This window comes from Bradyrhizobium sp. Y36 (assembly GCF_002531575.1).
Classification (GTDB): domain Bacteria; phylum Pseudomonadota; class Alphaproteobacteria; order Rhizobiales; family Xanthobacteraceae; genus Bradyrhizobium.
Genome location: NZ_NWTI01000020.1, coordinates 1 through 56791, shown reverse-complemented (window position 1 = coordinate 56791; position 56791 = coordinate 1). Strand labels below are relative to the sequence as shown.

Genomic DNA, 56791 nt, shown 5'->3' with positions numbered 1-56791 from the left:
GCGGCCGGTTCACCGGGCCCGGATCGTTCTTGATCCTGGCCTTGGCGCGTTCCATCACCTGCGTCTTCAGCGCGGGCAGGTCGACCTCGCCGGGCTCTTCGAGATGGTTGAGCTTGCCGACAATGTCGTCGCGGGTCGGCGCCGCCGTCTGGGCGCCGGCCGCGCCCGCGAGCAGAGCGAGGCCGAGCGCCGTTCCGGCTATGAGAAGCCTGTTCGCGCGCATCAGCGATACCCCGCATCGTCGACGGCCTTCAGGCAGTTGTTGCTGATGCCCTTGGGCGTCGAGACCAGGCAGGGGATCGACTTGCTGGTCTCCTTGGTCGAGCCGCCGCAGACCTTGACGATCTCGCGCTGGCAGGCATTCGCCACCGTGACGCGCGCGGCGACGCGCTTCTGGATGGCGTCGAAGGCGCCGAGATAGTCGCTCGCGCACTGCGGCGACAGCACGTCGCGGTTGCGCGACAGGCACTCCTTCAGGCGGGTCGAGTCCGGGTTGACGCCGCGGCAATTGGCGACGATTTCCGCACCGCAGCTCTTGGCCAGGAGCCCGATCGAATCTCCAAAGCTCATGGTCTCAGCCGCCGCAAGCGACGGCATCCCCAATGCAAGCACGATCAATGTGACGGAGCCCCGGACCATGGCCGCATCTGATACGGGGAAGTTCGCGATGGTCAAGGCCTGTTCGGGGGAGATCTGTCGAGAGTTCGGCGAGTGCGGCGAACAGTCCTCACTTCGCGGCATCGAGGGGAGGCCACTCGATCAGGACGGCCGTGTGTTTTCCCAGATCGTCGGCAAACTCAGGGTCGGCCTTGAGCTCGTCCAGCGTCCGGGCCGGGGGAAGCTGATGGCCGTCCGCGGTCAGCTCCTGCACATAGAACGCCAGCGCCTCGGGCGCATTCTCCAGGGCCTCGTCGACATCGTCGCCGCCGGAAATGCAGCCGGGCAGGTCCGGAAACCACAGGCTGACGGCGTCATCCGGGCCGGCGTCTTCAATGATGGCGACGTAGTGAGGCATGGCAGGACTGGGGGCCGTGAGGGTGTGCAGCAGGATTTGCTTCACTTATGAATACCTCATCCGAGGAGGCAAGCAATTGAGCGAATTGACTTTGGCGGAGGGCGCCGGCTCGTTCCTGTTTCGCGACGATGGCGCCGCCCCATTGCCCCGCTCGATGCGGGTTTTTTCATTCTGCCCTGGATCGAGCAATCGGCACACGCGCATCATTGTGGCGATGCATGGCGTCGATCGTGCCGCGGCAGCGTTTCGCGATCTGCTCGCGCCTCAAGCCGAACGCAATGGGCAAATCGTGCTGGTTCCGGAGTTCGATCCGGATCAATTCCCGAGTGTCCACGCCTACAATTTCGGCGGTGTGCGGCGGCCGCCGCCGGACAACGCGGTCCTGCCGCGTGATCACTGGAGTTTCGGGGTGATCGACCGGCTGTTTCACGATGTTCGACGTTCGATCGGGTCCAGCCGGAATAGCTTCGGCCTGTTCGGTAACTCGGCGGGCGCGCAGTTTGTGCTGCGTTATCTTGCTTTGAACGAGGCGTCGTCCGTCGATCTCGCCGTTGCCGCCAATTGCGGATGCTACATGCTGCCTGATCTCGCCAAGGACTATCCGGACGGCATGGGAGGGATCGGGCTCGACGAAGCTCATCTGCGCAGATATCTGACGCGCCCCTTGGTCATCCTGCTGGGCGACGCCGATAACGATCCGGACGCCCCTGATCTGCCGCGCTGGGACGAGGCGATGGCGCAGGGGCCTCATCGCCTTGCGCGCGGTCTCTGGCATTTCCGACACTGTACGGAGCTGGCCAGGAGTCTCGGTGTCACACTCGGCTGGAGACTTCAGATCGCGCCCGGTGCCGGGCATGTCGACCAGCTGATTTACGACCAGGGAGCCGATATCTTGAACGGCTGAGCGGAGAGGCTGCTCACGCTCGCTGCACAAAACTGTCCACGACCTTCTTCTCGCCGGCCTTGTCGAAGGCGATGGTGAGCTTGTTGCCGTCGATCTTGGTGACGCTTCCGTAGCCGAATTTCTGGTGGAAGACGCGGTCGGACAGTGAGAATTCGGACGTTGTGCCGGTGGATTTGGCGACCAACTCGCCCTCGATGGTCAGCGGCCCGCGCCGGCGCGAGGAGAAGCTGCCAAAATCCGGTCCGGACGACGAGGATGAGAACGTCGCGGCCTCTTCCTCGAAGCCGCCGCTCCGGCCGCCGCCATTGCGGCCCCCGCCGCGGTTGCGGTTGGCCTGAGCACGTTGCCAGCCCGGTGTGGAATAGGTGGAGCCGAACGCCTCCATGTCGTCGAAGCGCGAGGCACCGTAGCCGCCGGTGCCGCCCCAGGCCGAGCCGCCCTTGGATTCGGTAATCTCCACATTGGCCGCCGGCAATTCATCGAGGAAGCGCGACGGGATCGTGGTCGACCAGGTGCCATGGATGCGCCGGTTAGTCGCGAAATAGATCATGGCGCGGCGGCGGGCGCGGGTCAGGCCGACATGGCCGAGCCGGCGCTCCTCTTCGAGGCCGGCGCGGCCCTGTTCGTCCAGCGTGCGCTGGCTCGGGAACAGGCCTTCCTCCCAGCCGGGCAGGAACACGTTGTCGAATTCGAGCCCCTTGGCCGAATGCAGCGTCATCAGCGACACTGCGTCCTCTTCCGCGCCGCCCTCGCGGTCCATCACCAGCGAGATGTGCTCCAGGAACCCTTGCAGGTTCTCGAACTCCTCCATCGAGCGCACCAGCTCTTTCAGGTTCTCCAGCCGGCCGGCGGCATCCGCCGAACGGTCCTTCTGCCACATCTCGGTATAGCCGCTCTCGTCGAGCACGATCTGGGCGAGATCGGTGTGCGCGGTGACTTCGCGCTGGGCGCGCCAGCGGTCGAACTGCGCGACGAGATCGCGCAAGCTGCCGCGCGCCTTCGGCTTCAGCTCGTCGGTCTCGACCACGGCCCGGGCCGCCTCGAGCAACGGGATGCGGCGCTTGCGGGCATGGTCGTGCAGCATCTGCACGGTGGCATCGCCGAGGCCGCGCTTGGGCGTGTTGACGATGCGCTCGAAAGCGAGATCGTCGGCCGGCGAATTGATGACGCGCAGGTAAGCCAGCGCGTCGCGGATTTCGGCGCGCTCGTAGAAGCGCGGGCCGCCGATGACGCGATAGGGCAGGCCGAGCGTGACGAAACGATCTTCGAACTCGCGCATCTGGTAGGAGGCGCGCACGAGAATGGCGATCTCGTTGAGCTTCTCGCCCTTGCGCTGGATTTGTTCGATCTCCTCGCCGATGCCGCGGGCTTCCTCCTCGGAATCCCACGAGCCCGTGACCGTGACCTTCTCGCCGTCGTGGTCCTCGGTGCGCAGCGTCTTGCCGAGCCGGCCTTCGTTGTGCGCGATCAGATGCGAGGCGGCCGCGAGGATGTGGCCGGTCGAGCGGTAGTTGCGCTCGAGGCGGATCACCTTGGCGCCGGGGAAATCGTGATCGAAGCGCAGGATGTTGTCGACCTCGGCGCCGCGCCAGCCGTAGATCGACTGGTCGTCGTCACCGACGCAGCAGATGTTCTTGACGTGAGGCTTTTCGTTCGCGGGGGGACGCGCATCACCATTCTCGTCGTCACCGGGCCGACGCGAAGCGTCGAGACCCGGTGATCCATCTTCTGAAGAAGCGATGGATTGCCGGGTCAAGCCCGGCAATGACGCGTTGGAAGACGGCGCCTGCGACAGCAGCCGCAGCCAGAGATATTGCGCGACGTTGGTGTCCTGATATTCGTCGACCAGGATGTATTTGAAGCGCTGCTGGTACTGCCTGAGGATGTCGGGGTGCTCGCGGAAGATGCGGATGTTCTCGAGCAGCAGATCGCCGAAATCCGCGGCATTCAAGATCTTCAGCCGCTCCTGATAGCTCGCATAGAGCTTGCCGCCCTTGCCGTTGGCAAAGGTGGCGGCTTCGCCGGATGGCACCTGGGAGGGCATCAGGCCGCGGTTCTTCCAGCCGTCGATCAGGCCGGCCAGCATGCGCGCGGGCCAGCGCTTGTCGTCGATGTTCTCGGCCTGCAGCAACTGCTTGAGCAGCCGCACCTGATCGTCGACGTCGAGCACGGTGAAGTTCGACTTCAACTGCGCCAGCTCGGCATGGACACGCAGGATGCGGCCGCCGATGGAGTGGAAGGTGCCGAGCCAGGGCATGCCCTCGACGGCGTGGCCGAGCATCTGGCCGAGCCGGTGCTTCATCTCGCGCGCGGCCTTGTTGGTGAAGGTCACCGACAGGATCTCGGCGGGGCGGGCGCGACCCTGGCTGAGGATGTGGGCGATACGCGTCGTCAGCACGCGCGTCTTGCCGGTGCCGGCGCCGGCCAGCACCAGGACCGGGCCATCCAGCGTCTCCACCGCCTCGCGCTGCTCCGGATTGAGCCCGGTCAGGTATTTCGGGCCCACGGAGGCGCGCGCACGCGCGGCGATGCCGCCGGCTGCGGGCTGGTGGTCGGGGACGGCTGTGATCTTGCTTGGCTCGGTCATGCGAATCATTGACCCCACGATGGCACCGCGGGGAAGTGGAAGGGAGCCTTCTAACAGGGATTGGTGCCTATATGGGGCGGCGAAAGCAGGTTTTCCACGTGCGTGGCGGCCGGAATTTGTTCCAGCAGCCGGCGCGAATTTCGAGGTCAGGCGTGCCGGAACCATCGTTCCCGCGTGGAGATTGTCTGGACAGGTGGCGCGGCCAGCCGCGCCGATCGCAGACAGACATCAAGACGAGGGTTTGACCATGCTAGGCTGGGTTGTGACGTTTCTGGTTATCGCACTGATCGCCGGCATCCTGGGCTTCGGCGGCATCGCCGGCGCCTCGATCGAGATCGCCAAGATCATCTTCTTCATCGCCGTGGTTCTGTTCCTGGTCTCGGCCGTGGTCGGCTTGGCCCGCGGCCGCAACAGGGTCTAGCGGTTACCGCTTGGAGGGCATCGCCACGTTCCGGCCGATGCCCTCGGGGCGCGCCACGGCGCTGTGGGCCTTGGTGACCGCAGCGATGCGCGCGCGAATATCGGGCGGAAACGGCGCCACGCGCCGGGCTTTCATGTCCATGTGCAGCGACATGTTCTCCGACGTCGCCGACAGCCAGCCTTCCTCCGCGTGCCGCATCTCCTCGAACGTATGCAGTCGCTTGTCATCGGCCTCGAGCAGCCAGACCAGGACCTGCACGGGATCGCCGAGATGGATCTCGCGCAGATACCGCACATGGCATTCGGCGGTGAAGGTCGAGCCGCCCCGCTCCTTCATGTAAGCAGGTCCGATCCCGAGTTCGCTCCAGAACTGGTCGATCGCGCGGTCGAACATCACGTTGTAATAGGCCATGTTGAGATGGCCGTTATAGTCGATCCATTGCGGCTCGATCTGCATGATCGAGGCGCGGAACGGCTCAGGCGTCGGGGCGGTGGCGGCACTCTCCGGCATGCTTCATTCCCTAGCTATGCGTCCGGTCGCTTGACTTGACCGGCTTTATGTCCTTTGCCACGGTTCTTCTGTCGGGAGGAATTCCGTGGGTACGACCATCACCAATAATCCGCCGCGGCCGGAGCCGAAAGCCCTCGCAAGCGCGCTGGAGCAGCTTGCCGCACGCTTCGGCAACCGCCTCATCACCTCGCAGGCCGTCCGCGAGCAGCACGGCCATACCACCACCTGGATCCCCAACCAGCCGCCTGATGGCGTGGTGATGGCGCAGGAGACCGCCGACATTCAGGACGTGGTGCGGATCTGCGCCAAGAACCGCGTCCCCGTCATCCCCTTCGGGACCGGCACCTCGCTCGAGGGCCAGGTCAACGCGCCGGCCGGCGGTATCTCGATCGACCTGCGCGACATGAACAAGGTGCTCGCGGTCCATGCCGAGGACCTCGATTGCGTGATCCAGCCCGGCGTCACCCGCAAGGCGCTCAACGAGCACCTGCGCGACCAGGGCCTGTTCTTCCCGATCGATCCCGGCGCCGACGCCTCGCTCGGCGGCATGGCCTCGACCCGCGCCTCCGGCACCAACGCGGTCCGTTACGGCACCATGCGCGACAGCGTGCTGGCGCTGAAGGTGGTGCGCGGCGATGGCGAGATCATCACGACGGGCACACGCGCCAAGAAGTCGTCTGCGGGCTATGACCTGACGCATCTGTTCGTCGGCGCCGAAGGCACGCTCGGCATCATCTCGGAATTGACCATCCGCCTGCGCGGCATCCCCGAGACGATCGCGGCCGGTGCGGTGTCGTTCGAGACCGTGCACGGCGCCTGTCAGGCCGTGATCCTGGCGATCCAGACCGGCATTCCCGTGGCGCGCATCGAACTGCTCAATGCCGCGCAGGTGAAGGCTTGCAACGCATATTCCAAGCTGACGCTGCCCGAGACGCCGCTGCTGCTGATGGAATTCCATGGCAGCGAGATCGAGGTGGCCGAGCAGTCCAAGGCCTTCGGCGAGATCGCCAAAGAGTGCGGCGGCGGCGATTTCTCCTGGACCACGAAGCCCGAGGATCGCACCAAGCTGTGGCAGGCGCGGCACGACGCCTATTGGTCGGTGAAGGCACTGCGGCCCGGCGACAGCATCGGCGTGGTCGCGACCGACGTCTGCGTGCCGATCTCGCGGCTGGCCGATTGCGTCAGCGAGACCGAAGAGGATCTCAAGCGCCTCAATCTGCTGTCGCCGATCGTCGGCCATGTCGGCGACGGCAATTTCCACTGCTCGCTGGTCTGTGACACCAACGACGCCGCCGAGATGGCGCGCGGCGAGGAGTTCATGCACCGCCTGGTCGAGCGCGCGCAGTCGATGGACGGCACCTGCACCGGCGAGCATGGCATCGGCCAGGGCAAGCAGAAATACCTCAAGGCGGAACTCGGCCCCGAGGCGATCGAGGCCATGCGCGCGCTGAAGCACGCGCTCGATCCGCTCAACATCCTCAATCCCGGCAAGATCGTGCCGGAGGCGTAGCGCGCAGGCCAGGCGCCCTTTATGCTCGCTCCATCAGCCACGGAGCGGGCAATGCGCTGGTTCGCGCAAAAGACGCGACAGGACATCTGGGACGAGGCGATCGAAGCACCGCTCGGCGACATCGATGCCGCCGCGCGCATTCGCGCGATCTGCGATGCCGCCGCCGCGAGCGCGGCGGGCCCGGCGCAGAGCGAGCGCTACGACCGTGCGGCCCGCGTCGCGATGGAAATCGCGATGAAGATTTCCGACGAGCTGATGCGCGACGACGCGGTGCGCCGCATCGTCGATCTCTGCATGAAGGCCAATGATCTCAAGACGGCGCAGATCCTGTTTCGCGCGATCCAGGCCGACTGGATCCGGGAGGCCGTGCAGCGCGACCATCCGGCGTTGTCGCAATAAAATCGGCCCGCGCGTGGGCGCGAGCCGAAGCGATGATCATGATAGGATCGGCTTAGTACCTGCGGTTGTAGTCGCCGCGATAATGATCGCCCCCGCCGCGGCCACCCATTCCCATGCCGATGCCGATACCAATGCCGACGCCTTGCATGACGGCGCCGGGCGGCGGGCCGGGGGGCGGTGCGCGCTCGTAGACCACTTCCTCGGGCGGCGGGCGGCGCTTCGGCGGCGTCTCGACCACCTTGCGCTTGGGCGGCGTGTCGTCGACGCGCTTCTTGATCACGGGCGCGACGCTCGGATTGATCGGCGTTGCCGGTGCCGTTGGCGTCGAGCACGGACAGGTCGGCGCCATCGCGACCGCGACCGGGGTCGCCACGGCGGCGACAGGCACGCCATAATTGCGGTTCTGGACGCGGAGCAGCAGCCGGCGCGCAGTCGCGGCGAGGTCGCTGTTGTCCCAGTTGGCGAGATAGGCCTCGAACGAGGCGCGGGTGTTGATCGCGGTGGCGCGCTCCCAGGCCAGCATCTGGCGCCGCCGTTCCAGCACGGTGCGCACGCGCGGCGTGCGGGTGTCCTGCGCGTACAGCTCGATATAGGCCTGATACGCCTCGACGGTGTCGTCGGTGATCACGAGCTCATAGGCCGCCGTCGCCGGTTTGCCCTGCAGGGTCTTGCGCCAGTCCTCGACGCTGCGCGTGCCGCTGGCGAGCGCCATCGCGGATGTGCCGGGAAGGGCAGGCGTGCTGCCGCTGCTCTCGCCGAAGAACCTGAAGTCGGTGGTCAGCGAGGAACTTTCCCAGGGGATCTGCCGGCCGTCGGTCGATTGCGCGACGGCGACGCGGATGCGCTTGAACACCTCCTCGATCGGCAGATTGGGCTGCTTGGCGACGGTCAGCGCGGCCGTGGTGTAGGGGCTGTCGATGCCGGAGCCGTCCTCGGCTTCGGCGCCGGGCGAGGTCGAATAGGAGATGAAGGAGCCGGGCGCGCCGGCCTTGGTGTCGACGATCGCAAGGCCGTGGCCGGCGCCGCTCAGTGCGGGGAACGGATTGTTGCGGCAGGCATCGAGCATGAAGATGCGCGCCCGCGTCGGCAGCGCGCCGAGCGTGTTGAGCAGATCGTTCAGCCGTACGCCCTGGAGCGGAATGTCGGCTTCGCGCTTGGGATCGAGGTCGACGGGAACGAGATAGTTCTCGCCGTCGATCTGCAGGCCATGGCCGGCATAGAACACCAGCGCCACCGTGTCGGCGCCGCTGGCGCTGACCTTGCCGGCGAAATCCGAGATCGCCGCGCGCATCTCGTTCTGCGCCAGATTGGCGGCCGTGGTGACGGTGAAGCCGGCATTGCCGAGCAGCTCGGTCATGCCCTTGGCGTCGTTGGCGGCGTTGGGCAGCTCGGGCACGGTGCGATAGGCGGACTGGCCGATCACCAGCGCAAGCCGCGCTTCGGCGGCGGCGTCCGTCGGTGTCATCAGCTGCGTGAGGGCAAGAAGGCCGGAGGCAAGAAACAAACTGGAAAAGGCTGGACGGCGCATGGTGTCACCTCCATCGGCAATGCGTGCGATGATGCCACTTTTTCTAGGGGGCCGCCATGCATCTGTCTGTGCCCTGGATCACGCTTCGGCTGCGGCAAAATGGGGCAGGCTGTCTGCCGGAGCCGGACGATGTCGTCCCGGGCTCATTCATGTGAATTGCGCATCGATCCATGCGCCAATTGGATCGTTGGCGCCTTTCGCGCGACGGCGCCGGTCGTGCCGATGTGGCCGCAGGTCGATCCCTCATCGCAAATTTCCGGGGAATCGTCGCCGTTCGGCTGCGCTTGCGGACTGCCGTGCGCGCGCCGCGCCGCCCTGCGGCTGCCGGCCGCCGCGCTTGCCTGTGCCGTCGCTTTGGCCATACAGTTCAGGCAACAGGCCGTGGCAACGATCGCGGCGAACAAAAAATAATGTGGGAGAAGCCGCGCCATGACCATCGTGCCCGTGAACCGTCGCGCGTTCATCAAGTCGTCGGCGGCGGTCGGTGCCGGCCTCGTGCTCTCTCCCGTGATCATCGGCCGCGCCGAAGCTGCGACGCTGAAGCTGAAATGCTCCTCCTCGCTGCCGAACGATCCCAAATTCGCCAACGGCCGTGTCTACTACGACAACCTCGTCAAGAACCTGAAGGGCAACGGGCTCGGCGAGCAGGTCGAGGTCGCCTTCTTCCCGGACAATCAGCTCGGTCAGGAGATCGACGTCATCAATTCCGTGAAGCTCGGCGTCATCGACCTCATGGTGTCGGGCTCGTCGATCTCGGCCAATCTGGTGCCGCTGGTCGGCACCTACGATCTCGGCTTTCTGTTCTCGAGCTTCCCGCAACAGACCAAGGCGTTCGATGCCGGCGCGGCCAAGCCGATCGAGGACGCGCTGCTCAAGGGCGGCAACATCCGCATCATCGCCTGGGCCTATAATTTCGGCTCGCGCAGCGTGCTGGCGAAGAAGCCGGTGAAAACGCCGGAGGATCTCGCCGGCCTCAAGATCCGCACCCTGCCCAATCCCGTCATCACCGAATGCCTGCGGCTGATGGGCGCCGCCGCGACGCCGCTTGCGTTCGGCGAGATCTACACGGCCCTGCAAGCCGGCGTGCTCGACGGCCTCGAGCACGATCCGCCGACGATCCTGGCCAGCAAGTTCTTCGAAACCGCCAAATTCTATGCGCTGACGCAGCACAATTTCTCGCCGCTCGCGATCTACTTCAGCGACATGACCTACAACCGCATGGACCCGAAGCTGCGCGAGGGCTTCCTCGATGCCGCCAAGAAGGCCGCCGCCGACACCCGCGCCCACGGTCTTGCGGTCGAGAAGGAGGCGCTTTCGGCTTTGACCGAGAAGGGCGTCGCGGTTGCCGAGTGCGACCGCGAGGCCTTCAAGAAGCGCGTGGCGCCGCAGATCGAGAACTTCATCAAGGCGCGGCCGGAATCCAAGGCCGTCATCGATATCATCCGCGCGACGCAAGCCTGAGATGACGATCACAGCCGCCGTGCCCGTCTCGGGCGGCCGCCATGGCAGTGTCGCCCTGCTGCTTCGCCTCAGCGATGCGATCGCGGCCGTCCTGCTTGCCGCCGATCTCGTGGTGGTCTGCGTTTCCGTGCTGCTGCGCTTCTTCTTCAACGCGCCGGTCGAATGGTCGGACGATGTCGCGCGCGGGCTGATGGTCGGTTCGGCCTTCTTCGGCGCGGCGAGTGCGCTCGCGCGCGGCGAGAATGTCGGGGTGTCCTTCTTCCGCGATCTCTTGCCGCTGCGAATGCGTTCGCTGGTCGATGCCGCCGGCGCATTGCTGATCGTGCTGATCTCCGGCTACGTCGCCTACAACGCCATCAAGCTGGGCTCGCTCACCGCCGGCCAGACCACCGGCTCCGGCCTGCCGCTGGAATTGACCTTCTACCCCATGGGCATCGGCGCGCTGTTCATGACGGTGTTCGCAATCGACCATCTCTGCGCGCGTCCGTTTCCCGATATCGTCAGAGGGCTCATCGCGATCGTCGTCGTGACCGGCCTTTACCTCGCCTGGGACTACCTGTCGCCGTCCTCGGTGCCGTCGGCGCGCACGCTGATGCTGATCGGCTTCTTTGCGACGCTGTTCGGCGGCTTGCCGATCGGCTTTGCACTGGCGCTCGCCGCGCTGATCTTCATCTGGGTCGAGGGCGCGCTGCCCGGCGTCATCTTCGCCCAGCAGATGGCCCGCGGCATCGACAATTTCGTGCTGCTGGCGATCCCCTTCTTCATCCTCGTCGGCTACCTCATGGAAGCCAACGGCATGTCGGTGCGGCTGATCGAGCTGTTGCAGCGCGCGGTCGGGCGCATGCGCGGCGGGCTGAACGTCGTGATGGTCGCGTCGATGGTGCTGTTCTCGGGCATCTCGGGCTCGAAGATGGCTGATGTGGCCGCGGTCGGCTCGGTGCTGATCCCGGCCGCACGCCGCTCGAAGCAGAATCCCGGCGGCGCGGTGGCGCTGCTCGCTGCCTCCGCTGTGATGGCGGAAACGATTCCGCCCTGCATCAACCTGATCATTCTCGGCTTCGTCGCCAACCTGTCGATCGGCGGCCTGTTCGTTGCCGGCCTGTTGCCTTCGGCGCTGATGGCAACCGCGCTGATCGCAGTGTCCGTCATCTTCGGCAAGCGGCCTGATAGGGTCGAGGAGGTCGAGCCGCAGATGCCGGTGTCGGGCCTGTGGAGCGGCGCGATCGCATCCTTCGGCCTCATCTTCATGATCTTCTTCGGCTTCAAGAGCGGCTTTGCCACGGCGACGGAGATTTCGGCCTTCGCCGTGGCCTATGCACTCGTTGTCGGCAGCGTGGTGTTTCGCGAGCTCAGCTTCAAATCAGCCGCGCACAGTTTCGTGCAGGCGGCAACCCGCGCCGGCCTCGTGCTGTTCATCGTCGCCGCCGCGCAGTCGCTCGCGTTCACGCTGACCTTGCAGCAGGTACCGCATGCGGTCGGCGATTTCATGCTCGGATTGTCGAAGACCTCAGGCGTTTGGCTGTTCATCCTGCTGGCAATCGCGGTACTGATCGTGATGGGCTCGGTGCTGGAAGGCGCCGCCGCGCTGATCATCTTCGGCCCGCTGCTGCTGCCGGTGGCGGTCCAGCTCGGCGTCGATCCCCTGCATTTCGGCGTCGTTCTGGTCATCGCCATGGGCATCGGCCTGTTCGCGCCGCCGCTCGGGCTCGGGCTCTACGGCGCCTGCCTGATCGGCAACGTGCCGATCGAGCAGACGGTGAAGCCGATCATGGGTTATCTGGGCCTCTTGTTCCTCTGCCTGCTCGTCATCGCCTTCGTGCCATGGCTGTCGACCGCGCTGCCGCGGGCATTCGGCTACTGAAGGAGTCTTGCCGTGAAGGTCCTGCTCGCGCACACGCCGGAGATGCGGCGCAACTATTACGGCGACCGCAGCCTGAACGGCCTTCGCGCGGCCGCCGAGGTGATCCTGCACGAGGGTGACGATCCGCTCGATGCCGCCGGCCTCGTCCGCGCCGCCGATGATGCCGACATCATCGTCGCCGATCGCATGACCGAAGGCCGCGGCGAGATCTTTGCGAAACTGCCGCGTCTGCGGGCCTTCGTCCGCTGCGCCGTCGATATCCGCAACGTCAATGTCGAGGAGGCCTCGAAGGCGGGCGTGCTCGTGACCCGCGCCGGGCCGGGCTTCGTTCAGGCGGTCGCCGAGCTCGCACTCGGCTTCATGGTCGATCTCTCCCGCGGCGTCTCGCGGACAACGGCGGATTATCAGGCCGGCCGCAAGCCGGAGGCGCGGATGGGCCGCCAGCTTGCCGGCAGCAGGATCGGCATCATTGGCTATGGCAGCATCGGGCGTTATCTCGCCGAGATCGCCAAGGTGCTGCGCATGGAGGTGCTGGTCGCCGATCCCTTCGCCGCTGTCGGCGACAGCGCGGTCAGGCATGTCAGCCTCGACGAGCTGCTCGCGGCGTCCGACTACGTCGTCTGCCTCGCCATCGCCAACGAGCAGACCGAGAATCTGATCGGCGAGGCGGCCCTGGCGCACATGCAGAAGCATGCGTTCTTCATCAATCTCTCGCGTGGCAATCTCGTCGACGAGGCCGCGCTGGCGCGGGCGCTGCTGGAGCATCGCATCGCCGGCGCGGCGATGGACGTTGGCCGCGCGCCGGACCAGATGCCGACGCCCGAGCTGGCGACGCTGCCGAATGTGATCGCCACGCCGCATGTCGGCGGCCTGACGCCGCAGGCGATCGAATATCAGTCGCTGGAAACCGTGCGGCAAGTCGAGGCGATCGTCAAAGGCGAGGTCCCGCCGGGCGCCGTCAACGCCGACCGCTGGACGCGGCGGCCGTAGAGCGGTCCTACAGCCGGTCCACCGCCTTGAACGTTCCGTCCTTCTGGATCACCGTCAAAAACACTTTTGGCGGCGTGTCGAACGTGCGCAGGCCGACGGTGACGGTGCTGCCGCTGATGTCGAAGCGTCCGACATCGTTGATGGCGCGGAGCAGGCTCGCGCGGGTCGGTTTCGGCCCGGCCATCTCCAGCGCTGCGGCCGTGAGCCGGCCGGAGAGATAGCCTTCCAGCGACACGAAGTCCGGTGTCAGCGTCGGGTCGAACGCCTTCTGCGCCGCCTGGTAGTCGGCGACGAGCCTGAGCGAGCGATCCCATGGAAACGGCACGACCTGGGAGACGACGACGCCTTCACCCTCGGGGCCGAGCTCCTTGGCGAGCGCATTGGCGCCGACGAAGGAGACGTTGACGAAGGTCGGATAGAAGCCGCTGCGGTGCGCCAGCTTGATGAACTCGGCGCAGGGCCCGTAGGTCCCGACCATCACGACCGCCTCGGGTTCGGCGCGCTTGATCATCCGCCAGGCAGCCGTGACCGCGCGGGTGTTGCGCTCGAACGTGCCTTCGGCGGCGAGCTCCAGGCCGCGCTTGGCGAGCGCGCGCTTGACGCCGACCAGACCGTCGCGGCCGAAGGAATCGTCCTGGTAGAAGATGGCGATGCGGGTGAAGTGGCGATCCTCGGTGAGGTGCTTGATCCACGCTTCGGCCTCCGCACCATAGCTCGGGCGGATGTTGATGACGTTCGCGAGCTCGAGGTCGCGCAGAAATTCGGCGCCGCTGAACGGACCGATGAAGGGAACGTTCCTGGCGCTGGTGATCGGAATTGTCGCCATCGCGGTCGGCGTACCCACCGCGCCGATCAGCGCAAACACCTTGTCGTCCTCGATCAGATGCAGCGTCTGCGCCACCGAGCGGTCGGGATCGTAGCCGTCGTCACGGCTGATGAGCTGAAGCTTGCGGCCGTGGACGCCGCCCCTGGCATTGATCTCGGTGAATGCCGCGACGATGCCTTGCCGCATGCGCTGTCCGAGCGCGGAGGAGGGGCCTTCAAGCGCGGCGGCCTGGCCGAACAGGATCGCATCCTCGCTGACGCCGGCCTCGTCGCTCTTGGCCGGCAGCAGCGCTGCGGCCAGCAATGCGATGGTCAAGACGACACAAGTCGCTGATCTCGAGCGAGTCATGGGAATGGTTGCCGGATGCTGGATGCGGTTGCAGGAACGATAGGTCTGCGAGGCTGAACAGGACGCTAATTCCATACTGCACGGAGGCTCCGTAAGACTTCGGGGAAAACCGGCAACTTATCTCCAGAGTCCGGTAATTCGCAGGGCAATCGTTAACTAAATCGAGCAATGCGAGGCCGGCGGATTTCGAAATTGTGCAGTTCTTAACCGCGGTCTTGTTCCGATAGCCCCGCCGGCACCTCAACCAGAGGTTCGGTTCGTCGCGGATAGGGGACGGCGGCTTCAAGATGGGCGATCGCGATCAGAACGATCAGGATCGGAGGCGTATGACCGGATGGTGGCGTGTCGCGCCGCTGCTCGGGCTCTATCGGCCTGCGCTCGTCGCGGTTGCCGTCGGTCTTCTGTTCTCGGTTGCGGGCGCGGCCGCCGTGGCGCGGTGGGAGGATCGCGTCAACCGGATCGAGTTCGAGAACGCGGCCGAGACCGAAGCGATCGTCATGCAGAACGGCATGGGCGAATACATCTCCAGGCTGGTCGCGCTGCGCACCTTGTTCGAATCGACCAACGACGAAGTCACCCGCAACGAATTCGAGACCTTCAGCGCCCGCCTGTTCGAGCGCCATCCCGGCATGCTGCGCATTGCCTGGCTGCCGCGCGTCAACCGCAAGGAGCGCGCCGAATACGAGGCCGCGGCGATCACCGACGGCGTCTCCGGCTATCGCATCAAATCGCTGCAGGGTGAGGGCTTCGCGACCGCGCCGCAGAGCGATGAATATTTCCCGGTGTTCTACTCGACCCAGCCGAAGACCTCGTCGGTCTATGGCATGGATTATGCCACCGTTCCGGAGCGCCGCGCCGTGCTGGAGCGCGCGCGCGACAACGACCGGGTCGCAGCCATCCGCACGCGCCTGTTCGAGCCGAGGGAGGGCGGCCGGCTGCCCGATGTCCTCGTTGCCGTTCCCGTCTACGCCAAGGGTACGTCGCGTGAGACGGTCGCGGACCGGCGACGCAATCTCGCCGGCTTCGTGGTCGGCGTCTTCGACCTGCCGCTGCTGATCCAGGGCATTCGCGTGACGACGGGCGCGAGCCCCGCGGTCAGCATGAACGTCTATCCGCCCTTCACGGCGCAGATCGTCAGCCTGGAGCAGATGCTGCCGGACTATTCGTCCTCAGCGGCGGCGCCGCAGTCGATGCGGGATGTCGCCCGGGCGCTGCACTGGTCGGGCGGTCTCAAGATCGGCGATACCGAGTGGCAGGTGCGCGCGGTGCCGACTGCGGGCGGTCCGCTGGAGAGCACCTACGATCGCGCCGGCGCGGTGCTGATAGTCGGCATGCTGCTGACGCTGTCGCTGTCGACCTATCTCATGCTCGCGAGCCGCAACTCGCGGCGGCTGTCGCTGGCCAATCGGCGGGTGCTCGAGCTCGCCCAGACCGACATCCTGACCGGACTGCCGAACCGTGCCTTCTTCCTGACCCGGCTCGACGAGATGAACAGCCAGCTCGGCGTGCGGGGCCTGCCGTTCTCGATCCTGATGCTCGACCTCGACCGCTTCAAGAACGTCAACGACTCGCTCGGTCACGGCGCCGGCGATGCGCTGCTGCGCCAGGTGGCGCATCGGTTGAAATCCTCGGTGCGCGCGAGCGACGTGCTGGCGCGGCTCGGCGGCGACGAGTTCGCCATCATCCAGGAGGCCGGCACGGATCAGCGCGCCTGCTCGACCGAGCTTGCGGCGCGGATCGCCAAGCTCTTGACCGAACCGTTCCTTCTGCCCGGTCACCGTGTCGAGATCGGCACCAGCATCGGCATCGCCATCGCGCCGGATCACGGCAGCGATCAGGAGCAGCTCCTGAAGAAGGCGGATCTTGCGCTCTATCGTTCGAAATCGGCTGGCCGCAACTGCTTCACCATCTACGACGAGGCGATGTCGGCCGAGCTGGAAGCCCGCAACACCCTGGAGGGGGATCTGCGCGACGCCATCGCGCAGTGCCAGCTGGAGGTGCACTACCAGCCGTTCATCGACGCGCTCAGCGGCGCGCGGCGCGGCTTCGAGGCCCTGGTGCGCTGGCGCCATCCGACCCGCGGCCTGATCCCGCCGGACCAGTTCATTTCGCTGGCGGAGGAAACCGGGCTGATCGTGCCGCTCGGCGAATTCGTGCTGCGGCGCGCCTGCGCTGATGCGGCCGGCTGGCCCTCCGACCTCGCCGTCGCGGTCAACCTGTCGCCGATCCAGTTCAAGGAAGCCGAGCTGTTCGAGGTGATCTGCGCGGCACTCACCGATTCCGGATTGTCGCCGCAACGGCTGGAGATCGAGATCACGGAATCCGTGCTGCTGGAGCGCGGCGTCGAAAACCTCGCCTTCATGCAGCGCCTGAAGCAGCTCGGCATCGAGCTCGCGCTCGACGATTTCGGCACCGGCTATTCGTCGCTGAGCTATCTGACGACGTTCCCGTTCGACAAGATCAAGATCGACAAATCCTTCATCCGCAACCTCACGCATCAGCCGCGCAGCTCCGCCATCATCTCCTCGATCGTGACCCTGGCGCGCGGGCTCGACATGTCGGTCACCGCCGAGGGCGTCGAGACCCGCGAGGAGTACGAGCGGCTGAAGGCGCTCGGTGTCAACTACGCGCAAGGCTATCTGTTCGGCCGCCCGCACCCGATCGAGCGGATCTTGTTCGACGCGCCCGCCAAACGATCGCGGCGCGACGCGGCCTGAGCGCATCGCCTTCTGGATCCTTGAAAGAGGTCGTCATGCCCGGGCTTGTCCCGGGCATCCACGTTCCTTGTCTTGCGTCGCAAGGCGTGGATCGCCGGGACAAGCCCGGCCATGACGTTGCGGCAACATCTGGCCCAGCTCCGACGTCATGTGCGAGCCCCGAGGCTCAGCGCCGCACGCGAAAATCGCTTGACCCGGACGGCCCCGGATGGTCGGTAGAACCATCTAGGGGTGAAACAATCACATCATGCGGCTTCCGTTCTTTTACGGCTGGGTCGTGGTCGCCGTGACCTTCGTCACCATGGCGATCGGCGTCAACGCGCGCACCGCCTTTTCGCTGTTCTTCCCGCCCATCATCTCCGAGTTCGGCTGGGAGCGCGGCGTCACCGCCGGCGCGTTCTCCTTCGGTTTCGTGGTGTCGGGCGTGGTCAGTCCGTTGATCGGCCGCCTGATGGACCGCGCCGGCCCGCGCGCGGTGATGGAGCTCGGTGTGGTGCTGATGGGCGGCGGGCTGCTGCTGGCGCCGCTCACCAGCGCGCCCTGGCATCTCTACGTCACCATCGGCGTCATGGTCGGGGCCGGCTCGGTGTGTCTCGGCTATTCCGGCCAGTCGCTGTTCCTGCCGAACTGGTTCATCCGCAAGCGTGGTTTCGCCATCGGCATCGCCTTCGCGGGCGTCGGCATCGGTTCGGTGACGCTGCTGCCATGGGTGCAGCACATGATCGAGCAGACCGGCTGGCGCACCGCCTGCACCGCGATGGGCGTGCTCATCCTCGTCGTGCTGGCGCCGATCAATTTGCTGCTGCACAAGCGCCCGCAGGATATCGGCCTGGAACCGGACGGCGATGCCGCGCCGGCTGCGGGCGGCGCGCAGCCGGTCTCCAACATCGTCGATCCCGATTGGGTCAATACCGACTGGACGCTGAAACGCGCTGTGGCGACCGCGCGCTTCTGGTGGATCGCGATCGGCTATTTCTCCGGCCTGTACATCTGGTACGCGGTGCAGGTGCATCAGACGAAATTCCTGCTCGACATCGGCTTCAGCTCCTCCGTCGCGGTGTGGGCGCTCGGCGTCGTCAGCCTGCTCGGCATTCCCGGCCAGATCGTGCTGGGCCATGTCTCCGACCGCATTGGACGGGAGTGGGTCTGGGCGATCAGTTGTGCGGGCTTCGTGATCTGCTTCGCCGCGCTGATCGCCTTGAAGTACCAACCCTCGCTCTGGCTCGTCTACGTCATGGTGTTCGCGCAAGGCGCGCTCGGCTACGGCCTCACCTCGATCATGGGCGCGGTGGTGTTCGAGATCTTCCAGGGCAAGCACCAGGGCAGCATCTTCGGCACGATCATGCTGGCGGCGCTGGCGGGCGGTGCGGCCGGACCGTGGGTGACCGGCCTGCTCTATGATCGCGCCGGCGACTACACGCTCGCCTTCGGCATCGCGATGGTCGTGAGCGGATTGTCGGCGCTCGCGATCTGGCGGGCATCGCCGGGGAAGGTGCGGGCCGTCGCCGGCCGGCTGCCCAAGCTCCAAGCGGGAACCGGCGGTACAAGCCTATAGAACTTCCTGCCAAATGCCGTCGCACTTCTTCGCGCAATCTTAAGCATCCCGCATCTTGGTAGGCGGCTACCGGGGTGCGCCAACCTCTTGGACACCACCGCAGCGTTAGGCTCGTGACATTGTCATTTCGTTGAGATGTTCCTGGGTCGAATGATGTCCGCTCGCGATTGCCCTGCGATCGAAATGCCGGAAGTCCTGTTGGCTGCGCTCGATCAGGCGGACGACGCTGTCGTCATCGTCGGTGAGGATGGCCGCATCGTCCACTTCAATGCCGCGGCCGAGCAGCTCTGGAGGCTTGCCCGCGCCGATGTGCTCGGCGCGGACGTCGGCATTCTCACCCTCAGATGCCTTCAGGCCGATCCGGTCGCCGAGTTTCGCGACGAGATCAGTCTCGTGCGGCAGGACGGCAGCCGCATCCGTGCGGCCATATCGCTCTCGTCGGTCGTGCGCGAGGGCGCGACTTACCGCATCGCGTTCGCGCGCGACGTCACCAACGACGCCGAGCGCCGCGTCAGGATCGGGCTTCTGCACGCTGTCTCCGACCAGACCAACCGGGCTGTGATCATCGCAGACACCGACCAGAACATCGTCTATGTCAACTCGGCCTTCACGACGCTGTTCGGCTACACCAGCACCGAGGCCGAGGGCCGCCGTGCAGGCGAGCTGATCGCCGGCCGCCACACCGACCGCAAGGCGATCGCCAAGCTGGTCCAGCGCCTGATGCATGGCGGCCGCCGCGGCGAAGCCGAAGTGCTCGCCTACGACAAGGACGGCGAGGAGATCTGGGTCTGCGCCCGGATCGACGCGTTCCGCGACAAGAAGGGCCGGGTCAAGCACATCTTCGCGCTGCTCGAGGACATCACCGAGACCAAGCAGCTGCGCTCGCTGCAGCAGCTCATCATGGGCTCGCTTGCGGACGAAGTGCCGATTACCGACATCGCCGACCGGCTCTGCCGCCGCGTCGAGCAGATCGCGCCCGACGTCGTCTGCTCGCTGCTCCACGTCGATGCCGCCGGTTTGATCCATCCGCTCGGCGGTCCGTCTCTGCCCGCAGACTATTCCCGCGCGCTGGACGGTGTTGCCATAGGCCCCAATGTCGGCTCGTGCGGAACCGCGGCCTTCTACGGCGAGCCGGTGCTGGCGACCGATCTCGAAACTGATCCGCGCTGGCAACCCTACAAGGCGATGCCGCTCGGGATCGGCTTGCGCGCATGCTGGTCGACGCCGGTCAAGGCCAAGGACGGGCGGGTCATCGCCACCTTCGCCTTCTACTACCGCGAGCCCCGCGCGCCGAGCAATTGGCACCGGCGCATCGTCGATGCCTGCGTCAACCTCGGCGCCTTCGCGATCGAGCGCAAGGAAGCGCGCGCCGAGATCGCGCGGCTTGCCTATCACGACATCCTCACCGGATTGCCGAACCGCGCACAGCTGCGAAACCTGATCACCACGGCGATCGACGCCTGCCCGACCGGCAGCCACATCGCGTTGGCCTTCCTCGACGTCGATCATTTCAAGGACGTCAACGACACGCTCGGCCACGCCGCCGGCGACGAACTGCTGATCCAGCTCGCCCAGCGCCTGCGCGAGCAGATCGGCCCAGAGGACATGCTGGGACGGCTCGGCGGCGACGAATTCGTCATTCTGCTCCCGCAACGCAATGCCGAGAGCGCCGAGCGCGTTGCCGCCGGGATCACCGAGGCGCTGGCCGCACCCTTGCGGCTCGGCTCGAAGCTGATGCAGATGTCGGCCAGCATCGGCATCAGCCTCTATCCCGATCATGCGACCGACATCGACACGTTGATGCAGCAGGCCGACGCCGCCATGTACATGGCCAAGCAGGCGGGACGCTCGACCCATCGCATCTTCAGCGCCGAGATGAACGGGCTCACCGAGCAGCGGCTGGCGCTGATCGCGGCGCTCCGGCGCGCGATCGCGGAAGGCGCGCTGAGCCTCAGCTATCAGCCGCAGATCCGCAGCAGCGACGGCGCCATCCACGGCGTCGAGGCGCTGGCCCGCTGGCACGATGCCGAGCTCGGCGACGTCTCGCCGGCAAAATTCATCCCGCTTGCCGAGGAGTGCGGCCTGATCGAGCAGATCGGCCTGTGGTCGGTGCGCGAGGCCTGCCGGCAGATGGCGAGCTGGCGCCGTGCCGGGCTCAACATTCCCTGCGTGTCGGTGAACCTGTCGCCGATCAATTTCCGCAACGTCACGCTGGCGGCGCGGCTCAAGGACATCCTTGCCGAATACGATCTGCCGGCGGACGCCTTGATGCTGGAGATCACCGAAGGCGCGTTCATGCAGGACAGCGTCGCTGCGCTCGAGACGATGAACGCGATCCGCGAGCTCGGCGTCGGCCTCTCCGTGGACGATTTCGGCACCGGCTATTCCAGCCTCAGCCGCCTCGCGCAGCTGCCGATCCGGGAGCTCAAGATCGACCGCAGCTTCATGCGCGACATCGAGCGTGACGCCGGCGCACTTGCCATCGCCACCGCCGTGGTGCGCGTCGGCCAGGGCCTCGGCATGACGGTCGTCGCTGAAGGCGTCGAGACCGAGGGCCAGCGCAGGACGCTGGCGGAGCTCGGCTGCGACGTCGTGCAGGGCTTCCTCTATGCCCCGGCGCTTGCCCCCGTCGCCTTCGAGCGCTGGCTGATCGAGCACTGCGCCGAGCAGGCGAGGGCGATGCTGGGACGGCTGGATGTCAGGCCGGCAGGTGAGGGGGCGGTGAGGCGGTCGGCGTAGGCGCTTTCAAACCTTCGTTGACGCGCAAGACGGCTGCACCGACAGTAGCTATGCGCCGGCCGTAATGCTAGGATTGCAGCTGCAGTCCTTGCAATTTTTGGTTGGATCGTGGAATTCCTTCGGAGTCGCGCCAAGACGTTCGTTGTTATCGGCTGGGTCTTCTTTGCGGTGTCGATCCCGATATCCCTGTCTATCAGCGTGGGCGCGGGAATCAGTAGATTTTATTTTCCGACGCATCCGGGGGCCACGCTGAATGCGTTTGACGCTAGAGCCTCTAATCTGGTTCTCGTTGCTGGTGCTCTTGCCGCTGTGGCATCGTCGATCGCACTTGCCCTGAAATTCCGTGCCACCGCGTCCCTTTTGGTTCTTGTGACTTGGGGCGCGGCCATTGCTGGCACCCAGGTGGCTCGCTCGTTTGTGAAGCCCGGACCGGAATACTTCGAACGGCACGTCGGTTCGGAAGTCTTCTTCGTGCCTTGGCAATATGTACCAGCGGGACCAGGAGCATCCGTCAGAGAAGTCTCAAACGAGAATGGCTTCTCTGCCGCACTCTGTCTGCCCAGTCTCAAGGGGCGGGCCGAGAATGATTGCACCTTCATTCGGCAGCTCAGTGTGTTGCCAGACGGCGAAAGCACTGCTGATTTCGATTTGAAGAATTGGCGCAGGCATCGGATCGAAATGAGTCCCGGTCCAGATCGAAGCGGGTACCAATCTTTTAGTTTGAGCTACACGGCGCAACCTGGTGGGCCTACGCGAATCCAACGTTACCTCGCCCGCCTCAACCCCGACGGACAGCTTACGCGACTTGTCGTTTGTCGGCTCGAGGACGAAAAGTCCTGCAGGCACCACGCGCTGGTGGGTAAGTATTGGCTTGGGTACGACGCAGGCCTTTCAGAAGCTGACGATGCGCTCGACAGCAAGCTGGCGGCCTTGATCGAGTTGTGGCGGCGCAAGTAGCATACGGCCGGATCCGGCAGATGGGGTCCCGGGCCTCGCCGCTCGAACGTCTGGTCAAAGCGGTTGCCCGATCCTCACCCCGGCCCCAACCCCGTCCTCCGCCGCAAATCCGTAATCGCCCGCAAAAAACTGTCCGCGGGCGTCGTCTCCGGGTCGATCAGCCGGTGCAGGCGAAAGCCGTCCTCGAGTGCGAGCACGACGGAGGCCATCCAGGGCGGGTTCAGGTTGGTGTTGCGTCCGTTGCTCTTCAGCGTGGCCTCGACGATGTCGGTCACCAGCTTGCGCCGCGCGCGCAGGCGCTTTGCGAGCTCGGGCCGGCGCTTCTCGGCGCGCGCGACGAAGAGGATCATCTCCATGTGCAGGAGCGGCGAGCGGCCGAGCGGATCCTGCCGCGTTCGGTCCAGCGATTTCAGCGCGGCGATGAAGTCGTCGAGATTGTCGTGCTCGGCGAGGATGTCCATGTTGCGCCGGATCGACTGCTCGACATGGTCCTCGAGCATGGCGATGATCAGCTCGTCCTTGCTCTTGAAGTTCGAGTAGAACGCGCCGCGGGTGAAGCCCGCAGCCGCGACGATCGCCTCGATGCTGGCGCCGCCGATGCCGTCCTCCTCGAACACGCGCGCGGCCGCCTCGAACAATTTGTCGCGCGTGTCGTCCCTGGTCGGCCTGGTTCTCACCCTTGACATCGGGTCAGGGTAGGGCAGAATGCAACTCGATACAACAATGTATCGAGTTTAAGAATTCAAGGGATGGTTACGCCGGGCAGTGGGGCTGCGCTCGGCGTATTCGTGTCATCGGCAACCGATTTGAGGTCACCATGAACGAGCACGTGCAAGGCGCCGGCGGCGCGCCGCTGTTCAACCCGCTCTCGCCGGACTTCATCCGCGATCCCTATCCGCATTACGACCGGCTGCGCACGGTCGACCCGATCCACGTGACGCCGTTCGGCCAGTTCGTCACCAGTCGCCATGCCGATGTCAGCCTGGTGATGCGCGACAAGCGCTTCGGCAAGGATTTCGTCGACCGCTCCAAGCGCCGCTACAGCGACAAGATCATGGACGAGCCGGTGTTCCGCAGCATGAGCCATTGGATGCTGCAGTCCGATCCGCCGGATCACACCCGCTTGCGCGGTCTGGTCGTGAAGGCGTTCACCGCGCGCCGGGTCGAGGACATGCGGCCGCGCATCCAGGAGATCGTCGACCAGGCCATCGATGCCGTGATCGAGCGCGGCCACATGGACCTGATCGAGGATTTCGCCTTCCGCCTGCCCGTCACCATCATCTGCGAGATGCTCGGCATCCCCGAGGACCATCGCGAAGTCTTCTACAAGAGCTCGCGCGACGGCGGCCGGCTGCTCGACCCTGTGCCCCTCACGCCGGAGGAGATCAAGAAGGGCAACGACGGCAACCTGATGGCGCAGATGTATTTCCAGCAGCTGTTCGAGCTGCGCCGCAAGAATCCCGGGGACGATCTCACCACCCAGCTGGTGCAGGCCGAGGAGGACGGCAACAAGCTCACCAACGAGGAGCTGACCGCCAACATCATCCTCTTGTTCGGCGCCGGCCACGAGACCACGGTCAATTTGATTGGCAACGGTCTTTTGGCGCTTCACCGCAACCCGGACCAGCTTGCGCTGCTCAAGGCGCGCCCCGAGCTGATGGAAGGGGCGATCGAGGAATTCCTGCGCTACGATTCCTCGGTGCAGATGACCGGCCGTGTCGCGCTGGAGGATATCGACGATCTTGGCGGCAAGAAGATCCCCAAGGGCGAGACCGTGCTGTGCCTGCTCGGTTCGGCCAACCGCGATCCGGCTGTTTATCCTGACAGGCCCGACCGGCTCGATGTCACCCGCCAGAATGTGAAGCCGCTGTCGTTCGGGGGCGGCATCCATTTCTGCCTGGGTGCCCAATTGGCGCGCATCGAGGCCGAGATCGCCATCGCCACGCTGCTGCGACGGCTGCCCGATTTGCGCATCGACGACGTCGAAAACCCGGAATGGCGGCCGACCTTCGTCCTGCGCGGCCTCAAGCGGCTGCCGGCGAGCTGGTGAGGCGCCCCCCGCGTTAACCTCCGCGCGCAACAGTCGCTGTGACTTCGCCACACTTCCCCCTATATAAGGGGCTGTTCCGGCACGCCTGAAGTCCACGAAGGCCAGGGTTTGGTCCGGGTGCCGGTTTGGCCGAGGGGAGACCCGTGCAGACGACGCTGCTCGGATTGGCGATTGCCTTCATCATTGCGCTGCTGGCCGCGCTGATCGGGCCTTACTACGTCGACTGGAACCAGTTCAGGCCCCAGTTCGAGGCGGAGGCTGGCAAGATCATCGGCGTGCCGGTGCGGGTCGCGGGGGAGCTCGATGCGCGGCTGCTGCCGGCGCCGACCCTGCGGCTGCGCCAGGTCACCTTTGGCGGCAATAACGATCTCGGCCGCCTGCGCGCCGACAAGCTCGATGTCGAGTTCAGCCTCTCCTCCCTGATGCGCGGCGAATGGCGCGCCACCGAGCTTTCGGTGGGCGGCATGGCGGTCGATCTCGGCCTCGACGCGCGCGGGCGGGTCGATCTGCCCTCCACCGCGAGCGGCACCTTCAACCTGGCATCCCTCGCCATCGAGCGATTGAACCTCACCGGCCGCATCGCCCTGCACGATGCCGCCAGCCGCTCGACGCTGGAGCTGAACGACATCGCCTTCTCGGGCGACGTCCGCTCGCTCGCAGGCTCGGTGCGCGGCGACGGCAGCTTCAGCGCCAACGGCGTGCGCTATCCCTTCCGCGTCTCGTCCGGCCCGAGCGCGGACGGCAACGCCACCCGCCTTCACCTCAACGTCGATCCCGGCGAGCGCGCCATTCTCGCCGATCTCGAAGGCGTGCTCGCCTTCGACAACCGCCTGCCGAAATTCGACGGCGCCCTGACGCTGGCCGTGCCCGCGGCCAAAAAGGCCGGCGAGGCGGGGCCGACCCCCTGGAAGCTCGCGGCCAAGCTCAAGGCCGATCCCGCCGGTGCCAAGTTCGAGCAGATCGACGCGAGCTTCGGTGCTGAAGACACCGCGCTGAAGCTCGGCGGCGTCGGCGACGTCAGGTTCGGTGCCTCGCCGCTGCTGCGCGCGGTGCTGTCGGCGCGCCAGGTCGATGCCGACAGGTTGACGGCCAAGGACGATGCCGAGCCGCTCCGCATCCTGCCGGCGCTGCGGGCGGGTCTTGCCGCCATTCCGCAGGCGCCGATCCCGGCGCAGATCGAGTTCAACTCCGACCAGATCATGCTCGGCGGCCGTCCGCTCCAGAACATCACGGCCGAGCTTCAGACCGACGGACGATCCTGGACCTTCCAGCGGCTCGAGCTGCGCGCGCCCGGCATGACGCAGCTCTCGCTCAACGGCGCAACCCCGGGCGCCGACAGTTTCAGCGGCCGTCTCAGTGTCGAATCGTCGGACCCCGATACGCTGGTGGCCTGGCTGCAGGGCCGCAGCGAGATCAACCGCCGCAGCACGCGGCCGCTGCGTCTTGCCGGCGACGTCACGATCGCAGCCAATCATCTGGCCGTCGACAGGCTGAAGGCGGACATCGAAGGCGGCACCGTCGAGGGCCGCATCGCCTTCGTGCAGACCGGCGCGAGCAAGGGCTCGCGGATCGACGCCGACCTCAAGGCTGATCGGCTTGATCTTGACGCCGCCGCAAGCTTCGTGCGCGCGCTCGGCGGCCCGCAAGGCGAATGGCCGGAAGAGGCAAAGCTCTCGCTCGATATCGGCCGCGCGATCTCCGCCGGCCAGGAGCTGCGTCCGTTCTCCGCCAAGCTCGGCTATGGCCCGGCATCGCTGTCGCTGGAGCAACTGCGCTTCGGCCAGGCCGGCGGCGTCACCACCGAGGCGAGCGGCAGCTTCGATCGTGCCAAGGTCACCGGCAAGCTCGCGCTGAAATCCTCCGCCAATTCGCTGCGCGAGCTCACCGCGCTGCTCGAGCCGTTCGCGCCCGCGGTGCGCGCGCGCCTCGATGCCCTCCCGTCATTGCCGGGTGCGACCCGTCTCAAGCTCGATCTCAGCCTCGACAAGAATGCCGAGCATGCCGATCGCAGCAATGCCCGCGCCGTGCTCGATCTCGACGCGCCGCAGCTCAAGGCGACCGCGACGCTGGCCGCGCAGACGCCGGCCGCCGCCATTGGCGGCATCGACCTCGACCGCCTGCGGAGCAGCGATTTCACGCTGGATACGAAAGTCTCGACGCCGCAGGCCGGCGCGCTGCTGGCACTGCTCGGGCTCGATCGCGTGGTGGCCGCAGGCGAGGGCGCCTCGCAGTTCGAGGGCAAGCTGACGGGAGCCTGGCGACGGCCGCTGCAGTTGAGCGCAAAGCTCGGTGGCGGCGGGCTGGATGCCGATGCGCAGGGCAGCATCGAATTGTCGGAGCCGAAAGGCAGCGTGAATTTGCGCGTCCGCAACGTCAATCTGGCGCCGCTGTTCGGCACCGGACCGGCGGACAAGGCGGCGCAGAACGTCAGCCTGTCTTCCCGCGTCGGCCTGTCCGGCAACCGCGTGACCTTCGACGACCTCGACGGCAATGCGGCCGGCTCGCACCTGCGCGGTCATCTCGCTGTGACGCTCGATCAGGACAAGAGCGTCGACGGCGAAGTCGGTCTTGATACGCTCGATCTTGCGCCGGCGCTCGCAATGGCGATCGGCGCAGCCGGACGTGACACGGGCGAGCCGTTGAGCGCGGGGCTCGTCACCGGCTGGCGCGGCCGGATCGCGTTCCAGGCGTTGCGCGGGACGTTGCCCGGCGGCCTCGAGCTGCGCCCGTTTGGCGGCACAATCCGCAGCGACGGCCAGTCGCTCGCGCTCGATGCGTTGAAGGGCGGCCTCAGCGGCGGCGAGATGTCCGCGAGCCTTGATGCGCGCAACGGCGCCAATGGACTGGCGTTGAATACCCGCATCGAGCTCAGCAACGTCGATGCGGCGACGCTGCGCTACCGCGACCTCGCGCTGCCCAAGGGGCGGGCCTCGGTGCAGATGGCGCTGACCAGCCAGGGCCGCAGTGTCGCAGCGCTCACCGGTGCGCTCGCCGGCAACGGCACGGTGACGCTGGACTCCGCGGAAATCAGCGGCCTCAATCCGCGCGCCTTCGAGATCGCGATCCGCGCCAGCGATGGCGGCCAGGTCAGCGACGACAACCGCTTGCGACAGCTGGTCGAGCCCGCGCTTGCCGCCGCACCGATTGCGGTCGCCTCGGCGCAGATTCCGTTCACGATCCGCGATGGACGCCTGCGCGTCGGCGCGACGTCGCTGGAAGCGAAGAACGCGCGCGCCATCGTCTCCGGCGGCTACGACATTCCCGCCGACCAGGCCGACATCCGCGCCAGCCTGACGCCGATCATGACCGGCCTGTCCGGCGCGCCGCCGGAGATCCAGCTGTTCGCGGCGGGGCCTCCCGACAAGCTCAATCGCACCATCGATCTTGCGCCGCTGTCGTCGTGGCTCGCGGTGCGCACGATCGACCGCGAGACGCGCCGGCTGGACGCGATCGAGCGCGGCGAGCCGCCGCCGGCGACCGCGGCGCTGCCGACGCTGGTGTCTCCGGAGACCGCGCCCGAGCAGGCGCCTGCCAACGTGCCGCTGCCGGGCCAGGATCCGCGCCGCATGCCGTCAAAGCCAAAGGCGCCGCCGACGCCAAAGGCTCCCCAGGCCGCGCCCGCCGCACCAAGCCCACCGCTGGCGAGCCAGCAGGTTGCGCCGCTGCCGCCGGCCATCGACGTGAGGCCCGCCCCGGGGCCGCCGCCCGCAAAACCCAGGCCGAAGCCGCCGCTGGTGCTGACCCCGCAGAATCCGTGAGGGGGCGTCGTCATGCCCGGGCTTGTCCCGCCTGCGGGGCCGAAGCCCCCTTCGGCGCGGCGAAGGCCCGGGCATCCACGTTCTTGATACCGCGTGGCAAAGCGTGGAGAGGCCTCGGTGCGTCAAGCGCCTCGCCCCGCGCGGCACCTTTCGCTACCCATAACCCATTCCCTCGCATTTGAATGAATTTTGCCCGGCAAAACTGATTTGCCGATTTTACCGAATTCTCGCGTTTGATCTCTAGCTTCAGTTCCCAGAGGAATCGCCGTCCCGCCGCGAGCGGCAGGACGGCTCGCCAAAATAGCTCGCCAAGAACTGGGGTGATCGAGATGAACGGGGCGAAATCGCTTCTGCAGGACCTGGACGACGCGATCGCGCGCGGCACCGACGAAAGCCGGGCGAAGGCGTTGTGGCATGCGACCGACATTCTGATCACCGGCCGCTACAGCGACGACGAGATCAGCATGTTCGGCGAGGTCATCGGCCGGCTCGCCGAGGAGATCGAGGTCGCCGCGCGGGCGCAGCTGTCCGACGTGATGTCGGCCTGCGATCATGCGCCGCTCAACGTCATCGAGAAGCTCGCTCTGGACGACGAGATCGAGGTCGCAGGTCCCGTGCTGCGCAACTCCAGTCGCATCGACGAGAAGATGCTGGTCGAGAGCGCCCTGACCAAGGGCCAGTCGCACCTGCTCGCGATCGCCCAGCGCTCGTCGATCGGCGAGGCCGTGACCGACGTGCTGGTCAAGCGCGGCAACCAGGAGGTCGTGACCTCGGTCGCGAAGAACGAGGGCGCGCGCTTCTCCGGCTCGGGCCTTCTGCACATGGTGCGCCGCGCCGAGGGCGATTCGATCCTCGCTGAACAACTCGGCCTGCGCAAGGACGTGCCGCGCCACATCTTCCAGCAGCTGATCTCGAAGGCGTCGGAAGACGTCCGCCGCCGCCTCGAGACCGAACGTCCCGAGATGATGGCGCAGATCCAGAGCTCGGTGACCGAGGTCACCGGCGATCTCCAGTCCAAGTTCGGCCCGTCCTCGCGCAGCTATTTCGTCGCCAAGCGCGTGGTGACGACGCAGTACCGCCAGGGCAACCTCAACCAGGACTCGATCTCGAACTACGCGCGCCAGCACCGCTTCGACGAGGTGCAGATCGGCCTGTCGCTGCTGTCCTCGCTGCCGGTCGACGTGATCGAGCGCGCGCTGATGGACCGCAACCGCGAGATGATGCTCGTGCTGTGCAAGGCGCTCGACTTCTCCTGGGATACGACGATGTCGCTGCTGTTCCTCGGCGCCAAGGACCATTTGATCACGGCGCGCGACCTGCAGGACAACGAGCGCGAGTTCGGCCGGCTCAAGATCGAGACTTCGCGCAGCATCTTGAAGTTCTACCAGTCGCGCAAGACCGGCACCGGTGCCGATTCAGGTCGTCAGCCTGAGCTCCAAGTTCACTGACAGGTACACTAAGGACAGGGGAGTATCTGCAATGTTGCCTCAATTCGGTACCGCCGTTCGCAAGAAGAACCTCAGCAGCACCGCCACCGCGGATCTCGGCGGCGGAGCACCGGACAAGGCCTCGGTGGACGCGGCCTGGCTCGTGCTCGAGGCTGCCAACGATCTTGGCGACCACGCCGCGATCGAAGCCTGCCGCCGCGTCATCGACGCCGAGCTCACCGGCACGGTGGCCCGCAGCGCGGACGTCGATCTCGTGCTGGGGTATTTCCGGTAGGCTTTACCGCGCGTCTTCGTCAGCCGCGATATTGTTCGTCGCTGACGTGCTCCAGCCAGTCGACGGTCTTGCCGTTCTGCTGCTCCTGCATGGCGATGTGGGTCATCGCCGTCGTGGCAGCCGCGCCGTGCCAGTGCTTCTCGCCCGGCGCAAACAAGATCACATCGCCCGGCCGCAATTCTTCGACCGGTCCGCCCCACGTCTGCGCGCGACCCGAGCCCGCCGTGACGATCAGCGTCTGGCCCAGAGGATGGGTGTGCCACGCCGTTCGAGCGCCCGGTTCAAAGGTGACGCTGGCGGCTGCCGCGCGCGCCGGCTCGACCGCCGAATGCAGGGGATCGATGCGCACCTGTCCGGTGAACCACGCTTCTGGCCCCTTTTGGGATGGCTGATCCCCGCCGCGCTTGATCTGCATGAACTGTCTCCCTTGCTTGGTCACACTGCTTTCGCCTGTCGCCGCCGGTGCAGGCGCGGAGAGGGCGGCGAAGAACCTGCCCTTCCGATCAGGCGGCGGCGCGAGATCACGCCATCGTCCTCAGAACGTCAGCATCGTCTTGATCGCACGCCGCTCGTCCATGGCCCGGTATCCTTCGGCGACGTCGGACAGTGGCAGCTTGAGATCGAACACCTTTCCCGGCTTGATCTTGCCGGCGAGCACGCGCTCGATCAGGTCCGGCAGGAAGCGCCGCACGGGTGCCGGTCCGCCGAGCATCCGCCTCTGCGCGAAAAACATCGCCTGGCCGTCGAAGGTCACGCCGTGCGGTACGCCGACGTAGCCGATCGATCCGCCGGGCCGCGAGCAGGCGATTGCCTGCGACATCGATTCCTGCGTGCCGACGCACTCCAGAACGGAATCCGCACCGATGCCGTTGGTGAGGTCCTTGATGCGGGCGATGCCCTCATCGCCGCGCTCGGCCACGATGTCAGTCGCGCCGAACTCGATCGCGAGCTGCTGCCGCGTCTTGTGGCGGCTCATGGCGATGATCCGTCCAGCGCCCATCTCCTTGGCCGCCAGCACGCCCATCAGCCCGACGGCGCCGTCGCCGACCACGATGGCGGTCGATCCCTCGCGCACATTGGCGGCGTCGGCGGCATACCAGCCGGTGCCCAGCACGTCGGAGGTCGCGAGCAGATCGGCAATGAGATCGGGCGACGGGAGCTCCGCCGTTGCGACCAGCGTGCCGTCCGCCAGCGGAACGCGTGCGAAAGGAGCCTGCGCGCCCGACATGAATTCGCGTTGCACGCAGGAGGAGTGGAAGCCGAACCGGCAATGCGGGCAGGTATTGTCGGAGATGCAGAACGAGCCGACGACGAACTGCCCGGGCCGCACCGTCTTCACCGCGCTCCCCACCTCGACGACCACGCCGCAATATTCGTGGCCCATATGTGCAGGACCCTCGGTCGGCTGCAGGCCGCGATAGGGCCAGAGGTCGGACCCGCAGATGCAGCTCGCCGACAGCTTGATGATGGCGTCGGTGGGCTTGAGGATCTTGGGGTCTTCGACTTCCTCGCAGCGGACGTCGCCGGGACCGTACATGAGTGTTGCCAGCATGGCTGAACCTTTCGCGTGAACGCCAGGAGATAGCGGATGCGGGGCTCGCGGATTAGATGGATTAATCTGCTTGCATTGATCGATGGGAGGCATAAATCGGAACCCTCCGCGGGCGGACAATCATGGCCAAGCAGGATTTCAACGATCTTCTGACGTTCCTCACGATCGCCAGGGAGCTCAGCTTCACCAAGGCGGCAGCCAAGCTCGGTGTTGCCCAATCGACCCTGAGCCACACCATCAAGCGTCTCGAAGACCGGATGGGTATCCGGCTCTTGACGCGGACCACCCGCAGCGTCGGGCTGACCGAGGCCGGCGAGCAGCTGCGGCAGTCCTTGGCGCCGCGCATTGCCGAGATCGAGGCTGACATTGCCGACCTCATGGCATTCCGCGACAAGCCGTCCGGGCGGATCCGGATGACGGTGTCCGAGCATGCGCTGCAGAGCGTGGTATGGCCGAAGCTGGCGCCCGTCTTGAAGGATTATCCGGACATCAAGCTTGAGCTCAGCCTGGACAACGGATTTCGCAACATCGTCGAGGACGGATTTGACGCCGGCGTTCGTCTCGGAGAGAGCGTCGAAAAGGACATGGTCGCGGTGCGGATAGGGCCCGATTGGCGGTTGGTGGCCGTGGGGTCACCCGGCTACTTCGCCGCCCATCGCGAACCGAAGCATCCTCATGAACTCGTGGGGCACAATTGCATCAATCTGAGGCTGGAGCGGACAGGTGGACTGTATGCGTGGGAATTCGCCAGGCGCGGCCAGGAGCTCCGCGTCAGGGTCGAGGGGCAATTGACGTTCAACAATTCCTACGCCCAGGTCGATGCGGCCCTGAAAGGATACGGCATCGCCTATGTCCCCGAGAACATCGTCAAGGGCCATATCGCGTCGGGCGATCTCGCGCTCGTGCTGGACGACTGGTCGCCGAATTTCGACGGCTACCATATCTACTATCCGAGCCGGCGCCAGAACTCGCCTGCCTTCAAGATCATCGTCGACGCGCTGCGCCATCGCAACGCGTGATGATCGGTTGTTCAAGGCCGGCGACGTTCGCTGCGATGTCAGCACGAATTCGAGCGCTTCGATTCTGCATCGACCGGCAGGCTTGCTCTGGTGGCGTTCAGCGCTGCGGCGAGCTCGTCGATGTGGTAGGGTTTTGCCAGGATCTGGATGCCTTCCGTCTCGGCCTCGTTGACCGACGCTTCGGCATATCCGCTGGTGAGCAACACCGGGATGTCGCTTCGTCGGTTCCTGATCTCCCGCGCGAGCTCGACCCCATTCATGCCGCCCGGCATCATGATGTCCGAAAAGATCACATCGACGGAGCGGCCATCGGCCAAAGCGCCGAGAGCCGCGGCGGCGCTGGCGGCGCGCGTGACGTCATAGCCGAGCTGGCCGAGCATCTCGCTGACCAGTGCGGCGACTTCGTCGTCGTCTTCCACCAGCAGGATCCGGCCCTGGTTGCTCTTCTTCGGCCGCACCATGGTGAGGTCGATGAGGTGCCGTTCCTTCGAAGGGACGCCGAATGATCGCGGCAGGTACAGCTCGATTTTGGTGCCTCGGCCGACCTCCGACAGGATTCGGACCGTCCCTCGGGACTGCGTCGCGAATCCGTGGACCTGCGCGAGCCCGAGTCCCGAGCCTTTTCCGACGTCCTTGGTGGTGAAGAACGGCTCGAACACGCGCGTCAGGATTTCCGGGCTCATGCCGACGCCGGTGTCGACGACCGACAGACGCACGTAGTCGCCTGCGATCTGCTCGTCCTTGAGATCGGGCAGATTTTCGCCGCGCACGACGATCGTGCCGCCATTGGGCATGGCGTCGCGTGCGTTGACGGCGAGGTTGAGAACGACCAGCTCGAGCTCGCCCGAATCGACTTCCACCGGCCAGAGCGAGTCCGGAAATTCGAACTCGACATGGACGTCACCCCGCAAGCTGCGATCGAGCAGTTCGCGCATGCCGCCGATCTGCGCGGCGACGTCGACGGGCTCCGGGCGAAGCTTCTGCCGGCGCGAGAACGCGAGGAGCTGCCTGGTCAAGCTGGCGCCGCGCTGCGCCGCCTGGATCATGCCGTCCATCAGGCGACGCCGGCGGCTCTGGTCGGTCTGGCGATCGAGCATGTCGAGACCGCCGGAAATGACCATCAGCAGATTGTTGAAATCATGCGCCACGCCGCCCGTGAGCTGGCCGATGGCTTCGATCTTCTGGGCCTGGCGAAGCGTCTCCTCGACCCGGGTGCGCTCCTTCATTTCGAGGCGCAACTGCTCGTTGGCCTCAGCCAGCGCTCGGGTGCGTTCAATGACGAGCTTCTCGAGCTGCTGCGCGGTCTGCTCACGCGCCTCGAGCAAAGCCCGGATCTCATACTGTCTGCCTCGTGCCCGCATCGCCGATTGGATCGCGCTGGTCAGCGTGATCGGCTGCACGGGGCGTTCGAGCAGCGAGACGTTGCGTAGAAGCGCGACGATGTTGCGTCGCCAGGCGACGACCGCGGGCTGCTCGCGATGGCTGGTGAGAACGACAAAGGGCAGGTCGGACCATGGCGGCTGGTTCGCGATCCATTGCGCGAGCGCTCCGGTGTCTTTGCCGAACAGTCCTTCCTCGGCCAGAAACACCGCGCCGACGCCTTGGGTCATCTCCCCAACGAGCTCAGGCAGGCTTCGGCAGCTGGTCGCGTCGAGGTTCGAGCTGCGGAAAAGCTCGGCCGATGCCGGCCCGTCGCGCCCGATCGGAGCGAAGATGAGAACGCGGTTGTCCTGGTTGGTGCTCATCCAACCGGCCCTTCCGGGAGCACGGTGCCGGTATAATGCGGGTTGCCGGAGAATATGCCGTTGAACTCGTGCAGTGGCGGACCGAGCTTGATGCCGTTGGCGCCCAGCCGAAACTCGCGGATGTTATGCTCGTGATTGCCGCTGCGCTTCTTGACGACGGACAAGGCGCGCCGAACCGTCCCGGCAAACTCGAAATAGCGCAGCATCAGCACCGCATCGCTGAGATAGCTGATGTCGAGGGGCGTATCCATGGGGCCGACCAGCCCATGTTGAGCGAGAATCAGGATGGTGAGCACGCCCTGCTGTGCAAGGTAACTCAGCAGCTCGTGCATCTGCAGGATGAGAAATCGCTCGTCCGGCATCGCATTCAGATAACCGTTCAGGCTGTCGATAACGACCAGGCGGGCATTGTCGGCCTCCACGCTGCGGCGCAGGATCGCCGCGAACTCGCCGGGCGACAATTCGGCGGGATCGATCTGTTGAAACCGGATCATCCCGGAATCGAGGTGCTTCTGGAGCGGCAGGCCCAGTGTCCTGGCCCGTGCCTCGACCGTTCCGCGGCCTTCATCGAAAGCAAAGAACACGGCGTGCTCGCCGCGTTCGGCTGCCGCGATGGCATAGCTCAGCGCGAGCGACGATTTGCCGACACCCGCCGCGCCGAGCAGAAGCGCGTTCGTGCCGCGCTCGAGGCCGCCACCGAGAAGCTGATCGAGTTCGGAGCTGCCGCTGAGCGCGAACTCGCCAGGAAATGAGCGGTGATGCTCTGCCGCCACGAGGCGGGGGAAGACCCGCAAGCCGCCCTGTTCGATCGTGAAGTCGTGAAAGCCACCGCGAAAACGGATCCCGCGCATCTTGATGACGCGCAGCCTGCGCCGCTCGGCGCCGTAGTCGATGGCAACCTGCTCGAGCATCACAACACCGTGCGCGATCGAATGCAGTTGCAAATCGTCCTGAGAGGACGACAGGTCGTCGAGCAGGACGACGGTGCAGTTGCGGTTGGTGAAGAAATGCTTCAACGCCAGCACCTGCCGCCTGTAGCGCAACGGATTCTGGGCCAGCAGACGCAGTTCGGAGAGGCTGTCGAGCACCACGCGGGTCGGGTTGATCCGTTCGACCTCCTTGAAGATCAGGTTGGTGGTCTCGCTCAGTTCCATTTCTGCCGGATGGAAGACGGTGAGCTCGCGCTCGGGATCGAGGGTGGTCTCGGGCGGGACCAGCTCGAAGATGTCCACCCCTTGCAGGGACCAGCCGTGCCGCCGCGCGACGAGAGAGAGTTCGCGCTGCGTTTCGGACAGGGAGATGTAGAGCACGCGCTCGCCGCCGCGCACGCCCCTGAGAAGGAATTGCAGCGCAATCGTGGTTTTGCCGGTGCCTGGCCGGCCCTCGTAGAGGTACATTCGGTTGGCGTCCAAGCCGCCGCCCAGGATGTCGTCCAGACCTTCACTGCCGGTCGAAACGCGCGGCAAATCCTGCTCTGGAGCGGTCCGGGATGGACCAGTCATTGAACCCCCCTACGGATGTGTCGGAAGCCAGCGATCTACCCAAGCGCCAAAGCCGGGGCTGGACCAATGCAGTCCGAAAAAGGAACTCTTTAGCGGCGCTCGGGTTCCCGAAAGGGCGCGCGCGCCTGCCGATCGGAAGTCGGCGCGGACAGCTCCCTGCTTGTCGGTTCAAATTTGTACAAAGGCAGGTTCGAGGACGTCGGCACGTCCTGTGCCGGTGAATGTGGCGCTCACCGCCGGACGCGGTAGATCGCGACCTCCTCGCCGCGACTGACCATGCTGCGCTCGAACAGGTAATTCGATTTCTCCAGCACGCGGCGGGATGCACCGTTTCCGACATTCGCGATGCCGACGAGGCATGGCAGCGCGAGCTGCGACAGTCCGATCTCCGTGATTGCAGACGCGATCTCGCTGGCAAATCCCTGGCCCCAGAGATCGCGCGTGAGCGCGTAGGCGATCTCGATCTCGTCGATGTCGTCGACCAGTAGATGCCGAATGCCGGCCCGTCCCGCGAACCTGCCGTCTTTCCCGCGTAGCGCCCACAGCCCGAAGCCGTGCTGGTCCCAATGGGCCATGTTGACGTCGAGGTAAGCCTTCGTTGTCTCCGCCGAACGCACGCCGCCGAGATAGCGCGACACGTCGGGATCCTGATGCAGTGCGACGAGGTCGGCGAGGTGACTTTCGTTCAGCCTCCCGGCGGTCAGTCGGTCTGTGACGAAGTGGTCCATGGAATCAAACGACGGCTTCAACATTGGTTGCGATCTCGCGTGCGATACCGTCATCGTGTGCCGGATGCTCCCCGATTGGGCCGTCGCGCAAGCGAGGTGACCGACCCCTCATGGGTTCTAACACAACCTAACAGGAAATTTTCGCAGCGTTCGGTCAATGTCACCCCATGAAAGCGGTCGAATTTCGAAAAGGCACGACGACCGACGGGGAGATATTATGACGTCCAAGACATCAAGCGAAGGGTTGCCACGAAAGGCGGACGTTTCTCGCCGCGGCTTTGTGGGCGGCCTGTCGGCGGGCTTCCTGGGGGTCGCTGCGAGCGAGGTAGCTCGGGCAGAGACACTGGCCGACGTCCCTGATCGCGCGCCAGGCGCCGATCTCAGTGCGCACAGCGAGCGCTCCCGTTTCGCCAGGCTCGACCGCATTCCCGAGGCCACGCCGGGCAAGCGCAACGTCGATCCGAGCGATGCCATCAACTCCAAGACGCCGCACCAGAAGCTGGTCGGCAATATCACGCCGACCGATCTGCATTACGAGCGCAGCCATTCCGGCGTGCCCGACATCGATCCCGCGCAGCATCGGCTGCTCGTTCATGGCATGGTGCAGAAGCCGCTGGTGTTCAGCGTCGAAGACCTGAAGCGCATGCCCTCGATCACGCGCGTGGTGTTCATCGAATGCACCGGCAATGGATGGGAAAACTGGAAAAAGGCGGATCCGGATCTGACGGTGCAGAACACGCATGGCCTCGTCAGCACCAACGAGTGGACCGGCGTGCCTCTGAAATTCCTGATCGACCTCGTCGCCAAGGACAAGGGATCGACCTGGATGCTGGCGGAGGGTGGAGACGGTGCAGGCGTCGACCGCAGCATCCCGCTCACCGACGAAATCGTGAACGAGGCCTTCATCGCCTACGGACAGAACGGCGAGCCGCTGCGACCCGCGCACGGCTTTCCGATGCGGCTGGTGATGCCTGGCTTCGAGGGCAACCTCAACATCAAATGGCTGCGCCGCCTCAAATTCGGCAACGCGCCGTGGATGACGCGCTGGGAGACGGCGCGCTACACGCAACTGCTCGCGAACGGCAAGGCACGGCAATTCCAACTGAGGATGGAGACCAATTCGGTCATCACACAGCCCTCCGGCATGATGCAGATTCAGCCGGGCTATGTCCGCATCTCGGGTCTTGCCTGGAGCGGTCATGGCAAGATCGCCAAGGTCGAGATCTCGACCGACAGCGCCCGGACGTGGAAGCAGGCGCAATTGGCTCAGCCGGTCTTGTCCAAGGCGCAGGTGCGTTTCCAGATGGATTGGGTCTGGGACGGCAAGCCGACCAGAATTGTCAGCCGCTCGACCGACGAGCAAGGCAACGCCCAGCCGGATCGGCAGACCTTCATCGCCGCGATGGGGACCAATGCACTGTTCCACTACAACGCCCAGCAGACCTGGAGCATCGATGAGACCGGGAGGGTCCGCAATGTCCTCGCATGACAAGCTGTTTCTCGCCGGCATCCTCACATTCGGCCTGCTCTCCGCCCCCGCATTGGCGTTCGATTTCGGCCGTCCGGCGACGCCTGCCGAAATCAAGCTGTGGGATATCGACGTCGGCCCGGATGGCAAGGGCTTGCCCGACGGCAGTGGCACGGCAGTGCAGGGCAAGCAGGTCTTCGCTGACAATTGCGCGGCCTGTCATGGCGACAACGGCCAGGGCGGCATCAAGGATCGTCTCGCCGGAGGGCAGGGCACGCTTGCCTCGAACATGCCCGTCAAGACCGTCGGCAGCTTCTGGCCCTACGCGACGACCTTGTTCGACTACATCCATCGCGCGATGCCCTATCCGACCCCGGGCTCGCTCAGCACCGAGGAGACCTATGCCGTCACCGCCTACATTCTGAGCCTCAACGGCATCATTCCCGCCGACGGCAAGGTGGACAAGGAAAGTCTGCCGAAAATCAGGATGCCCAATCGCGACGGCTTCGTTCCGCAACCGGAGTTCGATCCCGCCAAGCTGTTCCGCAGGAAGTGAGCGGGCGATGAAGCTTTCGATATTGATCAGGATCCTCGTTCTGATCGCAGCGACATGTTCATGGGAGACACAGGCAATGGCTGCAGACGGCCTCATCACCATCAAAAGCAGCTTCGGGCCCGAGGACACGATGAAACGGCTGGAGGCGGAGGTGAAGGCCAAGGGCCTCACCGTGTTCGCCCGCGTCGATCATGCGGCCGGTGCCGCCGCGGTCGGCCTGCCGCTGCGGCCGACCGATCTCATCATCTTCGGCAACGCCAAGGGCGGCACGCCCTTGATGCAGCAAGCGCAAACCGTCGGCATCGACCTGCCGCTGAAGGCGCTGGTCTGGCAGGACGAGCAAGGCGCAACCTGGCTGTCCTACAACGACCCCGCCTATCTCGCCGGGCGTCATGGCGTCGGCGAGCCGGCAACGGCTGCGGTTACCGCGATGACGGGCGCCCTGCATGCGATCGCAACCAAGGCCACCACGCCGTGAGCGTGACGCGACGGCCGCGCGAGGATAGATCCATGAACGACACTGACGGACAACCGGCGTCATCCACGCCGCAAGGTGGCAAACTCACCAGATGGCTGGTCGTTGGCGGGCTATGCGCGATGCTCGTCGCTGCGAGCGTTCTCGGTTATCTCGGCTGGACCAGCACCGATACCAGCGTGCCCGCTTCGGGCTACGTCGCGCTGGTGCTCGGCGTCGTGTTCTCGCTGGTCGTCGGCGTCGGCTTGATGGCGCTTGTCTTCTACAGCAGCCGAAAAGGCTATGACGAGCCCGCGGTGCTGATCTCCGAGCAGGAGAGCGATCCGGACGATGGACGCGGCGACCCGCGCTGAGGGGGAAGTCTAGGCAGCTGTGAACAATGGAGTTCCTGGAAACCGCGTCGTGATGTTTTCGCCGCTCATGCTGTCTCTCGTTGCCGCAAGCGTCCGATCCAGATCGTGAGCCGGCCGCAGTCCGGGTCTTCCACCACATGGTCGACGACGTCAAAACCGTTGCTGTCGAGCAAATGGCGATATTCCGCCGGGGCGAGGCTGGCGTGGTAGAGCGGCTCACGCTCGAACGTTCCGATGGCTTCCCCAGCCGATGGACCGCTCGTGAACATCAGCGCTGCACCATCGGCGGCGTGCCGAGCAAAGATCGGAAACATCTGGCGCTGTTGCTCGGGAGCCAGATGGAAAAAGCTGTTCCAGGCGAGCAGGCCATCGAATGTCTCGTTCAGTTCCAGAGATCGCATGTCCGAAACACGCCAGGTCGCGCCGGGAAGATGCCTCTTTGCGATGTCGATCATTTCCGGAGCGGCATCGATGCCGGTGACGTCACATCTGGCCTCGAGCAGATAGCGCGCGATCGGCTCTCCGGTGCCGCAACCGATATCGAGCACCCTGGCACTCGCAGGCAAATGCGCGATGAAACGGTCGAGCCATTTTCGTTCCGTCAGATCTCGCCCGCGCAGGCGCGCCCACGCGGCGGCGTGTCGGCGATACAGTCCAATGATGTTGTCCGCATCAGAGTTCATTTTCGTTCCGCCTGACGCAGCCGCTCGCGACACAGGCGGCTGTCGCTTGCGGGCCGTCGTCGCTGTTTTGCGCGACGGGTCAATCGGATTGCCGTCGACTCCCGATGAGGCCTCCCGCAAGCCGTTGATTTCACAGGCCCCGTCTACTGTGCATGGGGTTGTTTTCGCACTTTTTGGTGGGAGGGCTGCTAGCCGGCCCCCAGCGCGACCGCGACGTTGTAGGTCACGAGGCTTGCCGCGTAGGCCAGCACCAGCATGTAGGTGAACGTCACCGCCATCCAGGTCCAGCTGCCGGTCTCGCGCCGGATCACGGCCAGCGTCGAGGCGCATTGCGGGGCGAAGATGTACCAGGCCAGCATCGACAAGGCGGTGGCGAGCGACCATTTCGTCGCCAGCACCTGGCCGATCTGCTCGGCCGCTTCCTTGCCGCCTTCGATCGCGTAGACGGTGCCGAGCGCTGCGACCGCGACCTCGCGCGCCGCCATGCCCGGGATCAGCGCGACCGCGATCTGCCAGTTGAAGCCGACGGGCGCGAGCAGCGGCTCCAGCGCCTTGCCGATGATGGCGGCGAGGCTGAAGTCGATGGCGGGTTCGGTGGCGCCTGCCGGCGGCTGCGGGAACGAGGCCAGGAACCAGATCAGCACCATCATCGAGAAGATCGTGGTGCCGGCGCGCACCAGAAACATCTTGGCGCGGGTGTAGATGCCGATCACGATCGATTTCAGCCGCGGCATCTTGTAGTCCGGCAGCTCCAGCATGAACGGCGCCGGCGCATAGTCGCGCAGCATGAAGAACTTGATCAGGAAGGAGACGGCAAGCGCGCTGATGATGCCGGCGGCGTAGAGGCCGAACATCACGAGGCCCTGCAGGTTGATGAAGCCCCAGACGTCCTTGGCCGGAATGAAGGCGGAGATGATCAGCGTGTAGACCGGAATGCGCGCCGAGCAGGTCATCAGCGGCGCGATCAGGATCGTGGTCAGCCGGTCGCGCTTGTTGTCGATGACGCGCGTCGCCATGATGCCGGGAATGGCGCAGGCGAAGCTCGACAGCAGCGGAATGAAGGCGCGGCCGTGCAGACCGGCGCCGCCCATGATGCGGTCCATCAGGAACGCGGCGCGCGCCATGTAGCCGAAATCTTCCAGCAGCAGGATGAACAGGAAGATGATGATGATCTGCGGCAGGAACACGATGACGCTGCCGACGCCAGAGATCACCCCGTTCTGCAGGAAGCTCTGCAACAGGCCGGCGGGCAGGGTGGCGTGCACGAACTCGCCGAGCGCATCGAAGCCGGAGTTGAGCAGCTCCATCAGCGGCTGCGCCCAGGCGAACACCGCCTGGAACATCACGAACAGGATCAGCGCCAGCACGACGAGGCCGCCGACGGGATGCAGCACCACGGCGTCGATCCGCGCGGTCCATGTGTCGGGACGGCTCGGCAGGCTGACACAATCGGCGATGATGCGGTCGGCCTCGCGCTGGGTTGCGCGCAGCTCGGCGACGCTGAGCGCGCGCCAGCTGTTCGCCTCGGCCTCGGCGGCAAGCTTGGCCGAGACCTCGTCGGTCAGTCTCAACAGGTCGGCGGTGCCGCCCTTGCGCACCGCGATCGAGGTGACCACGGGCAGGCCGAGCTCCTTGGCGAGCCGCTCGACGTCGACGGTGATGCCGCGGCGGGCGGCGATGTCGAACATGTTGAGCACGAGGACCATCGGCCGTCCGGTGCGCTTGAGCTCGAGCAGCAGGCGGATGGTCAGCCGCAGATTGGTGGAATCGGCCACGCACAGCACGAGATCGGGCACGGCCTCGCCGGAGGCCTTGCCGAGCACGAAGTCGCGGGTGATCTCCTCGTCCGGGCTGCGGCCGCGCAGCGAATAGGTGCCGGGCAGGTCGACCACCGAGACCTGGCGTCCCAGGGGGGTGACGAAGAAGCCTTCCTTGCGCTCGACGGTGACGCCGGGATAGTTCGCAACCTTCTGCCGGCTGCCGGTCAGGGCGTTGAACAGCGAGGTCTTGCCGCTGTTGGGCGTGCCGACCAGGGCGAGATGCAGCAGGGGTAATTCCATGGGATCAAGGGCCTGGGGCAGATATACGGTCGCGGTCTTAAGCGACGATGATGGCCATGGCTTCGCGGCGGCGGACGGCGATCGTGATGCTGTCGACCCGCACGGCGATCGGGTCGCGCCCGACCAGCCCCTCATGCAGGACCTCCACCCGCGCGCCCTCGACGAAGCCGAGCTCGATCAGGCGGCTCTCGAGCTCGATGTCCGAGAGCGCCGAGCCCGCCTGGCGAGCCGAAAGTTGCTGGATGACGCCGGTATAGCCGCGCTGGGCCAAACCCAGCGGCATGTGCGGGCGCGTATCATTGGTGTCGGTCATGCCCTGTATTTTCAACGCAAGGCAGTGAGGTCAAGCGCGCGCGCTCGCTGAAACCGCACCTTAGAGTGATTTTAAAGTGCGGATGGCGGAGCGCCCGTCAAAGGTGCCCCCCGGGGTTGGGTTGGCTACTGGGCCGGGACCTTGTCCGGCTGGGCGGCCATGGCGCGGCTCTTGAAGTAGTCCAGGACGAACAGGCGGATCGCCGACGACAGGTTGCCCTGCTGGCGGTTGTTGTCGATCTCGCCGACCAGCTCGGACAACGTCATGTTGCGCAGGCCGGAAATCTCCTTCATGCCGTTCCAGAACGCCTCTTCCAGGCTGACGCTGGTCTTGTGCCCGGCGACGACGATCGACCGCTTCACGACGGGCGACTTCATGGCTGCTCCTCGCGATCGATCTGATGCTGATCCAGGTGCGCCTTCGCCTTGTCCGCGCGCGTCTCCTCCGCCGACCGTTCCGCCTTCGTGCGACCGAACTTCGTCCGGTTGACGTCCGCCTGTTTCGCCGAGGCTTCCCGCTCGGCGCGCTTCCTGAAACGATTCAGGTTGATGACGTTCCCCATGCCGCGTCTCCATCATCCGATCCTCTTCAGGCTGGATGAAACATTCAGAAACAGGGTGCCGCGTTGCGCCCTACAAGACTTGATCGCCATTCGCTCGTCCTCGTCAATCGGCCCCTCGGGCCATCAAACGATGAATTTGACCCCCGTCGAGGGGCGGAATGGCTGCGTAGCACGCCGTTCCGCCGGAACATTGACGGTAATCAAATCCCGCCCCCAAAGCCGCACATTTCTGGGCGAGGAGCGTCCGTATCATTACGGATGGCGATCGGAATTCGGAATTTTATCCCGGGCTGGTCATCTTCTCGGGACGCACCAGGCGATCGAACTCGTCCGCCGAGACGAAGCCGAGCCGCAGCGCCTCCTCCTTCAACGTGGTGCCGTTGGCATGGGCCGTCTTGGCCACCTTGGCGGCGTTGTCGTAGCCGATCTTCGGGGCGAGCGCCGTCACCAGCATCAGCGAGCGCTGCATCAGCTCATTGATGCGCTTTTCGTCGGCGCGGATGCCGCTGACGCAATGCTCGGTGAAGGATCGCGCGGCATCCGCCAGCAGGCGGATCGAGTGCAGCATGTTGTAGGCCAGCACGGGCTTGTAGACGTTGAGCTCGAAATGGCCCTGGCTGCCGGCGACCGTGATGGCGGTGTGATTGCCGAACACCTGGCAGCACACCATGGTCATCGCCTCGCACTGGGTTGGATTGACCTTCCCCGGCATGATCGAGGAGCCCGGCTCGTTCTCCGGCAGGATCAATTCGCCCAGTCCCGAGCGCGGGCCCGATCCCAGGAGGCGGATGTCGTTGGCGATCTTGAACAGGCCGGTCGCGACCGAATTGATGGCGCCGTGCGCCAGCACATAGGCATCGTTCGAGGCCAGCGCCTCGAATTTGTTGGCGGCGCTGGTGAAGGGGAGCTTCGTGATGGAGGCGACGTGCTTGGCGAACAGCTTGGCAAAGCGCGGCTTCGAATTGAGGCCGGTGCCGACGGCGGTGCCGCCCTGCGCCAGCGGATGGAGGTCCTTCACCGCGATCTTGAGCCGGGCGATGCCGCTCTCGACCTGCGCCGCATAGCCGGAAAATTCCTGGCCGAGCGTCAGCGGCGTCGCATCCTGGGTATGGGTGCGGCCGATCTTGACGATTTTTGCGAACGCCTTCTCCTTCTTGCGCAGCGCGCGCAGCAGCTCGCCGAGGGCGGGGACGAGATCGGCATCGATGCGGCTTGCGGCTGCGATATGCATCGCGGTCGGGAAAGAGTCGTTCGACGACTGGCTCATGTTGACGTGGTCGTTGGGATGCACCGGCTTCTTGGCGCCGAGCTCGCCGCCCAGGAGCTCGTTGGCGCGGTTGGCGATCACCTCGTTGAGGTTCATGTTGCTCTGGGTGCCGGAGCCTGTCTGCCATACGACGAGCGGGAAATGATCGTCCAGCTTGCCCTCGATCACCTCGCGTGCGGCGCGGATGATGGCACCCGCGCGGCGCCGGTCGAGCAGGCCGAGCTCGAGGTTGGACTGTGCGGCGGCGAGCTTGACGATGCCGAGCGCGTGCACCAGGGAGATCGGCATGCGGTCGGTGCCGATGCGGAAATTCTGGCGCGAGCGTTCGGTCTGCGCACCCCAATAGCGGTCGGCGGGGACCTCGATGGGACCGAAACTGTCGGTCTCGGTACGGGTCGCGGGGCGGGCGGTCTTCGATCGGGAAGCTTTGGCCATGAGCACATCCATTCTGCCGCGCGAGGTGCCGCGCGGCCTTGTCATGTGCTCTTCTATATTAGGCAGTCTGGCCGGGCGCGACGGCTTCGCGGCCAACCTAGATCATTTCTTGCGGAAACGATCGAGCCGCACCACTTCGGCGCCACCCTTGGTCGGGGTCTCCGGCTCCTCGGTGCTTTCAGCGGATTCAGCACCGGGGGTCTGCACGGCGACGGCCGACGGCGCGGGAGCCGCCGGCAAATTCTCCGGCGCGACCTCGGCGACGTCGGAGGTGTCGAACTGGAGGCCGAATTTCACGGACGGATCGAGGAAGCTCTTGATGGCGCTGAACGGCACGATCAGGCGTTCCGGAATGCCGCCGAAGGACAGGCCGACCTCGAAGCGGTCCTCGAGCACGGTCAGGTCCCAGAATTGATGCTGGAGGATGATGGTCATCTCTTCCGGATATTGCGCGAGCAGCCGCGACGACAGTTTCACGCCCTCGGCCTTCGACACGAAGGTGATGAAGAAATGGTGCTCCCCCGGCAGGCCATGGGCCGCGGCATCGGTCAGCACCTTCCGCAGCACGCCGCGCAGCGCGTCGCGGGCCAGCACATCGTATCGGATATGATCGGTCGCCATGGTGGTCCTGTTGCATCCCCGAAGCCGAACCGGCCGGCTCGACTCGCCAAGCCGCAATAATATCGCGCCTGACGGGTGAGCAGGAGTCCCCGCCGGGGAAGAAATAAAGGTAAGTGGAGGCTTCTGTTGCCAGGTGCCTCCGAACCCCGCCTAACGGAGCTTAACCCGTTAGGACTTTAGAGTGGTCTTTCAAACTGCGTTACGCAGCCTGAGCAACCGGAGCAAAGTTGTCGTTGGCAACTATTGCAGTAGCCCGATAACGGCGGAACAATACCGGGAAAAAGTACGCCCTTTACGCCCTCGTCGATCCTATTTCGCCCCCGCCAAAGCCCGCTTTGGATGAGCCCGCTGGTGGGCTTTGGTGGAGGCGCCGGGTACCGCCCCCGGGTCCGAATGGTTTATTGCGACGACCGTTTATTTCCATAGCCGGCGAACCGGCACCCCCAATATAGGGGGCAGAGGTTTCGAAAGACAGGGGTTTCGCGCGGACGGGGTGCGGTTCCCTTTGGATAGGCCCGGACCGAGGCGAGCGTGACCTTGGCCGCAGCGCGACCCTCGTTCTAAGCTCCTGACATGTCCCCGGATTCAGCACCGGCCGTCCAAGAGCCGGATCCCGTCACCGCAGCGCCGGGCCTGGCCGCGCTGTTCCTGGCCTTCGCCCGGATGTCGCTGGCCGGTTTCGGCGGGGTCTTGGTATTTGCCCGGCGGGCCATCGTCGAGCAGCACCGCTGGATGACGGCGGACGAGTTCAACGAGACCTTCGCGCTCTGTCATTTCCTGCCCGGGCCCAACATCGTCAACCTGTCGATGGTGTTCGGGTCGAGGCTGCGCGGCATTGCCGGCGGGGTTGCCGCCTTTGCCGGGCTGCTGCTGCCGCCGACGCTGATCATGACGGTGCTCGCGATCGCCTACGCCCGTTTCGGCGACCTCGACGTGCTCCGCCGCAGCCTCGCCGGCATCTCCTGCGCTGCGGTGGGGCTGTTGATCGCGGTGGTCTTTCGCATGATGACGCCGCTGCTGAAGCGGGCGGATCCGCTCGCACTGATCCTGATGCTCGGCGTGTTCCTCGCCATCGGCGTATTCCGCCTGTCGCTTCCGGCGGTGCTGCTGGTTGCGATCCCCGTCAGTATCGGCGCCACTTTTTTCCTGCGGCGGAATGTAGCAGCATGAATGCCGAGAGCCCGATCTGGGCACTGATCTCCACCTTTGGACTGATGTCGCTGTTCGCGGTCGGCGGCGCTGCGGCGGCGGTGCCCGAGATGCACCGCATCGCCGTCGAGGTGCAGCACTGGATGACCGACAAGCAGTTCAGCGATGCCTATGCGATCGCGCAGCTCTCGCCAGGTCCAAACGTGCTTATCGTGACGTTAATCGGCTATGCGGTCGCCGGCATTCCGGGCGCGCTGGCGGCGACGTTGGCGATGTGCGTGCCGACGGCGCTGCTTGCCTATTATGTCAGCCGGTTGCTGAACAGGCCCAGCCAATCGCGCTGGCCCGGCCTGATTCAGGCTGCACTGGTTCCGCTCTCGATTGGATTGATGGCCGCGAGTGCCCTGATCCTGGCCCAGTCGACCGATCGCACGATTGCTGCACTGCTTCTGACCGCAATGGTTGCGCTGATCGCATCGGTCTCGCGCATCAATCCACTCTGGCTCCTGCTCGCCGGGGGCCTGTTGGGTTTTGCTGGCATTGTGCGATGAAAATGGCTAGGCAGTGATCGGGCGGGGGATCCAATTCCAGCCGATTTAGAACAACAGTGCTCGTGACTTACAGGTCGCGGAGGAGACATGCATGGCCGATACGATGGGCCACTCGGCGACTGCCACCCGAAACACCTCGGTGGCGCTCGGCTTCTGTCTGCTGGCGATAGCGCCGCAGATTTTCGAATTCATCTGGTCGATCGGGACGATTTTCGGCTGGGGCGCCGGCCGCGGTCCGGCCGCAGTGGTGATGGCCCACGCCACGGCGTTGTTCGCCGGTGCGCCCGGCGCGCTGATCGGAGCGGCCAGCGGTGACACCAAGAAGGCGTCATCCGAGGTCCTGCTGGCGCTGATCTACTCCTATCCGCTCTTTGCGGTGGCGATCGTCACGCTGTTCATGACCATCAGGTCGGCCCAGGACTATGTCGGCGGCGTGATCCTGATGGCGCTGGCGCTGTTCGCGCTGTGGGCCTCGAGCGATCTGCAGGGCATGCGCGGCTTCTCCTTCGGCGCCGGCACTGCGCCGCGGATGTTCGGCGGACTGCTGGTCGCCTTGTCCGCCGGCATCGCCTTGACCGGCCTCCTGAGCGACGGGCCGGCGATGGCCCATTATGCCTGGCGCGGGCCGCTATTCGTTATGGCCGCGATCCTGTTCTTCGCGCTGTCGATCCGCTCCCTCGGCCTCGTGGTCACGGCCTTTGCGAGCTTCATGATCGCGGCGACGGGATCGAACGAGACGCGCTGGCTGGAGGCCGCCATCGTCGGCGCTTGCCTGACGATCGGCTGTGCCATCCTCTTTCCCTACGTGCTCGGCCTGCCGATGCCGATGTTTCCGCGTTTCCTGATCCAGTGAGGGTGTGATGGATATCTTTGCCAACCTCGCTCACGGTTTTGCCGTCGCGCTGTCGCCGATCAACCTGCTGATGTGCCTGATCGGTGCGCTGGTCGGCACGCTGGTCGGCGTGCTCCCGGGCATCGGCACCATCGCCACGGTCGCGATGCTGCTTCCGATCACCTTCGGACTGCCGCCGGTCGGCGCGCTGATCATGCTCGCCGGCATCTATTACGGCGCTCAGTATGGCGGCTCCACCACCTCGATCCTGGTCAATATTCCAGGTGAGGCGACATCAGTCGTCACCGCCATCGACGGTCACCAGATGGCCAAGCAGGGCCGCGCCGGCCCGGCGCTGGCGATCGCGGCGATCGGCTCGTTCTTCGCCGGCTGCGTCGCGACCGTGCTGATTGCCCTGCTCGGCGCGCCGCTGACCAAGCTGGCGCTGGCGTTCGGTCCGGCCGAGTATTTCTCGCTGATGGTGCTCGGCCTGATCTTCGCGGTCGTGCTGGCCAAGGGCTCGGTGCTGAAGGCGATCGCGATGATCGTGTTCGGCCTGTTGCTCTCCATGGTCGGCTCGGACATCGAGACCGGCGCCTCGCGCATGGCGTTCAACATTCCCGAGCTCGCCGACGGTCTCGGCTTTGCGACGGTGGCGATGGGTGTGTTCGGCTTTGCCGAGATCATCCGCAATCTCGACGCCGGTGCCGAGATGAACCGCGACCTCGTGCAGCAGAAGATCACCGGTCTGATGCCCACCAGGAAGGATCTGAAAGATTCGACGCCTGCGATTCTGCGCGGCACCGTGCTCGGCTCGATCCTCGGCATCCTGCCGGGCGGCGGCGCCGTCATCGCCTCCTTCGCGGCCTACACGCTCGAAAAGAAGCTCGCGAAGGATCCCAAGCGGTTCGGCCGCGGCGCGATCGAGGGCGTGGCGGCGCCGGAAAGCGCCAACAACGCAGCGGCGCAGACCTCCTTCATCCCGCTGCTCACCCTCGGCATCCCGCCGAACGCGGTGATGGCGCTGATGGTGGGCGCGATGACCATCCACGGCATCGTGCCGGGCCCGCAGGTGATGCAGAAGCAGCCCGACCTCGTCTGGGGCATGATCGCCTCGATGTGGATCGGCAATCTGATGCTGATCATCATCAACCTGCCCCTGGTCGGCATCTGGGTCCGGCTGCTCCGTGTGCCGTACCGGCTGATGTTCCCCTCGATCGTGATCTTCTGCGCGATCGGCATCTACTCGGTGAACAACGCACCGGTCGACGTCATCCTCGCCGGCGTGTTCGGTCTCGTCGGCTACTGGCTGATCAAGCACGATTTCGAGCCGGCGCCGCTGCTGCTCGGCATGGTGCTGGGACCGCTGATGGAAGAGAACCTGCGCCGCGCGCTGCTGATCTCGCGCGGCGACTGGAGCGTGTTCCTGACGCGTCCGCTGTCGGCCGTGCTGCTCGCGATCGCGGCGAGCCTGCTGCTGCTCACGGTGCTGCCCGCGTTGCGCTCCAAGCGCGACGAGGTGTTCACCGAATCCGAGAACTGAGCGCCGCGCCCTGCGTCGGCGCGCCGCATCCGGAAGTCGGATCGACTCGTGTTACGGCTTCGTGAAATGAAAATGCCGGCCTTTGGGCCGGCATTTGTTTTTGTCCAAGGGGATCGACATGACCTTCATTCGCGCGCTCACGGGCGCATGTGCGGCAGCGCTCGCATCGCTGGGCACCCTCGTTGCGCCGGCCGAGGCGCAGACCTATCCGACGCGCGGCATCACCATGATCGTGCCGTTCGCGGCCGGCGGTCCGACCGACGTGGTCGCGCGCATCGTCACCGGGCACATGGCGCAGACGCTCGGTCAGAGCATCATCATCGAGAACGTGGTCGGCGCCGGCGGCACCACCGCGACCACGCGCGCCGCACGGGCGGCCAATGACGGTTACACGCTGATCACCGGGCATATGGGCACCCATGCCGCGTCCGTGCCGCTCTATCCGAAGCTTGCCTATCACCCCGAGAAGGATTTCGAGCCGATCGCGCTGCTCGCGGGCACGCCGATCCTGATCCTCGCGCGCAAGGACTTTCCGCCGAAGGACCTGAAGGAGTTCGTGACTTACGTGAAGGCCAATGCCGAGAAGGTGAACGCGGCGCATGCCGGCGTCGGCTCGGTCTCCCACGTCTCGTGCGAATTGCTGCACTCGATCCTCGACATCAAGCCGGTCGGCGTGCCGTTCAACGGCACGGGCCCTGCGATGAACGCGCTGGTGGCCGGGCAGGTCGACTACATGTGCGACCAGATCGTCAACGCCGTGCCGCAGATCAATGCCGGCACCATCAAGGCCTATGCGATTGCAACGCCGGAGCGCAATCCGTCGCTGCCCAGCGTGCCGACCACGGCGGAAGCCGGCCTGCCGAAATTCCAGGCCCAGGCCTGGAATGCGATGTTCGCGCCGAAGGGAACTTCGCCTGCGATCATTGCCAGCCTGAACGCCGCCGCCAGCAAGGCGCTCGACGACGAGACGGTGAAGAAGCGCCTGCTCGAGCTCGGCAGCGTCATCCCCACCCCTGCGGAGCGGACGCCGGAGGCGCTGGCCGCCCTCGTCAAGAACGAGATCGCGAAGTGGACCCCGGTGCTGAAGCCGGCGACTTAAGCTGCACTTTCAAGCCGATAGGCGGGGGCGGGACGCGAGTTCCGCCCCTTGCCGTTTGTGCGCGGAGCACTCACTTTTCCGGGTATAATCGGTGCGGACAGCGAATCGCCGCTGTTGCAGCGCGGGGGTGGCCGCTAAGTTCGCAGCCTCCCCAAAGGCTCAGTCGCACATGCACCAGTATCAGGACCTGCTCGAGCGGATTCTTTCAGACGGCGCCGAGAAGACCGACCGCACCGGCACCGGCACATTCTCGGTGTTCGGCCATCAGATGCGCTTCAATCTGTCGGCGGGCTTCCCGATGCTGACCACCAAGCGGCTGCCGCTGAAGGCGATCGTGCATGAGCTGTTGTGGTTCCTGAAGGGCGACACCAACATCAAATATCTGCGCGACAACGGCGTCACCATCTGGGACGAGTGGGCGGACGCCAATGGTGACCTCGGCCCGGTCTACGGCCATCAATGGCGCTCCTGGCCGACGCCCGACGGCGGCAGCATCGATCAGATCGCCAAGGTCATCGACATGATCAAGCGCACGCCGGATTCGCGCCGGTTGATCGTCACCGCCTGGAATCCGGCGGACGTCGACAAGATGGCGCTGCCGCCCTGCCACCTGCTGTTCCAGTTCTATGTCGCGGGCGGCAAGCTGTCCTGCCAGCTCTATCAGCGCTCGGCCGACGTCTTCCTCGGCGTGCCCTTCAACATCGCCTCCTACGCGCTGCTCACCATGATGGTGGCGCAGGTCACGGGCCTGAAGCCCGGCGACTTCGTGCATTCGTTCGGCGATGCCCATCTCTATTCCAACCATCTGGAGCAGGCCCGGCTTCAGCTCACGCGCGCGCCGCGTGCGCTGCCGGTGATGCGGATCAATCCCGAGGTGAAGGACATCTTCTCCTTCCGCTTTGAGGATTTCGAGCTCGTCGGCTACGATCCGCATCCGCACATCAAGGCGGAAGTCGCGGTCTGACGCATGATCCGGAAAGGTGTGCAGCGGTTTTCCGATCAGATCATGCGCAAAAAAGATTAGACCGATGTCGCTCAACATCCGCCGTGCGCAGCCCGGGGAAGCCGGGCTCGTTCTGTCCTTCATCCGCGAGCTCGCCGACTACGAAAAGCTCTCGCACGAGGTGGAGGCGACCGAGGTTGACATTGCGGACGCGCTGTTCGGCGAGAGGCCGCGGCTCTATTGCGCGATCGCCGAATGGAACGGGGAGGCCGTCGGCTTCGCCGTCTGGTTCGTGAATTTCTCCACCTTCAGCGGCCGCCACGGCATCTATCTGGAGGACCTCTATGTGCGGCCCTCGCATCGGGGCAGGGGCCTCGGCAAGGCGCTGCTGGTCTATCTGGCGAAGGAATGCGTCGACAACGGCTGGGCGCGCCTGCAATGGGCGGTGCTCGACTGGAACGCGCCGTCGATCGCCTTCTACAAATCGCTCGGCGCCGTCATGATGGACGACTGGACGCTGTGCCGCGTCACCGGGCCGGCGCTGACCGAGCTTGCCGGGAGTTCCGCCTGATGGAGATCGTCTTCGTCGTCGCGATTGCGGAGAACGGCGTCATCGGCGCGGGCAATGCGATGCCGTGGCGATTGAAATCCGACATGGCGCGCTTCAAGGCGCTGACCATCGGCAAACCCGTGATCATGGGCCGCAAGACCTTCGAATCCCTGCCGCGCCGTCCGCTGCCGTCCCGCACCAATATCGTCATCACGCGCGATGCGGCCTATCGCGCCAACGGGGCCATCGTCACGACGTCGGCTGCGGATGCGGAGGCGGTTGCGCGCGGCGATGCCCTGCGGCGTTCGGTCACTGAGATCGCGGTGATCGGCGGCGCCGAGATCTTCCGGCAATGGCTCGACCGCGCCGATCGCCTCGAGATCACCGAAGTGCATGCGCGGCCCGAAGGCGATACGCATTTCGACATCGACAGGGCGGAGTGGGACGAGGTTGAACGCATCCGCCATCCTGCCGGCCCCGACGACAGCGCCGACTACTCCTATGTGACATATCGTCGGCGGCGCGACCATTAACCGCTTTCGCCAATGTTTACATTGACTTTTTCGTGCCCGAGCATAGCTCGGAAGACGACGAAGGCTGCGTTGTAAGGGACCTGCCTGTCCCCTATAAAGCCGGACCGGACAAAGCGGGCGGGGGCAATTCCACCCTGCCGAGGAGAGCGTCGAATGCCGTGGAAGAATCAGGGCGGTGGCCCATGGGGCTCGGGTCCAAAGGGACCATGGGGCTCAGGCCCGCAACCGGTCGGGCCGAGGCCGCCGGATCTGGAAGACCTTCTGCGACGCGGCCAGGATCGCCTCCAGCAGATCATGCCGGGCGGCTATTTCTCCGGCATCGGCATCACGCTCATCGTGCTGCTGATCGTCGCGTTCTGGCTGCTGTCGGGCTTCTTCCGCGTTCAGTCCGAAGAGCTCGGCGTGGTGCTGCGCTTCGGCAAGCATGTCCGCACGGTGCAGCCGGGCCTGAACTATCATCTGCCCTATCCGATCGAGACCGTGCTGTTGCCGAAGGCGCTGCGCGTCAACACCATCTCCATCGGCATGACGCTGATCGACGATCCGGCGCGGCGTGGTCGCTCCATTCGTGACGTGCCGGAAGAGAGCCTGATGCTGACCGGCGACGAGAACATCGTCGACGTCGATTTCACGGTGCTCTGGCGTATCAAGCCTGATGGCGTCGGCGACTTCCTCTTCAACATCCAGAATCCCGAAGGCACCGTGAAGGCGGTCGCCGAGAGCTCGATGCGCGAGGTGATCGGCCGCTCGCAGATCCAGCCGATCCTCACCGGTGCGCGCAACGTCACCGAACAGGGCGTGCAGGAACTGATCCAGAAGACTCTGGACAGCTACGGCGCCGGCATTCAGATCAGCCAGGTGCAGATGCAGAAGGTCGATCCGCCGGCGCAGGTGATCGACGCCTTCCGCGACGTGCAGGCGGCGCGCGCCAATCTCGAGCAGCTGCAGAACGAGGCACAGACCTACGCCAACCAGGTGGTGCCGCAGGCGCGCGGACGTGCGGCGCAGATCATGCAGGCCGCCGAAGGCTACAAGGAGCAGGCGGTTGCCGAGGCCAAGGGCCAGAGCTCGCGCTTCCTGAAGGTTTACGAGGAATACAAGAAGGCGCCCGACGTGACGCGTGAACGGATCTATCTGGAGACGATGGAGCGCGTGCTCGGCGGCGCGGACAAGCTCGTCTATGACGGCGGGCCCTCGGGCCAGGGCATCGTGCCTTACCTGCCGCTCGGCGAACTGACGACCAAGCGGCCGCCTACCACCGGTCCGCAGTCGAGCGGAGGCAACCGATGAGGTCTCCGGTCACAGGTATCGTCACGCTGCTCGGGCTCCTGCTCGTCGTGATCGTCGGCTACATGTCGCTGTTCACGGTTGCGCAGACCGAGCAGACCATCGTGCTGCAGTTCGGCCGGCCCGTCGACGTCGTCACGGCGCCCGGCCTGCACTTCAAGGCGCCGTGGAACTCGGTGATCAACATCGACAAGCGGATCCTCGATCTGGAGAATCCGTCGCAGGAAGCGATCGCGTCGGACCAGAAGCGGCTCGTGGTCGATGCCTTCGCACGCTACCGCATCAAGGACGCGCTGCGCTTCTATCAGAGCGTCGGCTCGATCCAGGCCGCCAACATCCAGCTCACCACGCTCCTGAACGCTGCACTGCGCCGCGTGCTCGGCGAGGTCACCTTCATCAACGTGGTGCGCGACGATCGCGAGAAGCTGATGCAGCGCATCCGCGACCAGCTCGATCGTGAGGCCGACGGTTACGGCATCCAGGTCGTCGACGTCCGGATTCGCCGCGCCGACCTGCCGGAGCAGAACAGCCAGGCGGTCTATCAACGGATGAAGACGGAGCGCGAGCGCGAAGCGGCCGAGTTCCGGGCACAGGGCGGCCAGAAGGCGCAGGAGATCCGTTCCAAGGCCGATCGCGAGGCGACCGTGATCGAGGCTGAAGCGAGGTCGCAGGCCGAGCAGACGCGCGGCGTCGGCGACGCCGAACGCAACCGCCTGTTCGCCGAGGCCTACGGCAAGGATGCCGACTTCTTCGCCTTCTACCGGTCGATGACGGCCTACGAGAACGGGCTGAAGTCGAACGACACCCGCTTCCTGCTGCGGCCGGACTCGGATTTCTTCCGGTACTTTAGTAACCCGTCCGGCAAGACGGCGGCGACGCCGGCGAAACCGTAAGCTAGACAGAGGGCGGCGAATCTCGCCGCCCTTCGTCCAGACAAGAACACCATAAACGGGAGGTTCCCATCCGATGAGGTCCATTGCGTTCGCCGACTTCCTCATCGGCCTGGGCATTCTGTTCGTGCTGGAAGGCTTGATGTTCGCAGCCAGTCCGAACTGGATGCGCAAGGCCATGAAGAGCGCAATCGCCACGCCGGACAACGTCCTGCGGGTGGTCGGGATCGGCTCGGCCGTCGCCGGCCTGATCCTGATCTGGGTTATGCGGCGCCCGGTTTAGATCTTGCGCCAACGCCAAAGTGAAGGCGAAAGGCCGGTTTTTGCCGTATTATCGGGGCCTTGAGGCCCGTTAAGCTCCGTGCTTGCGCCGTCCCCCCGTTCGAGCGCAGTCTGGATGCCGAATCCTTTCTCTGGAGATACCAATGACCGCTGCCACGATTGCCCCGACCCGCTTGCGTTTAGGGCTGGCTGCGCTCGCCGTCAGTGCATTCGGTGCGTTCTGCGCGCCGGCCCAGGCGCGCGGACCGGAGGGCATCGCCGACGTCGCCGAGAAGGTGATCGACGCGGTCGTCAACATCTCGACCTCGCAGACCGTCGACGCCAAGGGCGGCGGCAACACCATGCCGCAACTGCCGCCCGGCTCGCCCTTCGAGGAGTTCTTCGACGACTTCTTCAAGAACCGCAGGGGTCCCGGCGGCGGCAGCAAGGGCGGCGATGGCGGCACCAATCCGCCGCGCAAGACCAACTCGCTCGGATCCGGTTTCATCATCGACACGGCGGGTGTCGTCGTCACCAACAACCACGTCATCGCGGATGCCGACGAGATCAACGTCATCCTCAACGACGGCACCAAGATCAAGGCCGATCTGGTCGGCGTCGACAAGAAGACCGACCTTGCCGTGTTGAAGTTCAAGCCGACCAAGCCGCTGGTCGCGGTGAAGTTCGGCGACAGCGACAAGCTGCGGCTCGGCGACTGGGTGGTCGCGATTGGCAACCCGTTCAGCCTGGGTGGCACGGTGACCGCCGGCATCGTCTCGGCCAAGAACCGCGACATCTCCTCGGGTCCCTATGACAGCTACATCCAGACCGACGCCGCCATCAATCGCGGCAATTCCGGCGGCCCGCTGTTCAACCTCGAAGGCGACGTCATCGGCGTCAACACGCTGATCATCTCGCCCTCGGGCGGCTCCATCGGCATCGGCTTTGCCGTGCCGTCGAAGACCGTCGCGGGCGTGGTCGACCAGCTCCGCCAGTTCGGCGAGCTGCGCCGCGGCTGGCTGGGCGTGCGGATCCAGAGCGTCACCGACGAGATCGCCGAGAGCCTCAACATCAAGCCGCCGCGCGGCGCGCTGGTTGCCGGCGTCGACGACAAGGGTCCGGCCAAGCCGGCCGGCATCGAGCCCGGCGACGTCGTCGTCAAGTTCGACGGCAAGGACGTCAAGGATCCCAAGGATCTGTCCCGCGTCGTCGCCGACACGGCGGTCGGCAAGGAGGTCGACGTCGTCGTCATCCGCAAGGGCCAGGAAGAGACCAAGAAGGTCACGCTCGGCCGCCTCCAGGATCCCGACAAGGTGCAGACCGCGGCGAAGACCGACGAGCCGGCGCCCGAAAAGCCGGTGACGCAGAAGGCGCTCGGGCTCGATCTCGCCGCGCTGAACAAGGATCTGCGCACGCGCTACAAGATCAAGGAGAGTGTCAAGGGCGTGGTCGTCACCAGCGTCGACGCCAATTCCGACGCCGCCGAGAAGCGCCTCTCTGCCGGCGACGTCATCGTCGAGGTCGCGCAGGAGGCGGTCGCCAGCGGCGCCGACATCCAGAAGCGCGTCGACCAGCTCAAGAAGGACGGCAAGAAGTCCGTGCTGCTGCTGGTCTCCAATGCGGACGGCGAGCTGCGCTTCGTGGCGCTGAGCGTGCAGTAGCCGCGGGATAGGTCCCGTAGGGTAGGCAAAGCGAAAGCGTGCCCACGCATTTTGGCTAATCGAGAGAGATGGTGGGCACAGCGCAAGTGCGCCTTTGCCCACCCTACGGCTCAGCAGTGTAAGGCGAGAGGCAAGATGCACTCTTCGCCCCACTCAATGTCATGCCCCGCGAAGGCGGGGCATCCAGTACGCCGCGGCCTCTCCGTATCCTCGCACTGTCTCTGGAATACTGGATCACCCGCCTTCTGTTTAGTCCGGAGACATGGCTGACACCTGTTCGGACACATCACTGACA

53 protein-coding genes and 1 other RNA gene (1 of these 54 cut by a window edge) are annotated in these 56791 nt (G+C 65.4%); 33 read left to right on the top strand and 21 right to left on the bottom strand.

Annotation, left to right across the window (positions count from 1 at the left end):
* The 3 genes from CO669_RS27455 to CO669_RS27445 all read right to left on the bottom strand — a co-directional run.
* Nucleotides 1-223, bottom strand: the 5' end (the start) of a protein-coding gene (locus tag CO669_RS27455) for an OmpA family protein (protein WP_097663075.1). Its footprint begins 443 nt before the window's first position; 223 of the gene's 666 nt are visible here — the first part of the coding sequence; its start codon is at nt 221-223; its stop codon lies beyond the left edge, outside the window.
* On the bottom strand, nt 223-639 hold the full coding sequence (locus CO669_RS27450; protein WP_097663074.1) for a hypothetical protein: 417 nt from the start codon (nt 637-639) through the stop codon (nt 223-225). The genes CO669_RS27455 and CO669_RS27450 overlap by 1 nt, the downstream gene beginning before the upstream one ends.
* Before the next feature lie 88 nt (nt 640-727).
* Nucleotides 728-1015, bottom strand: coding sequence for a type II toxin-antitoxin system HicB family antitoxin (locus CO669_RS27445; protein ID WP_097663073.1), 288 nt, complete (start codon nt 1013-1015; stop codon nt 728-730).
* A gap of 76 nt (nt 1016-1091) precedes the next feature.
* On the opposite strand from CO669_RS27445, the gene CO669_RS27440 reads away from it, so the two are divergent.
* Entirely contained in the window at nt 1092-1919 is an 828-nt protein-coding gene (locus CO669_RS27440) for a hypothetical protein (RefSeq protein WP_143278747.1), read from the top strand.
* 13 nt (nt 1920-1932) lie between these two features.
* Here CO669_RS27440 and CO669_RS27435 read toward each other — a convergent pair whose 3' ends face one another.
* On the bottom strand, nt 1933-4515 hold the full coding sequence (locus CO669_RS27435) for an ATP-dependent helicase (protein WP_097663071.1): 2583 nt from the start codon (nt 4513-4515) through the stop codon (nt 1933-1935).
* 238 nt (nt 4516-4753) lie between these two features.
* On the opposite strand from CO669_RS27435, the gene CO669_RS27430 reads away from it, so the two are divergent.
* On the top strand, nt 4754-4927 hold the full coding sequence (locus tag CO669_RS27430) for a DUF1328 domain-containing protein (protein ID WP_018319670.1): 174 nt from the start codon (nt 4754-4756) through the stop codon (nt 4925-4927).
* Between the two features lie 3 nt (nt 4928-4930).
* On the opposite strand, the gene CO669_RS27425 is transcribed toward CO669_RS27430, so the two are convergent.
* A complete protein-coding gene (locus CO669_RS27425) occupies nt 4931-5437 on the bottom strand; it encodes a thioesterase family protein (protein WP_097663070.1) in 507 nt (168 codons plus the stop codon).
* Between the two features lie 85 nt (nt 5438-5522).
* Here CO669_RS27425 and CO669_RS27420 point away from each other — a divergent pair, with 85 nt between their 5' ends.
* Both CO669_RS27420 and CO669_RS27415 read left to right on the top strand, forming a co-directional pair.
* On the top strand, nt 5523-6947 hold the full coding sequence (locus CO669_RS27420; RefSeq protein WP_097663069.1) for an FAD-binding oxidoreductase: 1425 nt from the start codon (nt 5523-5525) through the stop codon (nt 6945-6947).
* 51 nt (nt 6948-6998) lie between these two features.
* Entirely contained in the window at nt 6999-7346 is a 348-nt protein-coding gene (locus tag CO669_RS27415) for a hypothetical protein (protein ID WP_198964289.1), read from the top strand.
* A gap of 52 nt (nt 7347-7398) precedes the next feature.
* Here CO669_RS27415 and CO669_RS27410 read toward each other — a convergent pair whose 3' ends face one another.
* Nucleotides 7399-8874 (bottom strand): caspase family protein, encoded by a 1476-nt coding sequence (locus CO669_RS27410; RefSeq protein ID WP_097663067.1) that lies wholly within the window; start codon nt 8872-8874, stop codon nt 7399-7401.
* Nucleotides 8875-9003: 129 nt separating this feature from the next.
* Here CO669_RS27410 and CO669_RS27405 point away from each other — a divergent pair, with 129 nt between their 5' ends.
* From CO669_RS27405 to CO669_RS27390, 4 genes are read left to right on the top strand one after another with little or no spacing between them, the layout of a single operon-like run.
* Entirely contained in the window at nt 9004-9285 is a 282-nt protein-coding gene (locus CO669_RS27405; protein ID WP_143278746.1) for a hypothetical protein, read from the top strand.
* Nucleotides 9286-9303: 18 nt separating this feature from the next.
* The gene (locus CO669_RS27400) at nt 9304-10335 is read left to right on the top strand and encodes a TRAP transporter substrate-binding protein (RefSeq protein ID WP_097663065.1); all 1032 of its coding nucleotides are present in this window, start codon (nt 9304-9306) and stop codon (nt 10333-10335) included.
* A 1-nt stretch (nt 10336) separates the two neighbouring features.
* Entirely contained in the window at nt 10337-12196 is a 1860-nt protein-coding gene (locus CO669_RS27395) for a TRAP transporter large permease (protein WP_097663064.1), read from the top strand.
* Nucleotides 12197-12208: 12 nt separating this feature from the next.
* Nucleotides 12209-13186 (top strand): NAD(P)-dependent oxidoreductase, encoded by a 978-nt coding sequence (locus CO669_RS27390; protein WP_097663063.1) that lies wholly within the window; start codon nt 12209-12211, stop codon nt 13184-13186.
* A gap of 7 nt (nt 13187-13193) precedes the next feature.
* Here the strand turns inward: CO669_RS27390 and CO669_RS27385 are convergent, their stop codons facing one another.
* Entirely contained in the window at nt 13194-14360 is a 1167-nt protein-coding gene (locus tag CO669_RS27385) for an ABC transporter substrate-binding protein (protein ID WP_097663062.1), read from the bottom strand.
* Between the two features lie 326 nt (nt 14361-14686).
* Here CO669_RS27385 and CO669_RS27380 point away from each other — a divergent pair, with 326 nt between their 5' ends.
* From CO669_RS27380 to CO669_RS27365, 4 genes are all read left to right on the top strand, one after another.
* On the top strand, nt 14687-17077 hold the full coding sequence (locus CO669_RS27380) for a bifunctional diguanylate cyclase/phosphodiesterase (protein ID WP_245444530.1): 2391 nt from the start codon (nt 14687-14689) through the stop codon (nt 17075-17077).
* A gap of 247 nt (nt 17078-17324) precedes the next feature.
* Nucleotides 17325-18632 carry an MFS transporter gene (locus CO669_RS27375; RefSeq protein WP_097663060.1) on the top strand — a complete coding sequence of 436 codons (1308 nt, stop codon included), beginning with the start codon at nt 17325-17327 and terminating at the stop codon, nt 18630-18632.
* A gap of 153 nt (nt 18633-18785) precedes the next feature.
* Nucleotides 18786-21371: an EAL domain-containing protein gene (locus tag CO669_RS27370; RefSeq protein WP_097663152.1), complete on the top strand. Its 2586-nt coding sequence runs from the start codon at nt 18786-18788 to the stop codon at nt 21369-21371.
* Nucleotides 21372-21479: 108 nt separating this feature from the next.
* A complete protein-coding gene (locus tag CO669_RS27365) occupies nt 21480-22328 on the top strand; it encodes a hypothetical protein (RefSeq protein ID WP_097663059.1) in 849 nt (282 codons plus the stop codon).
* Between the two features lie 74 nt (nt 22329-22402).
* Here CO669_RS27365 and CO669_RS27360 read toward each other — a convergent pair whose 3' ends face one another.
* Complete coding sequence (locus tag CO669_RS27360; protein ID WP_097663058.1) at nt 22403-23014, bottom strand: TetR/AcrR family transcriptional regulator; 612 nt, start codon at nt 23012-23014, stop codon at nt 22403-22405.
* 131 nt (nt 23015-23145) lie between these two features.
* Between CO669_RS27360 and CO669_RS27355 the strand changes: the two genes are divergently transcribed.
* From CO669_RS27355 to CO669_RS27340, 4 genes are all read left to right on the top strand, one after another.
* Complete coding sequence (locus CO669_RS27355) at nt 23146-24378, top strand: cytochrome P450 (RefSeq protein ID WP_097663057.1); 1233 nt, start codon at nt 23146-23148, stop codon at nt 24376-24378.
* A gap of 143 nt (nt 24379-24521) precedes the next feature.
* On the top strand, nt 24522-28136 hold the full coding sequence (locus CO669_RS27350; RefSeq protein WP_097663056.1) for an AsmA family protein: 3615 nt from the start codon (nt 24522-24524) through the stop codon (nt 28134-28136).
* Between the two features lie 329 nt (nt 28137-28465).
* Nucleotides 28466-29584, top strand: a complete 1119-nt coding sequence (locus tag CO669_RS27345) for a DUF2336 domain-containing protein (protein WP_097663055.1) — start codon at nt 28466-28468, stop codon at nt 29582-29584.
* Nucleotides 29585-29615: 31 nt separating this feature from the next.
* Nucleotides 29616-29858, top strand: a complete 243-nt coding sequence (locus tag CO669_RS27340) for a hypothetical protein (protein ID WP_097663054.1) — start codon at nt 29616-29618, stop codon at nt 29856-29858.
* A 19-nt stretch (nt 29859-29877) separates the two neighbouring features.
* Here the strand turns inward: CO669_RS27340 and CO669_RS27335 are convergent, their stop codons facing one another.
* Both CO669_RS27335 and CO669_RS27330 read right to left on the bottom strand, forming a co-directional pair.
* Nucleotides 29878-30273, bottom strand: a complete 396-nt coding sequence (locus CO669_RS27335) for a (R)-mandelonitrile lyase (protein ID WP_097663053.1) — start codon at nt 30271-30273, stop codon at nt 29878-29880.
* Between the two features lie 120 nt (nt 30274-30393).
* Nucleotides 30394-31410, bottom strand: coding sequence for a zinc-dependent alcohol dehydrogenase family protein (locus CO669_RS27330; RefSeq protein WP_097663052.1), 1017 nt, complete (start codon nt 31408-31410; stop codon nt 30394-30396).
* Nucleotides 31411-31532: 122 nt separating this feature from the next.
* Here CO669_RS27330 and CO669_RS27325 point away from each other — a divergent pair, with 122 nt between their 5' ends.
* On the top strand, nt 31533-32429 hold the full coding sequence (locus CO669_RS27325) for a LysR family transcriptional regulator (protein ID WP_097663051.1): 897 nt from the start codon (nt 31533-31535) through the stop codon (nt 32427-32429).
* A 38-nt stretch (nt 32430-32467) separates the two neighbouring features.
* Here CO669_RS27325 and CO669_RS27320 read toward each other — a convergent pair whose 3' ends face one another.
* The 3 genes from CO669_RS27320 to CO669_RS27310 form a co-directional block, all read right to left on the bottom strand.
* A complete protein-coding gene (locus CO669_RS27320; protein WP_097663050.1) occupies nt 32468-34174 on the bottom strand; it encodes a response regulator in 1707 nt (568 codons plus the stop codon).
* Nucleotides 34171-35676 (bottom strand): ATPase domain-containing protein, encoded by a 1506-nt coding sequence (locus tag CO669_RS27315; protein WP_097663049.1) that lies wholly within the window; start codon nt 35674-35676, stop codon nt 34171-34173. Before CO669_RS27315 ends, CO669_RS27320 begins: the two co-directional genes overlap by 4 nt.
* Nucleotides 35677-35906: 230 nt before the next feature.
* A complete protein-coding gene (locus tag CO669_RS27310) occupies nt 35907-36404 on the bottom strand; it encodes a GNAT family N-acetyltransferase (protein ID WP_097663151.1) in 498 nt (165 codons plus the stop codon).
* A 217-nt stretch (nt 36405-36621) separates the two neighbouring features.
* Between CO669_RS27310 and soxC the strand changes: the two genes are divergently transcribed.
* The 4 genes from soxC to CO669_RS27290 all read left to right on the top strand — a co-directional run bounded on the left by soxC (nt 36622) and on the right by CO669_RS27290 (nt 39256).
* Nucleotides 36622-37893 carry a sulfite dehydrogenase gene (gene soxC, locus CO669_RS27305; protein ID WP_097663048.1) on the top strand — a complete coding sequence of 424 codons (1272 nt, stop codon included), beginning with the start codon at nt 36622-36624 and terminating at the stop codon, nt 37891-37893.
* On the top strand, nt 37880-38428 hold the full coding sequence (locus CO669_RS27300) for a c-type cytochrome (protein WP_097663047.1): 549 nt from the start codon (nt 37880-37882) through the stop codon (nt 38426-38428). Before soxC ends, CO669_RS27300 begins: the two co-directional genes overlap by 14 nt.
* Nucleotides 38429-38504: 76 nt before the next feature.
* A complete protein-coding gene (locus CO669_RS27295) occupies nt 38505-38906 on the top strand; it encodes a DUF302 domain-containing protein (RefSeq protein WP_502694519.1) in 402 nt (133 codons plus the stop codon).
* Between the two features lie 32 nt (nt 38907-38938).
* A complete protein-coding gene (locus CO669_RS27290) occupies nt 38939-39256 on the top strand; it encodes a hypothetical protein (protein WP_097663150.1) in 318 nt (105 codons plus the stop codon).
* A 65-nt stretch (nt 39257-39321) separates the two neighbouring features.
* On the opposite strand, the gene CO669_RS27285 is transcribed toward CO669_RS27290, so the two are convergent.
* From CO669_RS27285 to ssrA, 8 genes are all read right to left on the bottom strand, one after another.
* The gene (locus CO669_RS27285; protein ID WP_097663045.1) at nt 39322-39939 is read right to left on the bottom strand and encodes a class I SAM-dependent methyltransferase; all 618 of its coding nucleotides are present in this window, start codon (nt 39937-39939) and stop codon (nt 39322-39324) included.
* A gap of 188 nt (nt 39940-40127) precedes the next feature.
* Nucleotides 40128-41999, bottom strand: coding sequence for a ferrous iron transporter B (gene feoB / locus CO669_RS27280; protein ID WP_097663044.1), 1872 nt, complete (start codon nt 41997-41999; stop codon nt 40128-40130).
* 37 nt (nt 42000-42036) lie between these two features.
* Nucleotides 42037-42312, bottom strand: a complete 276-nt coding sequence (locus CO669_RS27275) for a FeoA family protein (RefSeq protein ID WP_097663043.1) — start codon at nt 42310-42312, stop codon at nt 42037-42039.
* Between the two features lie 125 nt (nt 42313-42437).
* Entirely contained in the window at nt 42438-42689 is a 252-nt protein-coding gene (locus CO669_RS27270; RefSeq protein WP_025038043.1) for a ribbon-helix-helix domain-containing protein, read from the bottom strand.
* A complete protein-coding gene (locus CO669_RS27265; RefSeq protein WP_097663042.1) occupies nt 42686-42874 on the bottom strand; it encodes a DUF4169 family protein in 189 nt (62 codons plus the stop codon). The genes CO669_RS27270 and CO669_RS27265 overlap by 4 nt, the downstream gene beginning before the upstream one ends.
* Nucleotides 42875-43154: 280 nt before the next feature.
* Nucleotides 43155-44588 carry a class II fumarate hydratase gene (fumC, locus tag CO669_RS27260; RefSeq protein ID WP_097663041.1) on the bottom strand — a complete coding sequence of 478 codons (1434 nt, stop codon included), beginning with the start codon at nt 44586-44588 and terminating at the stop codon, nt 43155-43157.
* Nucleotides 44589-44678: 90 nt separating this feature from the next.
* Nucleotides 44679-45197: an SspB family protein gene (locus tag CO669_RS27255; protein WP_097663040.1), complete on the bottom strand. Its 519-nt coding sequence runs from the start codon at nt 45195-45197 to the stop codon at nt 44679-44681.
* A gap of 112 nt (nt 45198-45309) precedes the next feature.
* Nucleotides 45310-45675, bottom strand: a transfer-messenger RNA (tmRNA) gene (ssrA, locus tag CO669_RS27250).
* A gap of 95 nt (nt 45676-45770) precedes the next feature.
* On the opposite strand from ssrA, the gene CO669_RS27245 reads away from it, so the two are divergent.
* The 12 genes from CO669_RS27245 to CO669_RS27190 all read left to right on the top strand — a co-directional run bounded on the left by CO669_RS27245 (nt 45771) and on the right by CO669_RS27190 (nt 56496).
* Nucleotides 45771-46367, top strand: a complete 597-nt coding sequence (locus CO669_RS27245) for a chromate transporter (RefSeq protein ID WP_097663039.1) — start codon at nt 45771-45773, stop codon at nt 46365-46367.
* The gene (locus CO669_RS27240; RefSeq protein WP_097663038.1) at nt 46364-46897 is read left to right on the top strand and encodes a chromate transporter; all 534 of its coding nucleotides are present in this window, start codon (nt 46364-46366) and stop codon (nt 46895-46897) included. Before CO669_RS27245 ends, CO669_RS27240 begins: the two co-directional genes overlap by 4 nt.
* A gap of 91 nt (nt 46898-46988) precedes the next feature.
* Nucleotides 46989-47750 carry a tripartite tricarboxylate transporter TctB family protein gene (locus tag CO669_RS27235; RefSeq protein WP_097663037.1) on the top strand — a complete coding sequence of 254 codons (762 nt, stop codon included), beginning with the start codon at nt 46989-46991 and terminating at the stop codon, nt 47748-47750.
* A gap of 7 nt (nt 47751-47757) precedes the next feature.
* On the top strand, nt 47758-49272 hold the full coding sequence (locus CO669_RS27230) for a tripartite tricarboxylate transporter permease (RefSeq protein ID WP_198964288.1): 1515 nt from the start codon (nt 47758-47760) through the stop codon (nt 49270-49272).
* A gap of 118 nt (nt 49273-49390) precedes the next feature.
* The gene (locus tag CO669_RS27225) at nt 49391-50371 is read left to right on the top strand and encodes a tripartite tricarboxylate transporter substrate binding protein BugD (RefSeq protein WP_097663149.1); all 981 of its coding nucleotides are present in this window, start codon (nt 49391-49393) and stop codon (nt 50369-50371) included.
* Between the two features lie 169 nt (nt 50372-50540).
* Nucleotides 50541-51335 (top strand): thymidylate synthase, encoded by a 795-nt coding sequence (locus CO669_RS27220; RefSeq protein ID WP_097663035.1) that lies wholly within the window; start codon nt 50541-50543, stop codon nt 51333-51335.
* A 64-nt stretch (nt 51336-51399) separates the two neighbouring features.
* Nucleotides 51400-51885: a GNAT family N-acetyltransferase gene (locus tag CO669_RS27215; RefSeq protein ID WP_097663034.1), complete on the top strand. Its 486-nt coding sequence runs from the start codon at nt 51400-51402 to the stop codon at nt 51883-51885.
* Complete coding sequence (locus CO669_RS27210) at nt 51885-52397, top strand: dihydrofolate reductase (protein WP_097663033.1); 513 nt, start codon at nt 51885-51887, stop codon at nt 52395-52397. The genes CO669_RS27215 and CO669_RS27210 overlap by 1 nt, the downstream gene beginning before the upstream one ends.
* 153 nt (nt 52398-52550) lie before the next feature.
* The gene (hflK, locus tag CO669_RS27205; RefSeq protein WP_097663032.1) at nt 52551-53687 is read left to right on the top strand and encodes an FtsH protease activity modulator HflK; all 1137 of its coding nucleotides are present in this window, start codon (nt 52551-52553) and stop codon (nt 53685-53687) included.
* On the top strand, nt 53684-54577 hold the full coding sequence (hflC, locus tag CO669_RS27200) for a protease modulator HflC (protein WP_097663031.1): 894 nt from the start codon (nt 53684-53686) through the stop codon (nt 54575-54577). The genes hflK and hflC overlap by 4 nt, the downstream gene beginning before the upstream one ends.
* A 73-nt stretch (nt 54578-54650) precedes the next feature.
* Complete coding sequence (locus CO669_RS27195) at nt 54651-54857, top strand: DUF2065 domain-containing protein (RefSeq protein ID WP_097663030.1); 207 nt, start codon at nt 54651-54653, stop codon at nt 54855-54857.
* 142 nt (nt 54858-54999) lie between these two features.
* A complete protein-coding gene (locus CO669_RS27190) occupies nt 55000-56496 on the top strand; it encodes a Do family serine endopeptidase (protein WP_097663029.1) in 1497 nt (498 codons plus the stop codon).
* Nucleotides 56497-56791 lie beyond the last annotated feature (295 nt).

Bases quoted from the DNA above. Each gene is read 5' to 3' on its own strand.
- CO669_RS27450 (WP_097663074.1), bottom strand. From the start codon at position 639: ATGGTCCGGGGCTCCGTCACATTGATCGTGCTTGCATTGGGGATGCCG.
- CO669_RS27445 (WP_097663073.1), bottom strand. From the start codon at position 1,015: ATGCCTCACTACGTCGCCATCATTGAAGACGCCGGCCCGGATGACGCC.
- CO669_RS27435 (WP_097663071.1), bottom strand. From the start codon at position 4,515: ATGATTCGCATGACCGAGCCAAGCAAGATCACAGCCGTCCCCGACCAC.
- CO669_RS27430 (WP_018319670.1), top strand. From the start codon at position 4,754: ATGCTAGGCTGGGTTGTGACGTTTCTGGTTATCGCACTGATCGCCGGC.
- CO669_RS27425 (WP_097663070.1), bottom strand. From the start codon at position 5,437: ATGCCGGAGAGTGCCGCCACCGCCCCGACGCCTGAGCCGTTCCGCGCC.
- CO669_RS27415 (WP_198964289.1), top strand. From the start codon at position 6,999: ATGCGCTGGTTCGCGCAAAAGACGCGACAGGACATCTGGGACGAGGCG.
- CO669_RS27410 (WP_097663067.1), bottom strand. From the start codon at position 8,874: ATGCGCCGTCCAGCCTTTTCCAGTTTGTTTCTTGCCTCCGGCCTTCTT.
- CO669_RS27405 (WP_143278746.1), top strand. From the start codon at position 9,004: ATGTCGTCCCGGGCTCATTCATGTGAATTGCGCATCGATCCATGCGCC.
- CO669_RS27400 (WP_097663065.1), top strand. From the start codon at position 9,304: ATGACCATCGTGCCCGTGAACCGTCGCGCGTTCATCAAGTCGTCGGCG.
- CO669_RS27395 (WP_097663064.1), top strand. From the start codon at position 10,337: ATGACGATCACAGCCGCCGTGCCCGTCTCGGGCGGCCGCCATGGCAGT.
- CO669_RS27385 (WP_097663062.1), bottom strand. From the start codon at position 14,360: ATGACTCGCTCGAGATCAGCGACTTGTGTCGTCTTGACCATCGCATTG.
- CO669_RS27380 (WP_245444530.1), top strand. From the start codon at position 14,687: ATGACCGGATGGTGGCGTGTCGCGCCGCTGCTCGGGCTCTATCGGCCT.
- CO669_RS27375 (WP_097663060.1), top strand. From the start codon at position 17,325: ATGCGGCTTCCGTTCTTTTACGGCTGGGTCGTGGTCGCCGTGACCTTC.
- CO669_RS27370 (WP_097663152.1), top strand. From the start codon at position 18,786: ATGTCCGCTCGCGATTGCCCTGCGATCGAAATGCCGGAAGTCCTGTTG.
- CO669_RS27360 (WP_097663058.1), bottom strand. From the start codon at position 23,014: ATGTCAAGGGTGAGAACCAGGCCGACCAGGGACGACACGCGCGACAAA.
- CO669_RS27355 (WP_097663057.1), top strand. From the start codon at position 23,146: ATGAACGAGCACGTGCAAGGCGCCGGCGGCGCGCCGCTGTTCAACCCG.
- CO669_RS27345 (WP_097663055.1), top strand. From the start codon at position 28,466: ATGAACGGGGCGAAATCGCTTCTGCAGGACCTGGACGACGCGATCGCG.
- CO669_RS27340 (WP_097663054.1), top strand. From the start codon at position 29,616: ATGTTGCCTCAATTCGGTACCGCCGTTCGCAAGAAGAACCTCAGCAGC.
- CO669_RS27335 (WP_097663053.1), bottom strand. From the start codon at position 30,273: ATGCAGATCAAGCGCGGCGGGGATCAGCCATCCCAAAAGGGGCCAGAA.
- CO669_RS27330 (WP_097663052.1), bottom strand. From the start codon at position 31,410: ATGCTGGCAACACTCATGTACGGTCCCGGCGACGTCCGCTGCGAGGAA.
- CO669_RS27325 (WP_097663051.1), top strand. From the start codon at position 31,533: ATGGCCAAGCAGGATTTCAACGATCTTCTGACGTTCCTCACGATCGCC.
- CO669_RS27320 (WP_097663050.1), bottom strand. From the start codon at position 34,174: ATGAGCACCAACCAGGACAACCGCGTTCTCATCTTCGCTCCGATCGGG.
- CO669_RS27315 (WP_097663049.1), bottom strand. From the start codon at position 35,676: ATGACTGGTCCATCCCGGACCGCTCCAGAGCAGGATTTGCCGCGCGTT.
- CO669_RS27310 (WP_097663151.1), bottom strand. From the start codon at position 36,404: ATGGACCACTTCGTCACAGACCGACTGACCGCCGGGAGGCTGAACGAA.
- soxC (WP_097663048.1), top strand. From the start codon at position 36,622: ATGACGTCCAAGACATCAAGCGAAGGGTTGCCACGAAAGGCGGACGTT.
- CO669_RS27300 (WP_097663047.1), top strand. From the start codon at position 37,880: ATGTCCTCGCATGACAAGCTGTTTCTCGCCGGCATCCTCACATTCGGC.
- CO669_RS27295 (WP_502694519.1), top strand. From the start codon at position 38,505: ATGGCTGCAGACGGCCTCATCACCATCAAAAGCAGCTTCGGGCCCGAG.
- CO669_RS27290 (WP_097663150.1), top strand. From the start codon at position 38,939: ATGAACGACACTGACGGACAACCGGCGTCATCCACGCCGCAAGGTGGC.
- CO669_RS27285 (WP_097663045.1), bottom strand. From the start codon at position 39,939: ATGAACTCTGATGCGGACAACATCATTGGACTGTATCGCCGACACGCC.
- feoB (WP_097663044.1), bottom strand. From the start codon at position 41,999: ATGGAATTACCCCTGCTGCATCTCGCCCTGGTCGGCACGCCCAACAGC.
- CO669_RS27275 (WP_097663043.1), bottom strand. From the start codon at position 42,312: ATGACCGACACCAATGATACGCGCCCGCACATGCCGCTGGGTTTGGCC.
- CO669_RS27270 (WP_025038043.1), bottom strand. From the start codon at position 42,689: ATGAAGTCGCCCGTCGTGAAGCGGTCGATCGTCGTCGCCGGGCACAAG.
- CO669_RS27265 (WP_097663042.1), bottom strand. From the start codon at position 42,874: ATGGGGAACGTCATCAACCTGAATCGTTTCAGGAAGCGCGCCGAGCGG.
- fumC (WP_097663041.1), bottom strand. From the start codon at position 44,588: ATGGATGTGCTCATGGCCAAAGCTTCCCGATCGAAGACCGCCCGCCCC.
- CO669_RS27255 (WP_097663040.1), bottom strand. From the start codon at position 45,197: ATGGCGACCGATCATATCCGATACGATGTGCTGGCCCGCGACGCGCTG.
- CO669_RS27245 (WP_097663039.1), top strand. From the start codon at position 45,771: ATGTCCCCGGATTCAGCACCGGCCGTCCAAGAGCCGGATCCCGTCACC.
- CO669_RS27240 (WP_097663038.1), top strand. From the start codon at position 46,364: ATGAATGCCGAGAGCCCGATCTGGGCACTGATCTCCACCTTTGGACTG.
- CO669_RS27235 (WP_097663037.1), top strand. From the start codon at position 46,989: ATGGCCGATACGATGGGCCACTCGGCGACTGCCACCCGAAACACCTCG.
- CO669_RS27230 (WP_198964288.1), top strand. From the start codon at position 47,758: ATGGATATCTTTGCCAACCTCGCTCACGGTTTTGCCGTCGCGCTGTCG.
- CO669_RS27225 (WP_097663149.1), top strand. From the start codon at position 49,391: ATGACCTTCATTCGCGCGCTCACGGGCGCATGTGCGGCAGCGCTCGCA.
- CO669_RS27220 (WP_097663035.1), top strand. From the start codon at position 50,541: ATGCACCAGTATCAGGACCTGCTCGAGCGGATTCTTTCAGACGGCGCC.
- CO669_RS27215 (WP_097663034.1), top strand. From the start codon at position 51,400: ATGTCGCTCAACATCCGCCGTGCGCAGCCCGGGGAAGCCGGGCTCGTT.
- CO669_RS27210 (WP_097663033.1), top strand. From the start codon at position 51,885: ATGGAGATCGTCTTCGTCGTCGCGATTGCGGAGAACGGCGTCATCGGC.
- hflK (WP_097663032.1), top strand. From the start codon at position 52,551: ATGCCGTGGAAGAATCAGGGCGGTGGCCCATGGGGCTCGGGTCCAAAG.
- hflC (WP_097663031.1), top strand. From the start codon at position 53,684: ATGAGGTCTCCGGTCACAGGTATCGTCACGCTGCTCGGGCTCCTGCTC.
- CO669_RS27195 (WP_097663030.1), top strand. From the start codon at position 54,651: ATGAGGTCCATTGCGTTCGCCGACTTCCTCATCGGCCTGGGCATTCTG.
- CO669_RS27190 (WP_097663029.1), top strand. From the start codon at position 55,000: ATGACCGCTGCCACGATTGCCCCGACCCGCTTGCGTTTAGGGCTGGCT.